The 53,908-nt window shown below is 67.8% G+C and carries 57 protein-coding genes and 1 riboswitch (1 of these 58 cut by a window edge); of the genes, 21 read left to right on the top strand and 36 right to left on the bottom strand.

Annotated features, from left to right (window positions below):
* The 4 genes from AC0IYU_RS06875 to AC0IYU_RS06860 all read right to left on the bottom strand — a co-directional run.
* A protein-coding gene (locus tag AC0IYU_RS06875; RefSeq protein WP_472114488.1) for a hypothetical protein crosses the window boundary here: on the bottom strand, positions 1–163 show its beginning. 206 nt of this gene lie to the left of the window's left edge; only the first 163 of its 369 coding nucleotides appear in the window; it begins with the start codon at positions 161–163; its stop codon lies off the left edge, out of view.
* A gap of 93 nt (positions 164–256) precedes the next feature.
* Positions 257–595, bottom strand: a complete 339-nt coding sequence (locus AC0IYU_RS06870) for a hypothetical protein (protein ID WP_472114485.1) — start codon at positions 593–595, stop codon at positions 257–259.
* Between the two features lie 144 nt (positions 596–739).
* Entirely contained in the window at positions 740–1,123 is a 384-nt protein-coding gene (locus AC0IYU_RS06865; RefSeq protein ID WP_472114482.1) for a hypothetical protein, read from the bottom strand.
* Positions 1,124–1,191: 68 nt separating this feature from the next.
* Entirely contained in the window at positions 1,192–2,316 is a 1,125-nt protein-coding gene (locus tag AC0IYU_RS06860; RefSeq protein ID WP_472114479.1) for a 3-deoxy-7-phosphoheptulonate synthase, read from the bottom strand.
* A 120-nt stretch (positions 2,317–2,436) separates the two neighbouring features.
* Here AC0IYU_RS06860 and AC0IYU_RS06855 point away from each other — a divergent pair, with 120 nt between their 5' ends.
* Complete coding sequence (locus AC0IYU_RS06855; protein ID WP_472114477.1) at positions 2,437–3,069, top strand: hypothetical protein; 633 nt, start codon at positions 2,437–2,439, stop codon at positions 3,067–3,069.
* Here the strand turns inward: AC0IYU_RS06855 and AC0IYU_RS06850 are convergent.
* Together AC0IYU_RS06850 and AC0IYU_RS06845 are read right to left on the bottom strand one after the other, a co-directional pair.
* The gene (locus AC0IYU_RS06850; protein WP_472114474.1) at positions 3,066–3,353 is read right to left on the bottom strand and encodes a hypothetical protein; all 288 of its coding nucleotides are present in this window, start codon (positions 3,351–3,353) and stop codon (positions 3,066–3,068) included. The genes AC0IYU_RS06855 and AC0IYU_RS06850 overlap by 4 nt on opposite strands.
* Before the next feature lie 67 nt (positions 3,354–3,420).
* The gene (locus AC0IYU_RS06845; RefSeq protein ID WP_472114471.1) at positions 3,421–3,705 is read right to left on the bottom strand and encodes a hypothetical protein; all 285 of its coding nucleotides are present in this window, start codon (positions 3,703–3,705) and stop codon (positions 3,421–3,423) included.
* A gap of 534 nt (positions 3,706–4,239) precedes the next feature.
* On the opposite strand from AC0IYU_RS06845, the gene AC0IYU_RS06840 reads away from it, so the two are divergent.
* Together AC0IYU_RS06840 and AC0IYU_RS06835 are read left to right on the top strand one after the other, a co-directional pair.
* Positions 4,240–4,722, top strand: a complete 483-nt coding sequence (locus AC0IYU_RS06840; protein WP_472115217.1) for a GreA/GreB family elongation factor — start codon at positions 4,240–4,242, stop codon at positions 4,720–4,722.
* Between the two features lie 236 nt (positions 4,723–4,958).
* Complete coding sequence (locus AC0IYU_RS06835) at positions 4,959–5,237, top strand: hypothetical protein (protein ID WP_472114468.1); 279 nt, start codon at positions 4,959–4,961, stop codon at positions 5,235–5,237.
* Between the two features lie 81 nt (positions 5,238–5,318).
* Here the strand turns inward: AC0IYU_RS06835 and AC0IYU_RS06830 are convergent, their stop codons facing one another.
* Both AC0IYU_RS06830 and AC0IYU_RS06825 read right to left on the bottom strand, forming a co-directional pair.
* A complete protein-coding gene (locus tag AC0IYU_RS06830; RefSeq protein ID WP_472114465.1) occupies positions 5,319–5,828 on the bottom strand; it encodes a hypothetical protein in 510 nt (169 codons plus the stop codon).
* 181 nt (positions 5,829–6,009) lie between these two features.
* Positions 6,010–6,480, bottom strand: a complete 471-nt coding sequence (locus AC0IYU_RS06825) for a hypothetical protein (RefSeq protein WP_472114462.1) — start codon at positions 6,478–6,480, stop codon at positions 6,010–6,012.
* Positions 6,481–6,669: 189 nt separating this feature from the next.
* On the opposite strand from AC0IYU_RS06825, the gene AC0IYU_RS06820 reads away from it, so the two are divergent.
* The 3 genes from AC0IYU_RS06820 (at position 6,670) to AC0IYU_RS06810 (ending at position 8,766) form a co-directional block, all read left to right on the top strand.
* Complete coding sequence (locus tag AC0IYU_RS06820) at positions 6,670–7,350, top strand: DUF427 domain-containing protein (RefSeq protein ID WP_472114459.1); 681 nt, start codon at positions 6,670–6,672, stop codon at positions 7,348–7,350.
* A 510-nt stretch (positions 7,351–7,860) separates the two neighbouring features.
* Positions 7,861–8,262 carry a hypothetical protein gene (locus AC0IYU_RS06815; protein WP_472114456.1) on the top strand — a complete coding sequence of 134 codons (402 nt, stop codon included), beginning with the start codon at positions 7,861–7,863 and terminating at the stop codon, positions 8,260–8,262.
* Positions 8,263–8,409: 147 nt separating this feature from the next.
* A complete protein-coding gene (locus AC0IYU_RS06810; RefSeq protein WP_472114454.1) occupies positions 8,410–8,766 on the top strand; it encodes a DUF2845 domain-containing protein in 357 nt (118 codons plus the stop codon).
* A 4-nt stretch (positions 8,767–8,770) separates the two neighbouring features.
* Here AC0IYU_RS06810 and AC0IYU_RS06805 read toward each other — a convergent pair whose 3' ends face one another.
* Both AC0IYU_RS06805 and AC0IYU_RS06800 read right to left on the bottom strand, forming a co-directional pair.
* Positions 8,771–9,499, bottom strand: a complete 729-nt coding sequence (locus AC0IYU_RS06805) for an NAD-dependent epimerase/dehydratase family protein (protein ID WP_472114451.1) — start codon at positions 9,497–9,499, stop codon at positions 8,771–8,773.
* 107 nt (positions 9,500–9,606) lie between these two features.
* On the bottom strand, positions 9,607–10,698 hold the full coding sequence (locus tag AC0IYU_RS06800; RefSeq protein WP_472114448.1) for a hypothetical protein: 1,092 nt from the start codon (positions 10,696–10,698) through the stop codon (positions 9,607–9,609).
* A gap of 354 nt (positions 10,699–11,052) precedes the next feature.
* Between AC0IYU_RS06800 and AC0IYU_RS06795 the strand changes: the two genes are divergently transcribed.
* The 5 genes from AC0IYU_RS06795 to AC0IYU_RS06775 all read left to right on the top strand — a co-directional run bounded on the left by AC0IYU_RS06795 (position 11,053) and on the right by AC0IYU_RS06775 (position 15,854).
* Positions 11,053–12,180, top strand: a complete 1,128-nt coding sequence (locus AC0IYU_RS06795) for a GNAT family N-acetyltransferase (protein ID WP_472114445.1) — start codon at positions 11,053–11,055, stop codon at positions 12,178–12,180.
* A complete protein-coding gene (locus AC0IYU_RS06790; RefSeq protein ID WP_435438510.1) occupies positions 12,177–13,028 on the top strand; it encodes a PA4780 family RIO1-like protein kinase in 852 nt (283 codons plus the stop codon). Before AC0IYU_RS06795 ends, AC0IYU_RS06790 begins: the two co-directional genes overlap by 4 nt.
* 37 nt (positions 13,029–13,065) lie before the next feature.
* On the top strand, positions 13,066–14,010 hold the full coding sequence (locus AC0IYU_RS06785) for an ABC transporter substrate-binding protein (protein ID WP_472114442.1): 945 nt from the start codon (positions 13,066–13,068) through the stop codon (positions 14,008–14,010).
* 133 nt (positions 14,011–14,143) lie between these two features.
* Positions 14,144–15,337, top strand: coding sequence for a GAF domain-containing sensor histidine kinase (locus tag AC0IYU_RS06780; RefSeq protein WP_472114439.1), 1,194 nt, complete (start codon positions 14,144–14,146; stop codon positions 15,335–15,337).
* A 28-nt stretch (positions 15,338–15,365) separates the two neighbouring features.
* Positions 15,366–15,854: an SET domain-containing protein gene (locus tag AC0IYU_RS06775; RefSeq protein ID WP_472114437.1), complete on the top strand. Its 489-nt coding sequence runs from the start codon at positions 15,366–15,368 to the stop codon at positions 15,852–15,854.
* A gap of 52 nt (positions 15,855–15,906) precedes the next feature.
* Here AC0IYU_RS06775 and AC0IYU_RS06770 read toward each other — a convergent pair whose 3' ends face one another.
* From AC0IYU_RS06770 to AC0IYU_RS06730, 9 genes are all read right to left on the bottom strand, one after another.
* Positions 15,907–16,239 (bottom strand): DUF1090 family protein, encoded by a 333-nt coding sequence (locus tag AC0IYU_RS06770; protein WP_472114435.1) that lies wholly within the window; start codon positions 16,237–16,239, stop codon positions 15,907–15,909.
* A gap of 42 nt (positions 16,240–16,281) precedes the next feature.
* Complete coding sequence (locus AC0IYU_RS06765; RefSeq protein WP_472115214.1) at positions 16,282–16,716, bottom strand: vWA domain-containing protein; 435 nt, start codon at positions 16,714–16,716, stop codon at positions 16,282–16,284.
* A 203-nt stretch (positions 16,717–16,919) separates the two neighbouring features.
* Positions 16,920–18,002 carry an ATP-binding protein gene (locus tag AC0IYU_RS06760; RefSeq protein ID WP_472114432.1) on the bottom strand — a complete coding sequence of 361 codons (1,083 nt, stop codon included), beginning with the start codon at positions 18,000–18,002 and terminating at the stop codon, positions 16,920–16,922.
* Positions 17,999–21,844: a cobaltochelatase subunit CobN gene (gene cobN, locus AC0IYU_RS06755; RefSeq protein ID WP_472114429.1), complete on the bottom strand. Its 3,846-nt coding sequence runs from the start codon at positions 21,842–21,844 to the stop codon at positions 17,999–18,001. Before cobN ends, AC0IYU_RS06760 begins: the two co-directional genes overlap by 4 nt.
* 19 nt (positions 21,845–21,863) lie before the next feature.
* Entirely contained in the window at positions 21,864–22,931 is a 1,068-nt protein-coding gene (cobW, locus tag AC0IYU_RS06750) for a cobalamin biosynthesis protein CobW (protein WP_472114426.1), read from the bottom strand.
* A 124-nt stretch (positions 22,932–23,055) separates the two neighbouring features.
* A complete protein-coding gene (locus AC0IYU_RS06745; protein WP_472114423.1) occupies positions 23,056–23,733 on the bottom strand; it encodes an energy-coupling factor ABC transporter permease in 678 nt (225 codons plus the stop codon).
* 47 nt (positions 23,734–23,780) lie between these two features.
* A complete protein-coding gene (locus AC0IYU_RS06740; protein ID WP_472114421.1) occupies positions 23,781–25,316 on the bottom strand; it encodes a PepSY domain-containing protein in 1,536 nt (511 codons plus the stop codon).
* Positions 25,317–25,336: 20 nt separating this feature from the next.
* The gene (locus tag AC0IYU_RS06735) at positions 25,337–27,505 is read right to left on the bottom strand and encodes a TonB-dependent receptor (protein ID WP_472114418.1); all 2,169 of its coding nucleotides are present in this window, start codon (positions 27,503–27,505) and stop codon (positions 25,337–25,339) included.
* Positions 27,506–27,682: 177 nt separating this feature from the next.
* A riboswitch (cobalamin riboswitch) is annotated at positions 27,683–27,959 on the bottom strand.
* Between the two features lie 37 nt (positions 27,960–27,996).
* Positions 27,997–28,242 (bottom strand): hypothetical protein, encoded by a 246-nt coding sequence (locus AC0IYU_RS06730; protein WP_472114415.1) that lies wholly within the window; start codon positions 28,240–28,242, stop codon positions 27,997–27,999.
* A 162-nt stretch (positions 28,243–28,404) separates the two neighbouring features.
* Between AC0IYU_RS06730 and AC0IYU_RS06725 the strand changes: the two genes are divergently transcribed.
* Positions 28,405–28,809, top strand: a complete 405-nt coding sequence (locus AC0IYU_RS06725) for a hypothetical protein (RefSeq protein WP_472114413.1) — start codon at positions 28,405–28,407, stop codon at positions 28,807–28,809.
* A gap of 26 nt (positions 28,810–28,835) precedes the next feature.
* Here AC0IYU_RS06725 and AC0IYU_RS06720 read toward each other — a convergent pair whose 3' ends face one another.
* The 3 genes from AC0IYU_RS06720 to phbB all read right to left on the bottom strand — a co-directional run bounded on the left by AC0IYU_RS06720 (position 28,836) and on the right by phbB (position 32,924).
* Positions 28,836–30,542: a cation:proton antiporter domain-containing protein gene (locus AC0IYU_RS06720; RefSeq protein WP_472114410.1), complete on the bottom strand. Its 1,707-nt coding sequence runs from the start codon at positions 30,540–30,542 to the stop codon at positions 28,836–28,838.
* Positions 30,543–30,717: 175 nt separating this feature from the next.
* Complete coding sequence (locus AC0IYU_RS06715) at positions 30,718–32,061, bottom strand: dicarboxylate/amino acid:cation symporter (RefSeq protein ID WP_435484144.1); 1,344 nt, start codon at positions 32,059–32,061, stop codon at positions 30,718–30,720.
* 125 nt (positions 32,062–32,186) lie between these two features.
* On the bottom strand, positions 32,187–32,924 hold the full coding sequence (gene phbB, locus AC0IYU_RS06710) for an acetoacetyl-CoA reductase (RefSeq protein ID WP_472114407.1): 738 nt from the start codon (positions 32,922–32,924) through the stop codon (positions 32,187–32,189).
* Between the two features lie 225 nt (positions 32,925–33,149).
* On the opposite strand from phbB, the gene AC0IYU_RS06705 reads away from it, so the two are divergent.
* Together AC0IYU_RS06705 and AC0IYU_RS06700 are read left to right on the top strand one after the other, a co-directional pair.
* Complete coding sequence (locus AC0IYU_RS06705) at positions 33,150–33,797, top strand: DJ-1/PfpI family protein (protein WP_472114404.1); 648 nt, start codon at positions 33,150–33,152, stop codon at positions 33,795–33,797.
* Positions 33,794–34,318, top strand: a complete 525-nt coding sequence (locus AC0IYU_RS06700) for a CinA family protein (protein ID WP_472114401.1) — start codon at positions 33,794–33,796, stop codon at positions 34,316–34,318. The genes AC0IYU_RS06705 and AC0IYU_RS06700 overlap by 4 nt, the downstream gene beginning before the upstream one ends.
* On the opposite strand, the gene AC0IYU_RS06695 is transcribed toward AC0IYU_RS06700, so the two are convergent.
* The 6 genes from AC0IYU_RS06695 to AC0IYU_RS06670 form a co-directional block, all read right to left on the bottom strand.
* Positions 34,315–34,920, bottom strand: a complete 606-nt coding sequence (locus tag AC0IYU_RS06695; RefSeq protein ID WP_472114399.1) for a hypothetical protein — start codon at positions 34,918–34,920, stop codon at positions 34,315–34,317. The genes AC0IYU_RS06700 and AC0IYU_RS06695 overlap by 4 nt on opposite strands.
* 79 nt (positions 34,921–34,999) lie before the next feature.
* A complete protein-coding gene (locus tag AC0IYU_RS06690) occupies positions 35,000–36,013 on the bottom strand; it encodes a tripartite tricarboxylate transporter substrate-binding protein (protein ID WP_472114396.1) in 1,014 nt (337 codons plus the stop codon).
* A 42-nt stretch (positions 36,014–36,055) separates the two neighbouring features.
* Positions 36,056–36,928, bottom strand: a complete 873-nt coding sequence (locus AC0IYU_RS06685; RefSeq protein WP_472114394.1) for an HpcH/HpaI aldolase/citrate lyase family protein — start codon at positions 36,926–36,928, stop codon at positions 36,056–36,058.
* Positions 36,925–38,106: a CaiB/BaiF CoA transferase family protein gene (locus AC0IYU_RS06680; protein ID WP_472114391.1), complete on the bottom strand. Its 1,182-nt coding sequence runs from the start codon at positions 38,104–38,106 to the stop codon at positions 36,925–36,927. Before AC0IYU_RS06680 ends, AC0IYU_RS06685 begins: the two co-directional genes overlap by 4 nt.
* A gap of 18 nt (positions 38,107–38,124) precedes the next feature.
* Positions 38,125–39,015: an HTD2 family dehydratase gene (locus tag AC0IYU_RS06675; protein ID WP_472114388.1), complete on the bottom strand. Its 891-nt coding sequence runs from the start codon at positions 39,013–39,015 to the stop codon at positions 38,125–38,127.
* A gap of 12 nt (positions 39,016–39,027) precedes the next feature.
* Positions 39,028–40,026 (bottom strand): tripartite tricarboxylate transporter substrate binding protein, encoded by a 999-nt coding sequence (locus AC0IYU_RS06670; RefSeq protein ID WP_472114386.1) that lies wholly within the window; start codon positions 40,024–40,026, stop codon positions 39,028–39,030.
* Positions 40,027–40,117: 91 nt separating this feature from the next.
* On the opposite strand from AC0IYU_RS06670, the gene AC0IYU_RS06665 reads away from it, so the two are divergent.
* Complete coding sequence (locus AC0IYU_RS06665; RefSeq protein WP_472114383.1) at positions 40,118–41,026, top strand: LysR substrate-binding domain-containing protein; 909 nt, start codon at positions 40,118–40,120, stop codon at positions 41,024–41,026.
* A gap of 507 nt (positions 41,027–41,533) precedes the next feature.
* On the opposite strand, the gene AC0IYU_RS06660 is transcribed toward AC0IYU_RS06665, so the two are convergent.
* Together AC0IYU_RS06660 and yghU are read right to left on the bottom strand one after the other, a co-directional pair.
* Positions 41,534–42,124, bottom strand: coding sequence for an NADPH-dependent FMN reductase (locus AC0IYU_RS06660; protein WP_472114381.1), 591 nt, complete (start codon positions 42,122–42,124; stop codon positions 41,534–41,536).
* A gap of 22 nt (positions 42,125–42,146) precedes the next feature.
* Entirely contained in the window at positions 42,147–43,031 is an 885-nt protein-coding gene (yghU, locus tag AC0IYU_RS06655; RefSeq protein ID WP_472114379.1) for a glutathione-dependent disulfide-bond oxidoreductase, read from the bottom strand.
* Between the two features lie 28 nt (positions 43,032–43,059).
* Between yghU and AC0IYU_RS06650 the strand changes: the two genes are divergently transcribed.
* On the top strand, positions 43,060–43,692 hold the full coding sequence (locus tag AC0IYU_RS06650; protein WP_472114376.1) for a glutathione S-transferase family protein: 633 nt from the start codon (positions 43,060–43,062) through the stop codon (positions 43,690–43,692).
* A gap of 4 nt (positions 43,693–43,696) precedes the next feature.
* Here AC0IYU_RS06650 and AC0IYU_RS06645 read toward each other — a convergent pair whose 3' ends face one another.
* Positions 43,697–44,875, bottom strand: coding sequence for an acetyl-CoA C-acetyltransferase (locus AC0IYU_RS06645; RefSeq protein WP_472114374.1), 1,179 nt, complete (start codon positions 44,873–44,875; stop codon positions 43,697–43,699).
* A 52-nt stretch (positions 44,876–44,927) separates the two neighbouring features.
* Positions 44,928–46,688, bottom strand: a complete 1,761-nt coding sequence (gene phaC / locus AC0IYU_RS06640; RefSeq protein ID WP_435438481.1) for a class I poly(R)-hydroxyalkanoic acid synthase — start codon at positions 46,686–46,688, stop codon at positions 44,928–44,930.
* Between the two features lie 125 nt (positions 46,689–46,813).
* On the opposite strand from phaC, the gene AC0IYU_RS06635 reads away from it, so the two are divergent.
* Positions 46,814–47,146, top strand: a complete 333-nt coding sequence (locus AC0IYU_RS06635) for a hypothetical protein (RefSeq protein ID WP_472115212.1) — start codon at positions 46,814–46,816, stop codon at positions 47,144–47,146.
* On the opposite strand, the gene pgeF is transcribed toward AC0IYU_RS06635, so the two are convergent.
* From pgeF to AC0IYU_RS06620, 3 genes are read right to left on the bottom strand one after another with little or no spacing between them, the layout of a single operon-like run.
* Positions 47,078–47,848: a peptidoglycan editing factor PgeF gene (gene pgeF / locus AC0IYU_RS06630; protein ID WP_472114371.1), complete on the bottom strand. Its 771-nt coding sequence runs from the start codon at positions 47,846–47,848 to the stop codon at positions 47,078–47,080. The genes AC0IYU_RS06635 and pgeF overlap by 69 nt on opposite strands.
* Before the next feature lie 5 nt (positions 47,849–47,853).
* Positions 47,854–48,492 carry a maleylacetoacetate isomerase gene (gene maiA / locus AC0IYU_RS06625; RefSeq protein WP_472114368.1) on the bottom strand — a complete coding sequence of 213 codons (639 nt, stop codon included), beginning with the start codon at positions 48,490–48,492 and terminating at the stop codon, positions 47,854–47,856.
* Between the two features lie 48 nt (positions 48,493–48,540).
* Positions 48,541–49,458: a tetratricopeptide repeat protein gene (locus AC0IYU_RS06620; RefSeq protein WP_472114366.1), complete on the bottom strand. Its 918-nt coding sequence runs from the start codon at positions 49,456–49,458 to the stop codon at positions 48,541–48,543.
* A gap of 111 nt (positions 49,459–49,569) precedes the next feature.
* Here AC0IYU_RS06620 and AC0IYU_RS06615 point away from each other — a divergent pair, with 111 nt between their 5' ends.
* The 4 genes from AC0IYU_RS06615 to AC0IYU_RS06600 all read left to right on the top strand — a co-directional run bounded on the left by AC0IYU_RS06615 (position 49,570) and on the right by AC0IYU_RS06600 (position 51,989).
* Positions 49,570–50,271 (top strand): fumarylacetoacetate hydrolase family protein, encoded by a 702-nt coding sequence (locus AC0IYU_RS06615; protein ID WP_472114365.1) that lies wholly within the window; start codon positions 49,570–49,572, stop codon positions 50,269–50,271.
* Between the two features lie 17 nt (positions 50,272–50,288).
* Complete coding sequence (locus tag AC0IYU_RS06610) at positions 50,289–50,840, top strand: NUDIX hydrolase (protein WP_472114362.1); 552 nt, start codon at positions 50,289–50,291, stop codon at positions 50,838–50,840.
* A 16-nt stretch (positions 50,841–50,856) separates the two neighbouring features.
* Positions 50,857–51,339, top strand: a complete 483-nt coding sequence (locus AC0IYU_RS06605) for a CreA family protein (protein ID WP_472114359.1) — start codon at positions 50,857–50,859, stop codon at positions 51,337–51,339.
* A 140-nt stretch (positions 51,340–51,479) separates the two neighbouring features.
* A complete protein-coding gene (locus AC0IYU_RS06600) occupies positions 51,480–51,989 on the top strand; it encodes a peptidoglycan DD-metalloendopeptidase family protein (protein WP_435438474.1) in 510 nt (169 codons plus the stop codon).
* 76 nt (positions 51,990–52,065) lie between these two features.
* On the opposite strand, the gene AC0IYU_RS06595 is transcribed toward AC0IYU_RS06600, so the two are convergent.
* A complete protein-coding gene (locus AC0IYU_RS06595) occupies positions 52,066–53,757 on the bottom strand; it encodes a hypothetical protein (RefSeq protein ID WP_472114356.1) in 1,692 nt (563 codons plus the stop codon).
* Between the last annotated feature and the right edge of the window lie 151 nt (positions 53,758–53,908).

The following is a 53,908-nucleotide window of genomic DNA, read 5'->3' as shown; positions in this document are numbered from 1 at the left end:
AGACGCGGACGGCAACGTCGCCGCTCATCGGCCACACCGTCAGCTCGAGGCGCAAGTCCTCGCGATGCACAACGTAGTGAAACGATGCGCCGTACTCCGCTTCGTCAGGCGCTACGCCCAGCAAGTCGAGAAAGTCGACGGGCTCCCAAACCAGTTCTGGCATACGTGATCTCGGGTTCTATGGCTTCGCCGCATTCGGCTGCCGGATGTCGGGCGTGGAGACTGTAGTGCCGGTGTCGTCTTCGATCCATCCACGCTACGTGCCACGACCCCACGAGGTCTTGACTTCGTACTGAATCACATACGTTCGACCGGCAAGCGCCACGAACCTGAGCCGCGTGTAGTCGGCCCGAATCTGCGGGATCGTCCTGAGGCCTACCACCACTGCGTGCTCACCGGGCGAGAGCTCCCAACGGTCTACCGGCCGCAGGACGTGCGGCACAGCTTCCCCGTCGATCGAGGCGAAATAGCTCGCTCCGCGCGGGCCTGACTTGACGATGGCAAGACTGGACAACGGCTGCGTCTCGGTGCCAGGAATGCGGTACGGCGCGGCAGAACAGCCGGCAAGGATCGCGGCGGTCAATGCAAAGGCCAAGCGGTAACTTCTCAGATTCATCCAAATTCCTCAGTTTTTTAACTCGCTTCGCGAGCGGTCGTTGGCCGATGCTTGTGCGGGAGTTGATGTCGCTTGGCGAGCGGGTAAGGCAAAGACTTTTCAGAAGATGCACCAAGGCCAAGGCTACGTGGTTAGCTCGGACAAGACTCGCAGAGCCAATGCGCCCTGGCCCACGCCGGTGCCGGCGTTGTGCTCGTTGAAGTTTTGCATGCTTGTGACATCGGTCCACCGGTGAACCTGCACAACGCCATCGGTATCGGTATCGATGTCGAATTCAATGAACCGAGCGTCTTGACTGACCAGAACGCCGGACAGAGAACCTGGATAGTCGGTATCAAGGTCGATGACGATAGACATTTCCCACCGGATGCCTAGCTCTTTTGCGCATCGCAACAGTGTTTCGGGCACGCCATGCTCTCTCCAGTAGAGCGCCTCTGCGCGAAGCGATCGCTCGACACGCGCATTTTGCTGCTGCACGTTCAACTGGCGCGGTTCGCGTGGTCGCATGGATTTCTACAGATGAGCGAGATGACCAGGCAGCCAACGCGCTGCTCCGAAACAAGCAGCCCTGCCCCTCACCCCTTCAACACCCGCCGCCGCACCTTCACCGCCGAAGCCAGCCCCTCGAGCACCGGCACCGTCTGCGCAAAGCCGATGCACGCATCGGTGATCGACACGCCGTGCTTCAGCGCCACGCCGGGCTTCAGGTCCTGCCGGCCCTCTTCGAGATGGCTCTCGATCATCAGGCCCGTGATGCGCCGCTCGCCCGCCGCAATCTGCGCCGCCACGTCAGCGGCAACCACGATCTGCCGCTGATGCTGCTTGCTGCTGTTGCCGTGCGAGACGTCGACCATCACCTGGGGGCGCAGGCCGTTGGCCACCAATGCCTCGCAGCTGGCCGCCACATCCGCGGCCGAATAGTTGGGCGCCTTGCCGCCGCGCAGGATCACGTGGCAGTCGTCGTTGCCGCGTGTCTCGAAGATCGCCGCCATGCCCATCTTGGTCATGCCCATGAAGGCATGCGGCGCACGGGCCGCGAGGATGGCGTCGGCGGCCACCTTCACGCTGCCGTCCGTGCCGTTCTTGAAACCCACCGGGCAGCTCAGGCCCGACGCCAGCTGCCGGTGGCTCTGGCTCTCGGTGGTGCGCGCGCCGATGGCGCCCCAGGCGATCAGGTCGGCAATGAACTGCGGGCTCAGCAGGTCGAGAAACTCCGTGCCGGTCGGCAGGCCCAGGGTCGTCAGCTCGAGCAGCAGGCGCCGCGCGCGCTCCAGCCCCTCGTTGATGGCAAAGCTGCCGTCCAGGTGCGGGTCGTTGATGTAGCCCTTCCAGCCCACGGTGGTGCGCGGCTTCTCGAAGTAGGCGCGCATCACGATGAGCAGGTCGTCCTGCAGGGAATCGGCGACCTTCTTCAGGCGCTGTGCGTACTCGATGGCCTGGTCGTGGTCATGGATGGAGCACGGGCCGACCACCACGACCAGCCGGTCGTCGCGGCCGTGCAGCACGTCGGCAATGGCCGCGCGGCTGCTTTCGACGAGTGCCAGCGTGTTGTCGCGCACCGGCACGCGTTCCTGCAGCAGCGCAGGGGTCATGAGCGGGCGAACGGCGCCGATGCGCACGTCATCGATCCGCGTTGTGTCGAGCGTGCTGTCGCGGGAGCCGATTTCGGCGTCGTGGAGGGGGTCGTCTAGGCGGGGCATGGTCGTGGCTTTGATTCGGTGCTGAGCTGCGTCGATTGTCCTCGGAAGGCGCCCACGGCCCATCCCGCCCCTGAGATCCGCCCCTAAGATGCCCGGCTGGCCCACCACGGAGCGCAACGCATGTCACACCCCGTCTACCTGTCCAGCTCGGCCCTGCCCCGCATGCCCGACGGCAGCCGCAACGAATGGCAAGGCTTCTTCGGCGACGGTGCCGAGCTGGAGGCCAACGCCTTCTTCCCGCTGTTCTGGCTGGCCCTGTTCAGCGAGAGCGACATCCGGCATGCGCGCTTCATCGACGAATACGACATCGACGACGAAGACGCCGCGGTCGAGCGCGCGGAGTGCCTGGACGAGTTCGGCGCAGACGCCACCTACCCCTACCTGGTCACGGACAACGCCACCGCCGTGGCACGCCTGGCCGCGAGGCGCGAAGGCATCGTCGGCGCCATCGGCGAGCGCTACCGCCCGATCTATGAAGCCTTCGAAGCGCTGATCGCGCAGCGCTATCCGCAATACATCCTGTTGCGCACCAAGGGCCTGCCCGACGCGGCCGATGCAGAGCCGGGACTGCGCGGCGAGCTGGCCGAGACCGAGCGGCTGAAAGACGGCAAGGCGCTCGCGAGCCTGATGCGCGACCTTGAGCGGTACGACGCTGATGCGGTCTGGACATTGGCAGGGCTGGGCGCTTCGCCTGACGAGGCGTGGCCCACGGCTGCGCTGAGGGAGCGCTTTCCGGACCCGCGACGGCGCTAGCGCGTGGGTGCGCCCGTGCGCACTCCGGCGTCCTCTTTGGCGAACCACCGGAACACATGCGAGCGATAGTCCTGCGTCGTGCGCATATGAAGAAACCCTGCCTCGGCGAAACCCAGTTCATCGACCGGTATGCCAGCGGCGCGCATCGCGACGATCGCTTCGTCGGGGGCCGTGTCGCACGGGAGCTTCAGGGTGATGGTTGCGCTGTGCCATGTGGACCTGTTCATCGCATTCCCCTCAGGTTTTGACGCGCCAGTACAACGCAGCGCGTCGCGCTGCACCATCCATCTTTTGTGGTATTCCAACGGGCGAAGAACGGCCACTCCCCTGGCGTTGTTCAGGTGGTCACAGCTAGGACGCCCAAATCCTGCCCGGCCACGCAGACGTGTCGGGCGTGGCGCTCCTGACCGGCAGCAGCGGAACATTCGCAGCCGATCGCACGACGTCATAGGTGATTTCGTGAGGATGAAACGGCACCCCAGCTTCCCTGCCCCGTAGCTTGACCCTGACGAAGTCACCGCTCATGCCGGTGATGATTCCCGGCTGGCCATCCACCTCGACCGCGACGCCGCGTCGCGCCGGTACACCGAATTTTTCGCGAATCGCGGTCAGGTTGTCTGGCTTCTTGATCTTCATGACAGGTTCCTTGCGCGTGGGATGGCCGGACCTCGTTGTCCGGTGCACCGACGCTTTTTTCTATATTTAGAACCAAAGGTATTCCTTTTTTACTCATGGAACGTCGGACGAGGCGCCATGACGACGTGCTTCAAGCTGCGGAGTTACCTCTCGCCTGCGTCTGGCAAGGCTGCGGGATAGCGCCTTCCGTGCGCAGAGAAGCACCTGAGGCTGGCGGCTAGCGGTTGGCTTGACGGGCTGTGAATTTCAGCCCGTCTATGCTTGCGGGCGGCTCGTCTTTGTCATGGACAGCCCATGCCTTAGTCCAGAGGTGTTCATCTGGAGGCATGAGACGAGTGAGCCACTCCGCGTCGCCGACGACTTCGGCGACCTTCTAACCGTCGGCCTCATGACGGTCAAAAGCGGTCGTTCAGCGCTCGAAAACGGACGAGCCGATTCAGACTGTCTGCTGCCGTCGACACCAGGCGGCAAACCGCGCTGCTGTACTCATAATCAAAACCCATCCCCCGCTTGTTCGAGATGCCGACCTTCGTCATGGATAAATTGTTGCTGCAACAGCAGGTGCTGAAACGGCTCGCCGAAGACCTGCTGCAAGCCGAGCAGGCAGTGCGGGCGGCCCACGAAACGGCCACTCACGAAGAAAACATCGCCGAAAACAAATACGACACATTGGGACTCGAGGCAGCCTATCTGGCCACCGGCCAAGCTCGGCGCGCCGAAGCCATACGCCAGGCGATGGCCAATTGGCTCCGATTCCGCCCGCGTCCCTACGACCCCATCAAAGGCATACAGCTCGGCTCGCTGGTCTGCCTGGTCGATTCCGACGACAAGCAGCAACAGCTCTTTCTCGGCCCGGATGGGGGGAGCATGAAGTTGGGCTGCGGCGCTCAGCTTGTTCAGGTCATCAGCAGCGAAGCCCCTTTGGGTAGGGCAATGCTGGGTAAATGCGAGGGTGATGAGGTGTCGATACAGGTCGCTCCAATCCGACAGCAGTTTGAGGTGCTGCGGGTTCTTTAAGCCGTAGTTGACGCCGAATTGGCCGAGGTCAGCACTACTTAAAACCGGCAACTGGGTCGAGATAACACTCGCGCATGAATGACCGCTGCGTGGTGAAGACGTGAACTCAGGAGGCCGACATCACCGGAAGCAAACGCTGCGAAGCGGCAATTCGCGCACCGCCGTCGAAGGACGGCACAGGGCCCTTTGCGCTGATGGCCCGTGCGGCTACAGTCGGCCAGAGCCAGCCATTTGATATGACCCCTCGTTTCTCCGTCGACTTCAACGAACTCCTTGAGCGCGATCTCATCATGCTGTCCCAGACCGATCTTCGGAAGGACACCAACGGCTCGTCCGTGCTGCTCGCTGAAGGTCTACCAATTGAGGTCCAAGAAGAAAACCTCTATGACGACGGAACGCACGAAGTGCTATTTGCTCGGGGAGTAGTTGAGGCCAACTCAACGGGCACTTGGTCACACGTCAAGTGGTGCTGCCGATTTGACGTCGAGGGCGTCTACGACATCGCAGGTCAATGATGCTTACCAAAGGCCCTTGCGGCATGCCCTGCGTCGGCAGAACGCGGCCGCAACTGGCCCTGCAGAGCTCGACTTAAGGGCTCAGTCGCAGAGTTGCGGTACGCCGTGGTGTACCAACTGCGTGGGCTCCAGGACCGCCTCTAGGTGCAGGTGAACGTCTTGGTCATCCCCCAGAATTCCACTCTCGGGAGGCGACGTGTACGCGGTGATCCGGTAGAACCCATCGGTCAAGTGAATCACCTGCTCATCATCGCAGGCGGCGTCCCAGGACATCAGTTCATACAGGTCTCGAATCTGCAAGATGCCATCCCGCACTTCGACGCCCAGTCGAACCTTGAAGTCGGCCTGAACTAGCGCGGTTTCGTCAGGCGGATCCGCACGCAGATGCAAGCGCCATGTACCTGGAGAACCCGTGCAAAACGCGGCGATTCTCGATGAATTGACCAACTCGGCAACATCCGCCGGGTTGCTGAAACTGCTGCTGAGAAAGTCCTCGCCTTGCACGATGTTCGACATCGCCCACGGAGAATGAAAAACGATACCCATGCCCGAGGTCTCGAGGCAGATGGTTTGGGGCAATGTCTTTGGCATGGCAGTTCGCTGATGCTGGCGGGCAAACGACTTTAGTCAAATGTCCGCTTTCGGATTTCGCGACCGGTTGAATCAGCCGCCCGAAGCTGCCATACAAGTTGCCTAAAAGCAGTCGTTCGATATGCGACTTCTACGTCTTTCCCGCACGGCCGCAATTTCGCCCAAGGAGAAGTCTTCGCGCCTACTCTTGCATGACGCTGATCCATTCCGCCGTCACGGCGCCATCGCCATACATCAGTACGTCTACAACATTGTCGAGACTCACAAACCGGAAGTGACGAACGACGTCTCTCGCCAAACCGATGGTCTGGCAGTCCGTGAAGGAAGCCAACCAATCAGAGTCCTTAACCTCCAGCAGAGGGAATGCGTAGCCGTCCCACCTCCCTTCAAGCCGAGGTAACTCGGCTTTCGACATGGCCTCCCACGGATGTGAGAACTCGGCATGAGACATGCAGGCCATGACGCTATCAAAGCGCACCAGTAGATCTTGCGCTGGAGCGCCGATAACGTTCGAGAAACTGAGTCGGACCGTGTAGTCGCCCGGCTCCGTGCAAAGCACCGCGTAAGCGCATGGAGCAACCACACCCGCAACTGGTGTGAAGGGAATGTACGTCTCCTGCATTGAGGGCTTGGGCTTGGTTTCGTGAATCATCTGACGCCGTTGCGCTTCGATTAGAGATCGATGCCGACCGTCTGCTGGTGGCCGACTGTAGCCTGTCGGCAATCAAACGCTTCACGCCAATTGCAGTCATATTGCTGGGAGAAGCACATGTCCGCTTTGCGGCTGCGGCGCCATTTCGCAGGTCTGAACACCAGACATCCGGCCCATCGCTGACAGCCGATGTTTTGGCTGCAGATGCACATCGTCGGCAATACAGTCTCTGCCAAAAGCTGGCCGTTCCGAACCGTGTTGGGTTCGCAGCATTCGACCGCCATTTCGGCCTCGTCATGTATCCTCCGCGCCATCATGAGCAGCGATTCCAGATGGCTTGAGAGCGCCCGCGCGCAATGGCTTTGGCGAGGCGACGCGCGGCCCCCGTTTGCCGATGTACCTGCGTCGGGGCAGGTATCTGTTTGGGATTTCCCGAGGCCTCCAGAGCTCGTGCGCGAAGCACGTGAGATCGTCGTGCTCTGGGGCCACCTGGAGGTAGCGCGCACATGCGCCGCCTGGGCAGTCCGCGAAACGGCTCACCCACCTACCTTCTACCTCCCGCTGGCCGACGTACACCCTGGACTGTTGCAGCCCGCTGGCGATGGCTCGTTCTGCGAGTGGAAGGGACCGGCGCGCTATTGGAATCTGGTAGACGGCGCACGCCGCTTGGACCACGTCGCCTGGAGCTACCCCCATCCCTTGTCTGGTGCCGAGCCACTCGCCGGCTGTGTGGCCTTCTATGCCCACGATCTTGACTGCCGTGTCGGCGGATCGAAGGCCCATCCACAGGCGGGCCCGTTCTATGGGGGCTGGATCACCCCCGACTTGGCTGGGCCCTTCAAAGGCGGACCCGGTAGTGGAGGCTGGTAGCTCTCGGGTTGGGCGACCCGCTGCGCAAGCAGGGGCAAAACGCACAATCAAGTGCCGTCGCGGGTGCGCGCCGCCGGCGTCGAGATCATGGCCAACCAGCTTCAGCTTCGAGAAGTGCCGCGGTCGCTCAACCAGCGTCGGGTCGGATGGTCGGTATCAGCCACCTCTATCAAGGAATCTCGTCGAACTCGATCTGAATTCCTGTCGCCTTCGATTCGCTTGTGAGGCGTTTGAGCTCGAAGTCTCTAGCGCACTGCGCGCACACGCTCCCAATGACATCGTTGTGAGCCCGCGAAGAAGGTCTGGCGGTGCCCGATTGTTGTCGAAGCCTGATCAGTGCGGCCGCGTTTCAGGAGCCTGATTCGCCCGCCCAATCTTGTCGGCGCTCGCGCCGACTGCTCTTGGGAGGCGCTGGAGACGGTTTCCAGCCCCAGGGATTTTGTCGGTCGCGCCATTCGATCGGTACCATTCCGAGATGGCATCCGTCGGACGCGCCACCATTCACACACGGTGGACTTCGTTCACTTTCATCGTTCGGGTAACTCGTATCCAGCCATCAGTGCGACAGTCGAAATCCAGGTCCACTTCGGCATTCGCGTGCTCAACGACACATTTGCCGCTGCAGCGCTGAACGGCCCCTTCAGCGATCCGGACAAGCTGCGTGAAGGGCGCTATCACCTGCGCTTCAATGCCGAAACAGGCAGCACCTACGAGCGCTGCGTCGACGATCTGGAGCGCTTTTTAAGAGAACAGGGGGAGCCTTGGTTCCGACAATTCGCCAGCCCCGACAGCCTGCTGCTGCATGCGGACTCCCCACTGCGGGCTGAGGAAAAGGTTTCACTGACCGAGGCAGTGGCCGGCCACGCAAAGCCCGAGAGCGTCACAGTCTCCCTGAAGTTGTTGGGTCTGTAGCCGGTTGATACGAACCAGGTCCCACTGACCTCATCGCCTCGGGCCGCGACGACCAGACTTACCAGTGCGAAACGAACATTCACCGGCCAGCAGATCGCGCCGGTACAGTCGCAGGTCTCCAAAGCCGTTCAGCTGGCAACGCCCACCATGCACACCCTGTTCGCAAGCGCCTCTTTCCTGTTTGCCGCCTTGCTGTGCATTGGCAGCGCATCCGCGCAGTCGCTCAACTGCAACGGCAGGCTCTCCGGCGCAGGCGACTCCAAGTTCTCGGTCGTGCAGAAATGCGGCGACCCGGTGTCACGCGAATTCGTCTGCGTGCCGCGCCCGCAAGTCGTGTGGATTCCGTCGCAGTACCCCGGCGGCCCGGCCCAGCAGGTCGTCACGCAGCAATGCGTGCCGATGGAAGACTGGACGTACTACCGCGGCGAAGGCACCTTCCTCGGCATCGTGCGCTTCTTCAACGGCACGGTGGAATCGGTGCGCGACGGGGACCGGGTGCGCTAAGTCCCTACCACTGCCCCGGCACAGAGCGCCAGCCCAGCGCGCGCTTCGCCTTCTCGCTGCTGACCTCGGCCCCGTCTTCCGCGATGTTGAAGACGCCGCCCGTCGCGTGCCGCAGCGCCAGCAATGCAGCGCGCGCCGCCGCCTCGACATGCACCGGGCTCGCGCCCTTGGGCTCGGCCGTCGACGTGCCCGGGCCGTAGAGCTGGCCGTAGCGCAGCACCGTGCCCGTGATCCCTTGCGCGCCCAGCACGGCCTGCTCCAGCGCCACCACGCCGTCGACGCTCACACGGCGCGTGCCTTGCGCGTCGACATCGAGCGGCCGGTCTTCGGTGAATGGCTTGGGGCCCGGCGCATAGGCCCAGGCGATGCTCTGCGCCACCAGCCGCTTCGAACCCGCGGCCTGTGCGGCGGCCACGAGGTTGCGCGTGCCTTCGGTGCGCACGCGGGCATTGAGGGCGGCGGCTTCGGTCATGCGTGCGGGGTCCAGGTCTTTGGGCAGGTCGGTCAGCTGATGGACCACGGCCCAGGGCGCGATGCGCACCAGCGCCGCCTTCAGCGCCTGGGCATTGAACACGTCGACGACCACCGGTTGCACGCCCTGCGCCTGCAGCGCGGCCGTGCGCTCGGCGCGCCGCGTGCTGCCGTACACGGTGTAGCCAGCATCGACCAACAAGGGGATCAGCGCTGCGCCCACCGCACCGGTGGCGCCCGCCAAAAACACTTTCTCGCTCATCGCTTTCCTTCGAGGCTGTTCATTGCCGCAAAGCTTAGGTCTGCGATGAACGCGCGGGAAGAACCAAGAATCGGCCGCGCGGCTGGACCATCGCCTGGCGGTGCGCGTCAGGCCGCCTCGTCGTCCGGCACCGCGCTGCGGTCCTTGATGCGCGTGACCTGCGACAGCAGCGCGTCTGCCGGCGTCATGTCCGGCCGCTGGCCCTTGTAGACGGGTTGCTCGAACTTGCCACCGGCATAGCGGTACAGGTAGCGCACCTCGACCAGCGTGCCCACCGCAGGCAGCGCCTCGTTGGGCGGCACGGTCACGTTGCCCAGTTCGACCATGGCCCCGGCTTCGTCGCGCAGCCCCACGGCCACCGAGCGCTGCGCATTGACGCGAATCACCTCGCAGGTCGCGCTGTGGTTGAACTTGAACTTCAGACTGGTGCTGCTGCGCCCGGCGCTGAACGGCGCGGCCAGCGCCTTCAGCACATAGCCCTCGCCATGCGCGGCCAGCAACTGCGCGGCGCGGTTGCGCTTGCCTTCGGGGGTGAGTTCCAGCGCAAGCACCACCATCCACGGCGCGAGGCCGGCAAGCTTGTGCAGATGGCCGAAGCGCTCGATGAACGGCGCGCCGCGCAGGTCTTGCCCGCCCAGCTCCAGCAGGTCGAAGGCCATGAACACCTCGCCCACATGCTCGCCCGCAATCACCGTGCGGCCGGCGGGCAGCTGCGCACCGCCGACCCAGGCCTGCGGAATGTCGACGAACAGGCCGCGCCGGTTGGTGCCGCGCACGGCGTCGCCTTCGATGAGCAGGATGCGGTTCTCGCCGTCGGCCTTTTCCTGCAGGCCCCAGCCCGGGTCGTCGAAGTAGCGCGCCGCCTGCGCCTCGAGGATCAGCGTGGGCAGTTGCGGCAGCTCGCCGCTCATGCGGCCGGCCAGATCCGTGGACGTGTACAGCGCGCCGGACTGGTCGGGCGTGTAGCCCTTGCCCGTTTTTTCCTTCACCACCTTGTCGTAGATCTTCAGCGCGGCCTCGTAGGCAAGCGGGGTGCTGGTCTTGGTGCCGGTGGCCAGGGTGCCGCCGCGCCGGCCGTTGCCGTAATCGACCACCCAGCCGTCGTCCTTGGGGCGCAGGTGCACCTGGTAGACCTTGTCCGAGCCCTGGCCCGTGAAGTAGAGAAAGCTCGACTGGGAGACCGGTTCCGTGTTCGCCATGGGTGATGAGTGCGTGGGTGGATGTCGCCGGCGATGCTACACACGCGCGCATGCGCACATGCGCCAAAACCACACGGCACTTCACAGCGCCGAGCCGGCCCGCTACATTCGTCGCTTCGACAACCACACAGAAAGCGGAGGTGCGCCATGGAAGACACTGCAATTCAAGCCCCTACCAACGTGCGGTTTGTCGGGCCTCATCTGAACTGATCGCTCACACGTTCGCCGTGTAGCCCAGTCCGCCCGCGCGGCCATCCCAGGCCGCGTCTCGCAAGCCGTCCTCCGATTCAAACGCCCGCCGCCGGCACGCATGTGCCGTCGGCGCTCCGTTCATTTTTCGAATCAAGGCTCACCATGCTTGAAACCCGCGCCGCAACGGCCTGCGCACTCGCAGCCGCGCGGCATACAGAGACCATCGTTTTCGATCCCCAGCGCGCGAGCGAAGACTGCTGGACCCGCGCCCTTGCCTACTGGCGCCTGCGCCATGCGGAAGACCACCCCGGCGAGCCGGTGCCGGACGATGAGGACACGCGGCACGGCGTGCTTCGGGCAGACCCGCTGGTCGTGGTCCACCGCGTGCTGGCCGTTGGCCCGCACGGCGAATTCATCGGCAGCTTGAACGCGAGCTTCCGCCGCGACGGCACGCCCGAGCACGAGGCGTTCGCGTCCTTCATCGACGTTTGGGGCGGCGTGCTGCGTGCGCACCAGCGGCGCGGCGTGGCCACCGCCCTGCTGCGTGCCTTGCTGGCGCTGATGCAGGCGCAAGGCAAGTCCGTTGCCACGCTCAGAACGCACCTGAGCGAAGGCCACGCCTTCCTGCGGGCCGTCGGCGCCGAAGAAAGACACCGCGCCATCGAGAACCGCATGGCTTTCGCCGGCCTCGACTGGCAGGCCCTGGACCGCTGGCGCGCCGAAGGCTTCGCACCCGCCCACGGCCTGCGCGCCGAGGTGCATGCGGGCCGCGTGCCCTTCGAGCGGCTCGCCACGCTGATGGCGCCGATGTCCGCATTGCTGGACGACGCGCCCACCACGAACCTGGACCGCCCGCCGCTGCGCTACGACCTGGAGGGCTATCACACCTGGTATGCAGAGCTGGACCGCCGCGGCGGCGACCACTTCCTGGTGCTGCTGCTGGCCGGCGACGAACTGGCCGCGGTGTGCGACGCCAACTGGAGCCAGCGCGTGCCCGACCGCATGTACCAGAACCTCACCGCCGTGGCCCGCCCCTGGCGCGGCAAGGGCCTGGCCAAGGGCGTGAAGGCGGCAATGCTGCAGCTCGTGCGCGAGCGCCACCCCGAGGTGACGCTGGCCGTCACCAGCAACGCCGAGGTCAATGCGCCCATGCTCGCCATCAACCGCCAACTGGGCTTTGCGCCGCACAGGCATGATGGGCTCTACCAGATCGGCACGGAAAGCCTGAGGAACTTCCTCGCGGCACGGCCACTGGCTCTACAACAGGATTTCCAGGAGGCACGGCCATGAAAGCACCCCCCAGACTGCAGGCATTGATCGACGAGGGCCTCATCGACACCGTGGTGCGCCAGCTCATGAGCGGCAAGGAGGCCATGGTCTACGTGGTGCGCTGCGGCGACGAAACGCGCTGCGCCAAGGTCTACAAGGAGGCCGACAAGCGCAGCTTTCGCCAAGCCGTCGACTACACCGAGAACCGCCGCGTGAAGAACACCCGCGAGGCGCGCGCCATGGCCAAGGGCACCAAGTTCGGCCGCCAGGTGACCGAGGCCATCTGGCAGAGCGCCGAGGTCGATGCGCTCTACCGCCTGGCCGCCGCCGGCGTGCGCGTGCCCACGCCGCACAACTTTTTGGAAGGCGTGCTGCTGATGGACCTGGTGACCGACGCCAACGGCGACGCGGCGCCGCGCCTGAACGACGTGGCCTTTTCGCCCGAAGACGCGCTGCGCCACCACGCCAGCCTGCTGCGCGAGGTGATGCGCATGCTGTGCGCGGGCGTGGTGCACGGCGACCTCTCGGAGTTCAACGTGCTGCTGGCCGAAGACGGCCCGGTCATCATCGACTTGCCGCAGGCGGTGGACGCCGCGGGCAACAACCACGCCAAGCGCATGCTGCTGCGCGACGTGGAAAACCTGCGCAACTTCTTCGGCCAGTACGAGCCCGGCCTGCTGCGCACGCACTACGGCGACGAGATCTGGGCGCTGTACGAGCGCGGCCTGCTGCGGCCCGAGACCGAGCTCACCGGCAGCTTCGTGCGCGAAACCGGTCCGGTCGACCTGGGCAACGTGCTGCGCGAGGTGGAAGACGCGCGCATGGAAGAAGCGGCGCGGCTGCTGCGCATGCAGACGCCGCGACAATAGGCGGGCCCCGCCTTCGCCGCCTTCCCGCCCCGCCTCGATGAACTCTCCCACCCTGCCGAACCCCGCCCTGCACTGGCACACGCCGCTTTCCAGCACCGTGCGCCAGATCGCGAAGGCGGCGGCCTTCGTGGCCCTGGGCCTGGGCGCCGCGGCACATGCCGCGGGGGCCATTCGGCTGGAAGACGACCGCGGCACCACGCTCGAACTGCAGGCGCCGGCGCGGCGCATCGTGTCGCTGATGCCCTCGCTCACCGAAACGGTGTGCGCGCTCGACGCCTGCGACCGGCTGGTGGGCATCGACCGCCATGCCAACTGGCCAGCCTCGGTGAAGGGCCTGCCGCAGGTGGGCGGCATCGACGACGCGAACATCGAGCGCATCGTGGCCCTCAAGCCCGACCTGGTGCTGCTGCGCCCCCGCAGCCGCGCCGCCGAGCCGCTGGAGCGCCTTGGCATCAAGGTGCTGGCGCTCGACGCCAAGACCCATGCCGACCTGCGCCGCGTGATGGAAACCGTGGCCCGCGCCACCGGCCGCCCGGGTGCGGGCGAGGCCTACTGGCGCAAGCTCGACGCAGGGCTGGACGCCGCCCGGGCCCGTGTGCCGGCCGCCTGGCAGGGCCGCCGGGTGTACTTCGAGGTGCACGGCGGCATGGCGGCGGCCAGCGAAAGCTCCTTCATCGGCGAAACCCTGGCCCGCCTGGGGCTGGGCAACGCGGTGTCGGGCACGCTGGGACCGTTCCCGAAGATGAGCCCCGAGTTCGTGGTGCGCGCCAACCCCGACGTGCTGATGGTCTCGGCGCTGGGCGAAATCTCTGCCATGGCCGCGCGGCCCGGCTGGTCGGCCATGTCGGCCATCCAGCGCGGGCGGGTCTGCAGCTTCGCCTCGGCGCGCTTCGACCTGATGATGCGGCCCGGCCCCCGGCTGGACGAGGCGGCCGACGCCATCGTGGCCTGCCTGGCCTCGCTGGGCGAGCCCCGACCCTGACCCGCAGCAGGGGACCTGCGGCCGCGGCGCATCGGACCCTATGTCCTTTGCTGTTTCGCGCCATGGTCCTCTGAAGTACCATTTCCGGACTTTGACCCCCGCCGCCGACTCCCTTCCTTTCGCAACGCTTCCAGTGGCCGACGTCGATACCGAAGAAGCCATTGCGCGGGACGTGGCGGCCATCGGCCGCATCAGCGCGGTGCCCTCGCTGCTCAAGGTCATCTGCCAGAACACCGGCATGGGCTTTGCCGCCGTGGCCCGCGTGACCGACGGCACCTGGACCGCCTGCGCGGTGGAAGACACCATCCAGTTCGGGCTGAAGCCCGGCGGGCAGCTGCAGGTGGGCACCACGCTGTGCAGCGAATCGCGCATGGCCCGGCTGCCGGTGGTGATCGACCATGCCAGCACCGACCCGGTGTACTTCAACCACCACACGCCGCGCCTGTACAACATCGAGAGCTACATCTCGGTGCCCATCATCCACAGTAACGGCGAGTACTTCGGCAACCTGTGCGCCATCGACCCCCGCCCTGCGGCGGTGTCCGACGCGCGGGTGGTGGCGATGTTCACCGCCTTCGCCGAACTGATCGCGCTGCAGCTGGAAAACGAAGACCGCCAGGAGCGCATAGCAACCGCCCTGCAGTCCGAGCGCACGACGGCGCAGTTGCGCGAAGAATTCATTGCGGTGCTGGGGCACGACCTGCGCAACCCGCTGTCGGCCGTGGGCGCAACGGCCGAGCTGCTGGTGCGCCGCAGCGCGGAGCCCGACCTCGTCAAGCTCGGCACCCGGCTGAAGGCCAGCACGCGGCGCATGTCGGGGCTGATCGACGACGTGCTCGACTTCGCTCGCGCGCGGCTCGGCTCGGGCGTGGGCCTGACCATCCGCGAGGCCGACTTCCTGGCCTCCGGCCTGAAGGACGTCATCGACGAAGTGCGCGCGGCCAACCCGAAGCTCGACATTCGTGACGACATCGCCATCAACCGCGCGGTGCGCTGCGACCAGGGCCGCATCCAGCAGGTGCTGTCCAACCTGCTCGGCAACGCGGTGACGCACGGCGCGCAAGACCAGCCCATCACCGTGCGCGCCGCCATCGAGGGCGACAAGCTGGTGCTCTCGGTGATCAACGGCGGCCCGCCCATTCCCGCGGACGACCTGGCGAAGATCTTCCAGCCCTACTGGCGGCCCGCGCACAGCAAGCCCGGTGGCGGGCTGGGGCTGGGCCTTTACATCGCCTCGGAAATTGTCGCCGGGCATGGCGGCACGCTGCAGGTCACGTCCAGCGCCGCCGACGGCACCCGGTTCCTGGCGACGCTGCCCACCGCATGAGCGAATCCCCCGTTTTTTCTTTTTCCCCATGAAGCATCGCAAGCAGACCTCGTCCACTCCTTTCATCCGGGTGGGCCCCAGCGGCGTGCACGGCCTGGGCGCCTTCGCCACGCGCGACCTGCCGGGCGAAGCCTTCCTGGGCCTGTACGAAGGCCGCCGCTACACCAAGGCCGAGATCGCCACCAAGGCCTGGGACGACCAGCTGACCTACCTGTTCACGCTGACGAACCAGGAAACCATCGACGGCGCCAAGGGCGGCAACGCCACGCGGCACCTGAATCACTCGTGCGAGCCCAACTGCGAGGCGGTCGAGGAATACGACGAAGGCGGCGAGCTGGTGCTCAAGTTCCAGACGCTGGTGGCGGTGGATGCGGGCGACGAGCTGTTCATCGACTATTCGCTGACGGCAGACGACGGCTCGCCGCCGTCGAAGTACCCGTGCCATTGCGGTTCGGCGAACTGCCGCGGGACGATGCTGGCCGCGCCCGAGGAAGCGGCCGCTCCCCCGATGCCGTGAACCGCGGCGAGCGGCCGCCCGCCCGAGGGCACGCGGCACGCTGGCGTCGTGTTCAGGGCGACTCGCTTTTCAGCTGACGCAGCTGCTCCTCGGCGCGTTCGAGCTGTGCGCGCAGCGACCTGATGTCCTGCTCCAGCTTGTCGATGCGCGCCGCGCGGCTGCCGGCCGGTGCCGGCGCCTTGCACCGTGCCTGGATCGCACCCAGCGCCTCGGCCAACTGCTGACGGCGCAGCATCTGGCCCCGCGAACGGGCGAGATCGATGTCACGCTCGAGCGATGCCTCCTCGGCCTGGCAGGCCGCAGCGTCCGGCACCGCCGAGGGTTGGGCGAAAGCGGGCATCGCCACGGTCAATACAAGGAACAGGAAACAGGTTTTGAAGCGCATGCCGCACGGTAACGCAACGGCGATGCAAAACGCCGGTCAGCCCTACACGGTGAGGTAGCGCGCGTCCCACCGCGCCGCGAGTTGCCGCGCGCGGTGCAGCGGCAGGCGGGCCGCCTCGAAGTCGACCACGCACGCGACGTCGGCGGCCTCCGGGCGCTGCGGGCTTTCGCTGGAGCGGCCGTCGGTCAGCAGCCACAGCCAGCGCTGGCGCGACTCGCTCTTCGCCAGCAACTGCCCTGCGTGTTGCACGCCCAGCGCCAGCGGCGTGCCGCCCCCGGCCGCGATCGGCGCGATCCAGTCGTCGTTCCAGGCGCTGGCGCGACGCGGCGGCAGGCGCAGCTCGACCACCGCGCCGGCAAAGCACAGCAGCGCGACATGGTCGCGGCGCTGGTAGGCCTCCTGCATCAGCGCGAGCAGCAGGCCCTTGGCGCGCGCAAGGTTGCCGTCGTTGCGCATCGAGGCCGAGCAGTCGAGCAGCAGGCAATGCAGCGCGCCGCTGCGTGCCTGCTGCGGACGACGGCGCAGGTGCTCGGGGCGCAGTTGCGCTGCGCCACGGGCCGCGAAGGTGCGCGGCCAGTCGAAGGCCGTGCCCTGCGTGGCGGGGCCATGCCATGCGTCCCTTTGCGAACCCTGCCTCCGGTCACCCTGGCGTGCGCCAGCGGGTGGGGTGTTCCGGAGGCTCAGGCTTTTTTTGCGGCGGCCTGCTGCGCGGAGATCAGCGGGCGCAGCGGCTTCACGCGCTCGATGCCTACAGGCTCGGGGGGCATGGCGCCCCACTCGCTGTCGTTGTCGTTGTTGCCGCTGGCGTTGTTCGCGGCCGCGTCGGTGTTCTCCCTGGCGGATGGACTGGCGGGAGCCGGGGCCGCGGCCGGCGGCGCGCTCTCCGTGCCGCCGGGCTTGCGCCGATGCAGCAGCACCGCCTCCGCCACACGCTGCACATGCGCGCCGGTGATCGACGCCGCACCGTCCCACGCCGCCAGTGCGCGGGCGCAGCGCAGCATCACCAGGTCGGCACGCAGGCCGTCCACGCCGGCCTCGATGCACAGCGTGCTCACGGCTTCATGCACCGCATCGCCATAGGGCAGCGCCGACGCATCGGACACCAGCGCCCGTGCGCGCACCAGCGCCGCCGCCAGCTCGGCCTCTTCCTGCGCGTGCTTCGCGCGAAAGCCCTGCGGGTCGGCGTCGAAGGCCAGCCGCGCGCGCACGATGGCCTGGCGTTCGGCCGCGTCCTCGATGTTGCGCAGCTGCACGCACAGGCCGAAGCGGTCGAGCAGTTGCGGGCGCAGCGTGCCCTCTTCCGGGTTCATGGTGCCCACCAGCACGAAGCGCGCGGCATGCCGGTGAGAGATGCCGTCGCGCTCCACCACGTTCACGCCGCTGGCGGCCGCATCGAGCAGCGAGTCGATCAGCGCGTCGGGCAGCAGGTTGATTTCGTCCACGTACAGCACGCCGCCGTGTGCACGCGCCAGCAGGCCCGGCGCGAACTTGAGCTCATGGCCGGCCAGCGCCTGGCCCAGGTCGAGCGTGCCGACCAGGCTTTCCAGGCTCGCGCCCAGCGGCAGCGTGACGAAGGGCGCGCCCGGCAGCAGCTCGGCCAGGGCGCGCGCCGCCGTTGTCTTGGCGGTGCCGCGCGGGCCTTCGATGAGCACGCCGCCCAGGCCGGGGTCGACCGCAGCCAGCAGCAGCGCCTGGCGCAGCAGCGGTTGCCCGGCAATGGCGGCAAAGGGAAAAGGCTCCGGCATCGGGGCGGCTGAGGTCATCGGGGGAGTCCTTCCATCTGCTGCTCGTGGTCGAGCAGCAGGTTTTCCAACTGGTTCTTGTAGTTGCCGGGCTGCTGCCACAGGCCGCGCTGCATGGCCTCCAGCAGGCGGCTCAGCATGTCGTGCAGCGCGCGCGGGTTGTGTTCGCTCACGAAGTCGCGCGTGGCCGCGTCGAGCACGTAGGCGTCGGCCACCATCGCGTACTGGTGGTCGCCGACCACGCGCGCGGTGGCGTCGAAACCGAACAGGTAGTCCACCGTGGCGGCCATCTCGAAGGCGCCCTTGTAGCCGTGGCGCTTCACGCCCTCGATCCACTTGGGGTTGACCACGCGCGAGCGGATCACGCGGCTGATTTCTTCCTTCAGCGTGCGCACGCGCGGCGCCTGCGGGTTGCCGTGGTCGCCGTGGTACATGGCCGGCTGCTGCCCGCTCAGGTGGCGCACGGCGGCGGCCATGCCGCCCTGGAATTGGTAGTAGTCGTTGGAGTCGAGCAGGTCGTGCTCGCGGCTGTCCTGGTTCTGCATCACGACGTTCATGGCGCGCAGGCGCCGCACCAGCGCGTCGGCCGCCGGCAAGCCGTCGCTGCCCTGGCCGTAGGCGTGGGCGCTGCCGCCCACGTAGGCCCTGGACAGGTCGTCGTCGGTCTGCCAGTCGCCCTGGTCGAACAGCGGCTGCAGGCCCGAGCCGTAGCTGCCGGGCGCCGAGCCGAACACGCGCCAGCCGGCCTGCAGGCGCGCGGCCTCGGGGGTTGCGCCCTGCGCCTGCAGCGCAGCGGCCTCGCGCAGGATGCGCGCGCGAATCGGGTTGCGCTCGGCGTCCTCGTCGTCCTGCGCGGCCACGGCCTGCACGGCGGCGTCGAACATCTGCACGGCGTTGGGAAAGGCGTCGCGGAAGAAACCCGAGATGCGCAGCGTGACGTCGATGCGCGGACGGCCGATGCCCACCGTGGGCAGCACCTCGAAGTCGACCACGCGCTGGCTGCCTGGCGCCCACTTGGGCCGCACGCCGATGAGCGCGAACGCCTGCGCCAGGTCATCGCCGCCGGTGCGCATGGTGGCCGTGCCCCACACCGACAGGCCCATGGCCACCGGGTAGTCGCCGTGCTCCTGCAAGTGGCGCTCGACCAGCTGCGCGGCGGACTTCAGGCCCAGCATCCAGGCGGTGGGCGTGGGAATGGCGCGGGTGTCGACCGCGTAGAAGTTGCGCCCGGTGGGCAGCACGTCGGGCCGGCCGCGCGAAGGCGAGCCGCTCGGGCCCGGGGGCACGAAGCGGCCTTGCAGCGCGCGCAGCAGTTGGCGCAGCTCTTGCGGTCCGCAGGCGTCGAGCGCGGGTGCGAGGCTGCGTTCGATGCGGCGCATGACGGCGGCGGTCTGCGTGAGTTCCTGGGGGCAAGCGCCCTCTTCCAGCAACTGCTGCGCGAGCAGCTCCAGCCGCTCGCGCGTGTCGCCCTGGTGCCGCCATGCTTCCGTGCTGACCGATTGCAGCAGCGCGGGGCGCGCGCCCTGCCAGGGCCTGGCCGCATCGATGTCGAGCGGGTCGAAGGCCTCGCCGGGCAGCAGGTCCTTGGCCAGCGCGCCGAGCAGGCCCGCGTTGTCGCCCACACCGTCCAGCGCGGGGTAGCGGGCCAGCGCCAGCAGCGTGTCGCGCCGAAGGCGCTCCTGCGGCGAGGCGCCGAACACATGCAGCCCGTCGCGGATCTGCGTTTCCTTCAGCTCGCACAGGTAGGCATCGACGCGCGCGAGCACGGCGTCGTCTTCCGCGCCCGGCATGCCGAGTTCTTCGACCAGGTGCTGCGCGCGCACCGCCGCGAGGATCTGCGCGCGCAGCACCTTGGCGCGGCGCGCGTCGACCAGCAGCGCGTCGTAGTACTCGTCGACCTGGCGTTCCAGGTCCTGCAGCGGGCCGTGGTTCTCGGCCCGCGTGAGCGGCGGCATCAGGTGGTCGACGATGACCGCCTGCGTGCGCCGCTTGGCCTGCGCGCCCTCGCCCGGGTCGTTGACGATGAAGGGGTACACGTTGGGCAACGGCCCCAGGATGGCGTCGGGCCAGCAGGCCTGCGACAGCGCCAGGCTCTTGCCGGGCAGCCATTCGAGGTTGCCGTGCTTGCCGACGTGCACCACCGCGTCGATGGCGAACACGTCGCGCAGCCAGAAATAGAAGGCGAGGTAGCTGTGCGGCGGCACCAGCTCGGCGTCGTGGTAGCTCGCGTAGTCGGCCACACCCAAGGTCCCCAGGGTGCCCAGCGCGCGCGCCGGCTGGATGCCGACGAACACGCGGCCCAGCCGCAGGCCGGCGATCATGAAGCGGCCCTGGCGCACCATCGGGTCTTGGTCGGGCGTGCCCCAGCGCGCGTCGATGGCGGCGGCCATGCCGTCGGGCAAGGCCGCCAGGCGTGCGTTGTAGTCGGCCAGCGCGTAGCTCTGCCACGCAGGGCGCGAGGCCCATTGTTCGGGGTCGTTGGCAATGCCCTGCTGCAGCGTGCGCATGAGCGCGTCGCCGTCTTCGGGCACGGCATCGGGCCCACCCAGGACGTAGCCTTCGGCCTGCATCGCGCGCAGGATGCCGATGACCGAGGCCGGCGTGTCCAGCCCCACGCCGCTGCCGATGCGGCCCTCGCTGCCCGGGTAGTTGGCCAGGATCAGCGCGACGCGCTTGTCTTCGGCGCGCACGCTGCGCAGCCTGCACCAGCGCCGCGCCAGTTCGGCCACGAAGGCGACGCGGTCGGGCTCGGGCTGGTAGTTGACCACCTCGGTCTGCGTGAGCTCGCAGCGGTGCGACAGGCCCTTGAAGCTGATGGCGCGCGTGATGATGCGCCCGTCCATCTCGGGCAGCGCGATCTGCATCGCGATGTCGCGCGGGCGCAGGCCCTGGCTGTCGGCCAGCCAGTCTTCGCGGTTGCCGCCGCTCACGATCACCTGCAGCACCGGGGCGTCACCGGCCAGGACGATGCCTTCGCCTTCTGCGTCCTGCGCGCCCTGCCCCAGCGCCGCGAACGCCGTGGTGTTGAGCACCAGCTGCACCTCGTGCGCCGCGCACAGCTCGCGGAACGTCGACAGGCACAGCGGGTCTTTCAGCGAATCGAGTGCGACCGGCAACGGGTTGAGCCCTTCGGCGCTCAGCGCGGCGGCCATGGCGTCGAAGGCCACGGTGTTGCCCGACAGCAGGTGCGAGCGATAGAACACCAGCGCCACCACCGGTGCATCGGCGTGCCAGCCGGCGCGCAGGTCGTCGATGCCGGCCACCGTGTGGGCCTCGTTCATGCCGCCCATGCCACCCATGCCGCGCGGCACATGCAGCGCCACCTGCGGCAGGCTGCGCGGCGGCAGCGGTGCCTGGCCATGGCCCAGGCCGTGGAAGGCCACCGAGCGCAGAAACTGCATCGCGTTGCCCGCGCCGCCGTTGCGGGTGTACTGCCACAGCTGGCGGCTCACCTCGCGCGGCACGGTGCCGCGCGCGAGCAGGTCTTCGTCCTCCTGCAGGTCGCCGGAGAACATGGCGAGCTGCTGGCCTTTGCGCTTCGCGAGCTTCTCCAGCTGCTGCAGCCCGTAAGCCCAGGCCGACTCGGCCCCCAGGTGGTCGACCACCACCACGCGCGCGTGCTGCAGCACCTCGTCGATGTACAGGTCGAGCGAGGCCGGCTGCTTCAGGTACATGAGGTTGGCCAGCCGCAGCGACGGATAGCCGGGGTCGGTGGCCGCCAGCGCGGTGCGCGCCGCGGCCAGCAACGCCAGCGTGGTGTCGGCCGAGCTGAGCACCACGATGTCGCCCGGCGTCTGGTCGAGCCGGGTGACGACGCTGTCGTCCTCGACGAAGCGTCCGGGCTGGGTGCTCAGCAGGTGCATGCGATCAGCCTGTCGCGCGTCAGGCCGGGACCGCGCTCACCTCGTCGAGCGCCTTGCGCAGCAACGCCTCGTTCAGGTCTTCGCCGATGAACACGAGCCGGGTGCGCTGCGCCTCGCCATCGCGCCAGCGGCGGTCGAAGTGGTGGTCGAAGCGTCGGCCCACGCCCTGCACCAGCAGGCGCATCGGCTTGCCGGGAATGGCGACGAAGCCCTTCACGCGGTAGATGGTGTGCTGCTCGACCAGCTGGTTCAGCACGGCCAGCAGGCGGTCGCGGTCCACCGGCGGCAGCTCGATGACGAGCGAGTCGAACTCGTCGTGGTCGTGCTCTTCCTCGTGGTCGTGGTGGCTTTCGCGCAGGTGGATGGTGGCTTCGGCGGCGCGACCCTGGCCCAGCAGCAGCGCGAGCGGCAGCCGGCCTTCGGTGGCGGCGACGATCTTCACTTCGGGCGGCAGCTCTTCGCGCACCAGCGCCTCGACCTGCGCGCGCATGGCCTCGTCCATCAGGTCGGTCTTGTTCAGCACCACCAGGTCGGCGGCCGAGAGCTGGTCTTCGAACAGCTCGTGCAGCGGCGACTCGTGGTCGAGGTTGGGGTCGGCGCGGCGGGCTTCGTCAACGGCGGCGGGGTTTTCGGCGAACTGGCCCGAGGCGGCCGCCGGGCCGTCCACCACCGTGACCACCGAGTCGACCGTGAAGATGTTGGCGATGTCCGGCCACTGGAAGGCCTGCACCAGCGGCTTGGGCAACGCGAGGCCCGAGGTCTCGATGATCACCGCGTCGATGTCGCCGCGCCGCTCGGCCAGCTGCAGCATCACGGGCAGGAACTCTTCCTGCACGGTGCAGCAGACGCAGCCGTTGGCCAGCTCGTACAGCGCGCCTTCGCGCTCGTTGCCCTCATCGTCACAGCCGATGCCGCAACCGCGAAGAATTTCGCCGTCGATGCCCAGCTCGCCGAACTCGTTGACGATCACCGCGATGCGGCGGCCCTCGGCATTGCCCAGGATGTGGCGCAGCAGCGTGGTCTTGCCGCTGCCGAGGAAGCCCGTGACGATGGTGACGGGGATCTTGGCGTTGCTTGCTTGTGTCATGGGAGATGTTCTTTCAGCGGCCGGGGCAGCCAGATGGCGACCGTGGCCACCGCGATGAATGGCAGGAGCGCCCGCGGCACTTGCCGGGGGCGCTCCCGAAAAAAGAAGCGAGAGGCCTGGCGATTCAGGCGGCGCTGTACAGCCGGCGCTCGACGAAGGCAGTTCCCTGCAGGCGGCGCCAGCCCTTGGCCGCCGCCAGCACGCCCAGGTCGACCAGCGGCTCGACCAGCACAACGGTCATGTAGGCCGCGCCGAAGCTGGCGATCTGGCTGAGATTCTCGAGCCCCGTGCCGCGCCCGAAGAGCGCCCAGAAGCCGACCCACACCACGATGCCGCCCTGGTAGGCCACCGACAGCTTGAAGGCCTGCTGGTAGCTGAGGTCCACATAGGCCACGTTTTTGGGAACGATTCGCTGCGCCAATGCGGCCGTTGCGAACAGGGGCACCAGCAAGGTGGTGACGTTCATGCCGAACTGGGGAATGTCCTGCGGCTCGAAGAACAGGCCCTGGATGAGCAGCCCGCCTGCCAGGCCGATGGCCGCAGGCGCCAGGCCGAAGACCAGCAGCAGCGTCGTGCCGAGGATCAGGTGCACCTCCGACACACCCACCGGGTGGTGCGGCAGCACCTCGAAGAAGCAGAACACCAGCGCCACGGCAATGGCCGAGCGCAGCACCAGGGCGGCAGGGCCGTCCTTCATGAGGGTGTCGAAGGCCACCTTGCCTGTGTAGGCCAGCGCGGCGGCGGCCGTCGCGTAGCTGAGAAAAATCTTGGATCCGTCAACGAGACCTGGTTCGATGTGCATCGAGCACCTCCTGAAAATGCACCGCAGTGCGAAAGTTGATTGTTGGTTCAGGGGCTGGCTTGCGCAAGCCCCTTCGAGGCAGTCGCCCGCCCCGGCTTGCGCCGCAGCCGGCGCCAGCCGATCACCACGCCGCTGGCCGAGGCCACCGCGCCGACGATGGACAGCAGCCACACCACGAAGTCCCAGGCCGGCCGGTACCGGATGAGCCAGGGAAAGTCGAGGCTGTGCGCGGCATTGAACAGCCAGCGCCGCAGGCGCGAACTGCTGTCGTTGCTGCCCGCGACCTGGCCGCTGGCGGCGTCCACGTAGACCCAGGTGCGCGCCGGGTCGTCGAATTGCAGGCGCCACACGGGCAGCACGCGCTCACGGTGGTGGCCGTACCAGTGGAAGTCTTCGCGGGTCTGCAGCACGGCCTGCGTCACGGCGGCGCCGGGCCGCAGGCGGGCGGCGGCACGCAGGAGGTCTGGCTTGCCGATGACGGCCGGCGCGCCGCTGGCAGCATCGACCACGCGCACGCGCGCCTTCGCGTCGCGCAACTGCAGCAGCGGCTTGCCGTCGAACCACAGCAGCACGGCCTCGCGCGGTGCGCTCTCGCCCTCGCCCGACGGCAACGAGGCCGGCGGCCACGGGAACGGCGCCGTACCGGCCCCGGTGTAGCGCGCCATGGCGGCCGCATCGAGCGGCCCGCGCTGGAACCAGCCGTTGGGGTTCATCGAGAGCCAGCCGCTGATGATCCACGTCAGCACGAAGAAACCGCCGATCAGCCCGGCGATGTGGTGCCAGGCCATCCATCCCGCGTAAGGCGTGACCGCCCCGTTGCGGAACCTGCGCCGCACACGCACCCGCAGGATGCCGATGACCATGCCCGTCACGGCCGAGACGATGCACGCCGCCGACAGCCACACCACCACGTCGTGCCACAGCGGCGGATCGGCGCGCAGCGGAGTGAAGTAGATCCAGTGCGGCACCGAGCCCAGCCAGTTCCAGAAGCGCTCCGGGCGCGTGGTGTCGCGCACCACCTCGCCGTTGCGCTGCGACACGTACAGCTCCGTGCCGGCCGCGTCGTTCACCTCGATGCGGTGCAGCGGACGCAGCGGGTTCAGGCCCTGCGGCACGGTCCACTGGTCGCGCTCCAGCGTCTCGGCCCAGCGCGCACCGGCATGGCCGGAGAAGGCGCGTGCGATGGCCTCGGCCTGCGCGGCATCGACCGGGCCGTGCACATGGCCATCGCGCGCCGACACGGTGTGCCGGCCGCCGCGCGCATCGACGATGCGCCAGACCGGCCCGGCGTCGATGCCGCCCTGCATCTCCAGCCCCATGCGCCGCGGGGGCTGCGCGCGCACGTCCTGCGGCAGCGCCTGCAGCGCTGCTGCGGGCGATACCTGCGCCTGCCCGAAGCGCAACGGTGCGAGCCCTGCCAGCCGTTCCTGGTCCGTAAGGCTGGGGTACCCCACGTACATCATCACCACGCCCGAGGCGAACCACATGACGAACAGCAGGCAGCCGCCGATGCCCAGCCACCGGTGCGTCCAGTAGAGCCAGTGCCGCACGCGCGGCCAGGCGCGGCGCCATGCGGAGGTCATGCCGGAATTCATGCCGGATTTCAGAAGTCGACCAGCGCCGACAGCTCGAACGAGCGCGGCCGGCCCAGCAGCCACTGGTTGCCGCCGTTCGAGAACGACACCGGGTACTTGCGGTCAGCAAGGTTGTAGGCCCGCAGCGCCAGCTTGAGCGACGGGTTCGCCTGCCAGCTCACCGAGGCGTCGGCCACGGTGTACGAACCGATCCTGCGCGTGTTGGCCGCATCGACCTGGCGCGGGCCGACGTAGCGCACGCCGAAGGCGGCCTCCCACTGCGGCAGGAAGCGCCAGCCGAGCCACAGGTTGGCCGCCTCTTCGGGCACGCCGTTGGGCGTGTTGCCCGCGCGCGAGACCAGGCGGCCGTTCACGACCTCGTTGAAGTCCTCGTAGCGCGCGCGCAGCTTGGCCATGTTGGCTTCGAGCCGCAGCGTGGAGGTGAGCGCCAGGTCGAGCGTGGCTTCCAGGCCCTCGGACGACTGCTTGCCGACCTGCTGCGTCTTGTTCGGGTCGTTGGCGTCGCGCGAGAGCAGCTTGTTCTTCTCGATGCGGTAGGCCGCCACGGTCCATGCGCCGCGGCTGTCGGACAGCTGGCGCTTGTAGCCGACCTCCACCTGCCTGCCGGTGCTCAGCTCGAACGGAACCTGCGCGGCCGAAGTGCTGATCAGCGAGGTCAGCGGGTCGGCCGCGCGCGCCACCTGCGCGTAGTACGACTGCGACGCATCGGGCGCGTACACCACGCCGAGGCGGCCGGTGGCGTACTCGAAGGTCTTGCCCAGGTTGTTGGCGGCGTTCTGCAGGTCGGTGCGCGCGACCTTGGCGTGGTCCCAGCGCAGGCTGCCCACCACCGACCATTGCTCGTCGAAGGCCAGCTTGTCTTCGGTGAAGAAGGCGTAGGTGTCGGTCTTGGTCTTGTAGCGCGGCGTGTAGGCCACGGGCGAGGCGTAGTAGCCGGGGTTGAACACGAACGGGTCGATCACCGAGCGCCCGCCGTAAGGCGAGTCGTTGCTGTGCTGGAAGTCGATGCGGTTCACGTCGAAGCCCGCCAGCACCTGGTTGGCCAGCCCGAACACGCTGTGCTTGAAGGTCGCGTCGGTGCGGTTGCCGATCTGCTCCTGGTCGTGGCCGATCTCCAGGTAGTCGCCGCGCGTCACGCGGCGCGTGGTGGCGTTGAAGGTGTAGGTCTCGCTGTTGCGCCAGTGGCGCTTGCTCTCCAGGCGGTAGAGCTGGTTGCGCACGGTGACGGCGCCGTTCGGCGTCCACTGCGCGTCGAGCCGGGTCCACTTGTCGCGGTACTTGATTTCGGCGTCGTCCAGGTTGTAGTTCTGGCGCAGGGTCTGGCTGTTCAGGCGCCCGTCGATCAGCGGCACGCCGTAGTAGCGCTGCGGGGTCTGTCGGCCTTCGTCGTGCGAGAGCGTGAACTGCAGCTGCGGCGACACGTCCAGCCGCACGGCCGCGCCCACGGCCAGGCTCTCGGCCTCGCCGCGCTGCATGAAGCCGTCGGTGGTGCGGTGGCTGATGTCGAAGCGGTACGACAGCTTGTCGTTGATGGCTCCCCCGCTGCCGAAGGCCGCCTGGCGGGTGGCGTCGGAGCCCAGCGTGAGCAGCGCCTCGTTCCGGATGGGCCCGCGCGTGGGCTTCTTGGGCACCACGTTGATGGCGCCGCCGATGGCGCCTTCGCCGTACATCACCGAGGCCGCGCCTCGCAGCACTTCGATGCGGTCGACCGACCAGGTGTCGAACGGAAAGGTGACGGTGCCGGCGCCCGCATACAGGCGCGTGCCGTCGAACAGCTGCATCACCGAGCCGTGGCCCGTGAAGCCGCGCGCCGCCATCGCGGTGCCGCCGTTGCCGGGTCCGGGCGAGCCGGTGATGCCCGTGGCACGGGTGGCCGCGTCGACGACCGACACGTCGCCGCGCGCGCGGATGGTGTCGCCCGTCAGCACCTCGATGCTGGCCGGCGTTTCCAGCGGCGTGAGCCCGAGCCGGCTGCCGGTGGACGTGGGCTCGTCGATGGCCAGCGGGGATTGCCGGTCGGCCTCGATCCGTACCGGGTTCAGGGATGGGCTCTGGCTGGCGTCGGCCGATTCAGCCGGCTGCGCAAGGGAAACGCAAGGCCCGAAGGCCAGGCCCAACCCCAGTGACAGACCTGACAGGCCTGAAAGACCCGACAGCCGCGCCCGACGAAACGGCACGCGCGTACCCATGCCCGGGCGACTTCGCGCCCGTGTTGCTCGACTCATTTAGCTTCTCCTCCGGCCTGCGTCCCCGCAGGCTCACGACCGATGAAGGACGCGACGGGAGAGGCGAAAGGGCTGCCACGGTGAGCGCAAGCGCGAAGCGGCAGGCCCGGACACGCACTCCCGCTGCGTCCGAAGGCGGTTGCGAAGGCCGGTATCCGGGCTCGCGGAGCGCCGCTGTGTGCCGAATGGAGCACACGACGACAGAAACCCTCGCCTTCCCACGCCGAAGCGCAGTGACTGCCGAGCCTTCAAGAAAGAGGCTCGCGCGTGAGGATTTCCAGATCCGCTGACCGTTGCGGGGGCAGCGCAGGCTTTGACGCGTCTTCAACGACGCGGCGCACCTGCTTCCCGTTTAACCCCAGGGCCATGCGACATGGACCCGGGGCACCTTCGAACCGTGGTTGGGTGCAGTTATAAAAAGTTAACGCACCGAACCGGCGGGATTATAGGGAGCCGGGCGTGCCGTCGGGCCCGAACAGCCGCCGCATCATGGCCACGCCGGCCGCCAGCGCGTTCGAGTAGCTCGGATACGGCCGGAGCGCCGCTTCGAGGGGCAGATACACATGGGTGCGCTCGCCCGGCGCGCCGGTCACCTCGGCGGGGTCGGCCGCTGCTTCCATCAGCAGCCAATAGAACTCGCCGACCTCCAGCTCGTGGATGGTGAGCGCGATGTTCCTGGGCGAGGGCATTGGGCGGTATGAAAAGGGGCTGAGTGTTGAATGCCTGGAGGACGCGAGCCGTTGACAGCTCCCGGGCTTCTCCTACAGAGCACACCGGTGGGTCGGCCTACTGTTTTACATGCAACCCGTCAGCGGGTCCTTGTTCTTTGCAAAACCTTCCCAGGAGGCGACATGAAACCCTTCAGCCTTGACCCGAGCATGCGGGCGACCATCGGCGGCGCGTTCTATCCCACGGGCTACTCGATGGTGATGTTCGCCAAGCTGGAAGACGCCAGCCGCGTCGGCCAGCAGCTGATCGACAACGGCATGAGCGGCGACGACATCTTCCTGCTGCCGCCGAAGGCCGTGCTGTCGCAGATCACGCCGACCGTCGAACTCGCCGACGACCCGTTGCCCTCCGCCGGCACCGAAGGCGCCACGGTGCGTGCGTATACCAAGCTTGCGCAGGAAGGCCATGCCGCGCTGCTGGTCAAGACCGACGACCGCGAAACCGCCGACAAGCTGATGGAGGCGGTGCGCACCGTGCCCTATGCCATGGCGCAGCGCTACCGCACCCTGGTCATCGAAGACCTCTGAACCCGGCGCGCGGGTGGGCGTGAGCCTCAGCCCGGCACGGCCATCGACACGGCGCGCTGGACCACGTCACGGGCCATGGCCTGTGCCAGTTCGTGTTCGCCGAGGAACACGGTGGCCGAGGTTTCCTGCGTGAGCAGGCGTGCCTCCTGCTCGTTGTGACTGCGGATCACGGTCTGGATCGTGGGGTTGAGCGTGCGCGCGGTTTCCATCATCTGGCGCACGTTGATGGCGTCGGGCGTGGCCACCACCAGCACCCGGGCGCGCGCAATGTGCGCCTGGATCAGCACCGCCGGATCGGCCGCATCGCCCCACACGGCCGGGGTGCCGGCCTCGCGCAGTTTTTCGACCAGCTCGCGGTTCTGCTCGGCCACCACGTAGGGAATGTCGTGCGCGTCGAGTTCCTGCGCAATGCGCCGGCCGACCCGGCCGTAGCCCACCAGCACCACCTGCCGCGACAGGTACTTGGCCTCGGTGGTGAGGGGCAGCTCGGCCAGCGGGTCGTCGCGCGACTCCAGCCCCCGGGCGAACGACGAATGGGCGTGCAGCCACTTCTGTATGGGCACGATCAGGCTGAACCACAGCGGATTGGTGGCAATGGAAATGAGCGCGCCCGCCAGCACCAGGCTCTGCCCTTCCACCGGAAGCAGCCCGAGCGACACGCCCAGCCCGGCCAGGATGAACGAGAACTCGCCGATCTGCGCCAGGCTGGCACTGACGGTGAGCGCCGTGCCCAGCGGGTAGCGAAACACCAGCACCAGCGCGCAGGCCGCAAGCGACTTGCCCAGCACGATGACCAGCACCACCGCCAGCACCTGCAGGGGCCGCTCGATCAGCACCGAGGGGTCGAACAGCATGCCGACCGACACGAAGAACAGCACGGCGAAAGCGTCGCGCAGCGGCAGCGACTCCTGCGCGGCGCGGTGGCTGAATTCGGACTCGCGCATGACCATGCCGGCGAAGAAGGCGCCCAGCGCGAACGACACGCCGAACAGCGCCGCCGAGGCAAAGGCAATGCTCACGGCCGCGGCCACCACGCACAGCGTGAACAGCTCGCGCGAGCCGGTGCGCGTGACCTGCCAAAGAATCCAGGGGAACACGCGCCGCCCGACGACGAGCATCAGCGCCACGAAGCCACCGACCTGCAGCAGGGTGAGGCCCAGGGTTTGCCACAGCGGATCGGCCGGGCCGGACTGGGCGCTCTGCCCGCCCAGGGTGCCGGCCAGCGGCGGCATGAGGACCAGCACCAGCACCATGGCCAGGTCTTCGACCACGAGCCAGCCGATGGCGATGCGCCCGGTGAATGAATCGAGAATGCCCAGGCTTTCCAGGGCACGCAGCAGCACCACGGTGCTGGCCACCGACAGCGCGAGCCCGAACACCAGCGCCTGGCCCCAGCTCCAGCCCCACCACAGGGCGAGCCCTCCGCCGAGCAGGGTGGCGACGGCGATCTGCGCGAGCGCGCCGGGCAGCGCGATCTTGCGCACGGCGAGCAGGTCGTCCAGGGAAAAATGCAGGCCCACGCCGAACATGAGCAGCATGACGCCGATTTCGGCCAGCTGCGCCGCAATGCTCGCGTCGGCCACGAAGCCGGGTGTGAAGGGGCCGATGATCACGCCGGCGAGCAGGTAGCCGACGAGCGCGGGCAGCCGCAGCCGGGCCGCCAGGAACCCGAACACGAGCGCCAGCCCGAGCCCGGCGGCGATCGTGTTGATGAGGGAAACGCTGTGGGGCATCGCTGCATTTTGCAGGAACGATGTCTACCCCTTCGTGTCAGCCGGCCATCCTGCAGACTGTGCCGGTCGTTGTGTTACGCCGTGCCAAGCGGCGTTATTTGAGGCGTTGCTGTTCGGGGCGGGTGCACAGCCCGCCGGGTGCTCCCTGCCCCCGCATCCGCGGCGACCTTCAGTCTCAGACGGACATCTTGCTGGTCCGAGCCGCTTCGATCGCCTCGGGGTCCTGCGCCTCGACCCAGGTCTCGTTGTTGAGCACCGCGTGCAACCGTTTTTCGTCGAGCTCGTTGGTCCACTTGGCCACCACGAGGGTCGCCACGCCGTTGCCGATCAGGTTGGTCAGCGCGCGCGCCTCCGACATGAAACGGTCGATGCCCAGGATGAGCGCCAACCCGGCCACCGGCACGTGCCCCACCGCCGACAGCGTGGCCGCCAGCACGATGAACCCGCTGCCCGTGACACCCGCCGCGCCCTTCGAGGTGAGCAGCAGCACGGCCAGCAGCGTGATCTCCTGCACCAGCGTCATGTGCGTGTTGGTGGCCTGCGCAATGAACACCGCCGCCATCGTCAGGTAGATCGAGGTGCCGTCCAGGTTGAACGAGTAGCCCGTGGGAATGACCAGGCCCACCGTGGTCTTGTTCGCGCCCGCGTTCTCCATCTTCTCCATCATGCGCGGCAGCACCGACTCGCTGGACGAGGTGCCCAGCACGATGAGCAGCTCTTCCTTGATGTACTTGATGAACTTCCAGATGCTGAAGCCGTGGAACCTGGCAATGAGCCCCAGCACCACGAAGATGAACAGCAGGCACGTCAGGTAGAACGTGCCCATCAGCTTGCCCAGCGAGAACAGGCTGCCCAGGCCGTACTTGCCGATGGTGAAGGCCATGGCGCCGAAGGCACCGATGGGGGCCAGCTTCATGATGTAGTTGACGATGCCGAAGAGCACGTGCGAGCCCTTCTCGATCACGTCGAACACCAGCGTGCCGCGCCCGCCGAAGCGGTGCAGCGCAAAGCCGAACAGCACGGCAATCAGCAGCACCTGCAGGATCTCGCCCTTGGCAAAGGCATCGACCAGCGTGTTGGGGATGATGTTCAGGATGAAGTCGACCGTGCCGGTCATCTTGCCCGGGCCGGTGTACGAGGCAATCGACTTGGTGTCCAGGGTGGCGGGGTCGACGTTCATGCCGGCGCCGGGCTGCAGCACGTTGACCAGCACCAGGCCGACGACCAGCGCAACGCTGCTCACCACCTCGAAATACAGCAGCGCCAGGCCGCCGGTCTTGCCGACCTTCTTCATGTCTTCCATGCCGGCGATGCCCACCACCACCGTGCAGAAGATGATGGGCGCAATGATCATCTTGATCAGCTTGATGAAGCCGTCGCCCAGCGGCTTCATCGCCTCCCCTGCCGCCGGGTAGAAGTGGCCGAGCAGCACGCCGATGATCACCGCGGTGATCACCTGCACGTAGAGGGAGCGATAGATCGGGAGCTTTTTGGCAGGTGTACTTGTTGTGTTTTCCATGGATGCCTCCGGAGGGTTCAAGACTGTAGAGAGCGATTGGGCCGCTTTCCATTCGTAGAAGCCACATTCCCTGAACAAAAAAACCCGCCGAGGCGGGTTCTTTCTTCAGGTGGCAGTCAGCATGCTCAGTGCATGTGCAGGCCGCCGTTGACCGAGAAGTCGGCCCCGGTGCTGTAGCCGCCTTCGTCCGTGGCGAGCCACGAGATGATCGAGGCGATTTCGCTCGGCTCGCCCAGGCGCTTGACCGGGATGGTGGCCACGATCTTGTCGAGCACTTCCTGGCGGATCGCCTTGACCATGTCGGTGCCGATGTAGCCCGGGCTCACGGTGTTCACCGTCACGCCCTTGGCGGCCAGTTCCTGCGCCAGCGCCATGGTGAAACCGTGCATGCCGGCCTTGGCGGCCGAATAGTTGGTCTGGCCGGCCTGGCCCTTGGCGCCGTTGACCGAGCTGATGTTGATGATGCGGCCCCAGCCCTTTTCGACCATGTCGCCCACCACCTGCTTGGTGACGTTGAACATGCTGTTGAGGTTGGTCTCGATGACAGCGCTCCAGTCCTCGGGCGTCATCTTGAGGAACATGCGGTCGCGCGTGATGCCGGCGTTGTTGACCAGCACGTCGATGGCGCCGTGCGCCGCCTTGGCGGCGGAGAAGGCCTCGACGGTGGATTGCCAGTCGCCCACATTGCCGACCGACGCGTGGAAGTCGAAACCTTCGGCTTTCTGTTCGGCAAGCCATTTGGCGTGGTCACGGGTAGGGCCGCAACCGGCAACCACGGTGAAACCGTCCTTGTGCAGACGCTGGCAGATGGCTGTTCCGATGCCACCCATGCCCCCGGTGACATATGCAACTTTCTTGCTCATAAGATTTCCTTGATGTGTACGTAGCAAAAGCCTGAACGGCCGCCTTCACTCTAGCGAGTTTCAAGCCACGCCCCTCTGAGGAAAACACTGAGCCAAGCTTGCAACCAGCTGTCACGAAGCGGCCTTCGCGAGCAGGCTCTATCCTCGCATCTCCAGCATGCCCGCACGCGCTGCGCACTCTTGCGCGGGGCCCCGCACACCCGGCACACCCAGGAGTTCTAAAGTATGAGTTTCGGCATCATCGTCTTCCCCGAGGTCGAGGAACTCGACTTCGTCGGCCCGTGGGAAATGCTCACCATGTGGAGCAAGCTGGCCGGCGGCCCGGCCCCATGCCTGATCGTGGCCGAGAAGCGGGAACCGGTGGTCTGCGCCAAGGGGCTGTCCATCAACCCGCACGTGTCCTTTGCCGAGTGTCCGCCGCTCGACTACCTGCTCGTGCCCGGCGGCATGGGCACCCGCCGCGAGGTCGACAACCCCGCGATGACCGGCTTCCTGGCGGAGCGCGCGCCCGGCTGCAAGGCCCTGCTCTCGGTGTGCACCGGCGCCTTCGTGCTGCACGCGGCCGGCCTGCTCTCGGGCAGGACCGCCACCACCCACTGGGGATCGCTCGACCGCTTGCGCGCGCTGGGCGACGTGAAGGTGTTCGAACAGCGCTTCGTGCAGGACGGTAATGTCTGGACTTCCGCGGGGGTATCGGCCGGTACCGACCTGATGCTGGCCTTCATCGCCCACACCGCCGGCGAGGAAGCGGCCGCCAAGGTGCAGCTGCAGTCCGAGTACTACCCGGCGGACACCGTGTACGGCAGCACGGCCAGCCATGCGCGCGCACCGGCGTACGTGAAGCGGCCCGGCACCCCGTTCAAGACGCCATGAGCGCCGTACCGGTTCCTGAACCGCTGGCCGTGCTGGCCGCGCGCGTCGGCGAAACGCTGCGCGCGCGGGGGCAAACGGTGGCGGTGGTCGAATCGTCGGCCGGCGGCCTGGTGTCGGCCGCCCTGCTCGCAGTGCCGGGTGCCTCGGCGTACTTTCGCGGCGGCGCGGTCGTGTACTCGCGCCGCGCCGGGCGGGCCCTGCTGGGCCTGACCGCCGAGGACATGACCGGCATGCGCGGCGAAACCGAGCCTTACGCCCGCCTGGTCGCCGGCCGCGTGCGCGACACGCACCACACGACCTGGGGCATCGCCGAGAGCGGCGCGGCCGGCCCGGTCGGCAGCCCGTATGGCGACGCGCCGGGGCATGTGTGCCTGGCCATCGTGGGTGCGGTCACGGTGAGCCGCACCATCGAAAACGGCGACACCGACCGGCCGCGCAACATGGACATGTTTGCGCGGCAACTGCTCGCGCTGTTCGAAGAAACGCTGGCGGCAGAGGCACCGCCCTCGTCATCCACCTAGTTCAGCCGCAGCCCTTCGCCGGCCCAGTCCCGCACGCGGCGCTGGCAGGCGGCGATCCATGCGCCGAGCTCCTTGCCCTTGCGTTCCGGCGCGTTCGCCACCAGGCCGTCGGGGTGGCGCAAGCCCGCCGCATAGCGCCTTTGCGCGTCTTCGCTTGCCGGCACGAAGCCACCGTGCGTGCGCGAGAACTCGTCGAACTGCGCATCCCACGCATGGAAGACGAGGTTGTACCGCGGGTCTTCGGCGTCCTCGTCATAGCCCTCGAGGTCCTGCTTCAAAGGCTTGCGCCCGCCGAAGCCTGGTACCGGCGAGCGCAGCGCGGTCCATGCCATGCGGCCGTCGGCCGAGAAGCGCACAACGAGAAGGCCGGGCTCCCACTCCACGCACCAGAGCAGGTCATCGCCGTCCAGCACATAGCTGAATCGCGCGCCGGTGTGCAGGATCATGGCCGGGCCGTCGAGGTAGGTCTCGTCGTCCAGCGCTTGAAAGGTGGGCACCACGCGCTCGCGGAGAAAGCGCGCGTCGTCCTCGGACACCGGCGCCGTGTGCATCACTTCGCGGCCCTGTTCGTCCTCCACGAAGATGGCGTACTGGTATTGCATCGGGCTGTTCTGCACCGTCTCTCCCCCCAAAAGGCGCCAGTTTAGTGGCGCCTTTTCGACTTTTCGCAGGCTCGGAAGATCAGTCCGCCTGCACGCCCGCCGCGCGGATCACCTTGCCCCACTTCTCCACCTCCGCCGCGAGGTGGGTGCGCAGGCTTTCCGGGGTCTGCTTGTCCAGCGGCACGATTTCCGAGCTGAGTTCGGCCAGGCGGTGCTTGACCATGTCGTCCTGCAGGCCGGCGCGCAAGGCCGCGTTCAGCTTCTCGAGCACGGCCGGCGGCGTGCCCTTGGGCGCATACACGCCGTGCCACACCCGCACGTCGAAGCCCTTCAAGCCCTGCTCGTCCAGCGTCGGAATGCCGGGCATGCTCGACAGCCGCTGGGGCGTGGTCACGCCGAACACCTTCACGCGGTTGCCGTCCTTGATGACCGGCGCAGTCTGCGTGGTCTGGTCGCACAGCAGGTCGACCTGCCCGCCCATCAGGTCGTTCAGCGCCGGGCCCGCGCCCTTGTACGGCACGGTCGTCAGCTGCACGCCGATCTGGTTCATGAAGAGCAGGCCGCACAACTGCGACACCGCGCCCACGCCCGCGTTGGCCAGCGTGACCTTGTCCTTGTTGGCCTTCACGTAGGCCAGCAGCTCGGGGTAGGTGCTGGCGGGAAAGTCCTTGCGCGAGAGCAGCGTCATCGGCACGTCGAGCACCTGGCCGATGTACTCGAAGTCCTTGAGCGGGTCGTAGTTGAGCTTCTTGTAGAGCGCGGGCGCGGTGGCCATGCCCATGTGGTGGATCAGGATGGTGTAGCCGTTGGGCGCCGCGCGGGCCACGCGCGCCGGCGCGATGGTGCCGCCCGCGCCCACCGTGTTCTCGACGATCACCGTCTGCCCCAGCGACTTGCCCATGGGAATGGCGAGCATGCGCGCCACCACGTCGGTGGGGCCGCCGGCGGAGTAAGGCACGACCATGACGATGGGTTTGTCGGGCCAGGCGGCCTGCGCCGCCGCCGGCATTTGCGCTTGCGCGGCCAGCAGGCAGGCGCCCACCGAGGCGGCGATCAGGGTCTTGAATTTCCGGCTCTTCCTGGTTGCGGTCATCTCTTTGTCTCCTATGGTCATGGGTGTTCGTCAGGGGTCCGCTCAGGGCACCTCTTGGGTATCGAGTGCCAGCAGGCGCTCGGCCAGCCGCACCACCGGCGCGTCGACCATGCGCCCGTCGAGGCTGACCACGCCGCCGCCGCCGGAGGCGCGAACGGCGTCGATCACACGGCGCGCCCAGGCCAGTTCGGCGGCGCTCGGGCCGAGCGCGGCGTGCACCGGCGCGACCTGGTCCGGGTGGATGCACAGCTTGGCGCCGAAGCCGCCGCGCCGGGCGCGCGCGGTGTCGACGGCCAGCCGGTGCGGGTCGCGCCAGTCGGCGGTCACGCCGTCGATGGGCGTGGGCAAACCGGCGCGGCGCGTGGCCAGCAGCAGCGCGAGGCGCACCGGCACCAGCTCGGCTTCGTCCGCGTCGCAGGCCAGGCCCAGGTCGGCCTGGAAGTCGAGGTTGCCAAACGCCAGGCGCAGCACTTGCGGGCCGGCGGCCAGTGCGTCGGCCGCGTCCAGCCCCGCGGCCGATTCGATCAAGGGCACCAGCACGCCCTTCGGGCCGATGGCTTCGGCGATGCGCAACAGGTCGGCCCCGCGCTCGGCCTTGGGCAGCACGACGCCCGCGATCAGGCCCTGCGCCACCAGCGCGCCGGCCTGCACGCAGTCGTCGGCGTGCCACGGCGTGCCTGCCGCATTGATGCGCACCAGCAGGCGTTGCCGGTCCGCGGCGGGCAGCGCGGCGAACGAGGCTGCAAGCCCCTCGCGCGCCGTTGCCTTGCGCTCGGGCGCCACCGCGTCTTCCAGGTCGACGATCACGCCGCCCGCACCGGTGGCCAGCGCGCGGGCATGCCGCTCGGGCCGGTCGGCCGGCACGAACAGGAAGCTGCGCGCCAATGCCAGCAATGCCAGCGATGCCCGGCTCATACGGCTTTCGCCTCGCGCAGCGCGGCGATGTCCGCCTCGCTGCGGCCCAGGCCGCGCAGGATGGCGTCGGTGTGCTCGCCGACCGCCGGCACCGGGTCCATGCGGTAGTCGAACGCGCTCTGGCGGCCGGCCGGCAGCAAGGCCGGAATGTCCCCGGCGGGCGAGCCCACCTGCCGCCAGCGGTCGCGCGCCTTCAGTTGCGGATGCGCCCACAGGCCGGCCATGTCGTTCATGCGCGCGTTGGCGATCTGCGCCATGTCGAGCCGCTCCAGCACCTGCGCCGAGCTCAGCCCGGCGAAGGTCTCCACGATGATCGCGCGCAGGGCCTCCCGGTTCTCGTTGCGCCGCGCGTTGCTGTCGAAGCGCGCGTCGCTCGCGAGCCCCGCCTGCAGCAGCACCTTGTCGCAGAACCCGCGCCACTCGCGCTCGTTCTGCAGCCCCAGCATCACCGTGCCGCCGTCGCCCGCGGGGAACGGGCCGTAGGGGTAGATGGTGGCGTGCGAGGCGGCGCTGCGCGGCGGCGGCGGCGCGCCTTCGTAGGCGTAGTACATCGGGTAGCCCATCCACTCGGCGAGCGACTCGAGCATCGACACGTCGATGTGCGAGCCCTTGCCGGTCTTGCCGCGCTGCAGCAGCGCGGCCAGGACGCCGGTGTACGCGTACATGCCCGCCGCAATGTCGGCGATGGAGTTGCCCGACTTGCACGGATCGTCCGGCGTGCCCGTGACCGACAGGAAGCCCGCCTCGCTCTGGATCAGCAGGTCGTAGGCCTTCTTGTCGCGGTACGGGCCGTCGCCGCCGTAGCCCGAGATGTCGCACACGATGAGCCGCGGGTGCCTGGCCTGCAGTGCTTCGGCACCGAGCCCCATGCGCGCCGCGGCGCCAGGGGCCAGGTTCTGCACCAGCACGTCGGCATCGGCCAGCAGCTCCTGCAGCACCGCCAGCGCCGCGGGTTGCTTCAGGTCGAGCGTGAGGCTTTCCTTCGAGCGGTTCACCCACACGAAGTGCGAGGCCTCGCCGCCCACGCGGGCGTCGTAGGCGCGCGCGAAGTCGCCCACCTCGGGGCGCTCCACCTTGACCACGCGCGCACCCAGGTCGGCGAGCTGGCGGGTGCAGAACGGCGCGGCAATGGCGTGCTCCAGCGAGATGACGGTGATGCCGTCCAGGGGTCTTGTCATGTCCGTGGGTCTCCAGAATCAGGCGAGCACGGCCGTGGCCTGCATCGTGAGCCAGCCGTCGGCGTCTTCGCTCCAGAGGCTGAAGGTCTTGCCATCGCTGCTGCCTTCCGCGGGCTTCCCGTGCACGCGGAACGGCGCGATGTCGAAGGTCGGCCGCACCGCGCGGAATTCGAAGCGCGCGAGCTGCGCGCCCGGCACGTGGCGCCGCAGCAGGTCGACCAGCAGCGTGGCGATCAGCGGGCCGTGCACGATCAGGCCAGGATAGCCCTCCACCTCGGTCACATAGCGCCGGTCGTAGTGGATGCGGTGGCCGTTGAAGGTGAGCGCCGAGTAGCGGAACAGCAGCACGTCGTCGGGCGCGATGTCGCGGCTGAAGGCGGCGTCCTTCGGTGCCGGCGTGGGCGGCGGGCCTGCTTCGCCGGGCTGCGCGGCGGCGCGGTAGACGATGTCGTGCTCCTCGGTCAGCGCGAGGCCGCGTTCGTTGCGCACCTCGTGGCGCACGAGCACGAACACCAGCTCGCCGGTGCGGCCCGCCTTGTGCGTGACCGAGACGATGGTCGAGGTGCGCTGCACCTTGTCGCCCACCTGCAGCGGGTTGCCCGGTTCCCACGCGAGCCGCCCGCCGGCCCACATGCGGCGCGGCAGCGGCACGGGTGGCAGGAAGCCGCCGCGCTTCGCATGGCCGTCTTCGCCGAGCTCGGACTGGCGGTGGTGCGGCAGGAAGTACAGCCAGTGCCACAGCGCGGGCAGGTGCGTGCCGGCAGCGGGCGGTGCGTCGTCGCGGTCCAGCGTGGCGCAGAGCGCACGCACGGGCGCGGCGGTGATGTCGTCGGCCAGCGTTTCGCTGCGGCCTTGCCAGGCCTGCAGCTTCGCCAGCGCTTCGCCATCGATCAGGAGTGTGTCGTTCATCGGGTTCTTCATTCAGTCGACCGCGGCGCCGGAGGCCTTGACGATCCGCGCCCACTTGGCAAGGTCGTCCTGCAGCAGCGCCGCGAACTGGTCGGGGGTGGTGGGCGGCGCAATCTCGACGCCCTGCTGGTCGAGCTTGTCGCGCAGGTCCTTCGAGGCCAGCGCCTTGCGCGTGGCCTCCTGCAAGGTGGCCAGCATGTCGGGCGGCACGCCGGCCGGCGCGAACAGGCCGATCCACAGCGTGCCGTTGTAGCCCGGCACCGCTTCGGCGATGGTGGGCACGTCGGGCAGCACGGCCGAGCGCTTGTCGCCGCTCACGGCCAGCGCGCGCAGCTTGCCGGCCTTGATGTGCGCGAGCGCCGAAGGCAGGCTGGCGAACACGATCGGCAGTTGGCCGCCCAGCACGTCGTTGAGCGCGGGCGCCACGCCCTTGTACGGCACGTGCTGCAGCGAAATGCCTGCCATGCTGTTGAGCATTTCGCCCAGCAGGTGGTTGAGCGTGCCGTTGCCGGCCGAGGCGTACTGGTAGTTGGCGCCCTTCTGCCGCGCGAGCTTCAGGAACTCGGCGAAGTTCTTCGCCGGGAACGACGGGTTGACCAGCAGCACGTTGGGCACCGCGCCGACGAGGCCGACGGGCTTGAAGTCTTTCACCGGGTCGAAGCCCGGGTTCTTGTAGAGCGCCGGGTTGATGGCCTGGCTGCTGCTGATGGTCATGAGCAGCGTGTAGCCGTCCCTCGGGCCCTTGGCCACCATCTGCGTGCCGATGTTGCCGCCCGCGCCGGGCCGGTTGTCGACCACCACGCTGGCGTTGTTCATCACCTCGCCGAGCTTCTGGCCCACGAGGCGCCCGACGATGTCGTTGGTGCCGCCGGCCGCCTGCGGCACCACCAGCGTGACGGGGCGCGAAGGGTACGGCTGGGCGACGGCCGGGCCCGCGTGGATCAGGGTGGCTGCGGCGGCGAACGCCAGCAGCGCGAGTGCGCGAACGCGCGGGGTTCTTGTTGTCTCCATGGCAGCATGGTCGTTCGCCCTTCCCTCGCGCGCAATCTGCGATTTCAAAAGCCAGCCTTCTGTGATTCCGAAGGCTTGGCTACGATCGGCCATGCTTTTCGACCTGACCGACCTTCGCCTCTTCGTGGCCGCGGCCGAGCTCGGCAACCTCACGCGGGCGGCCGAGCGCCAGCACCTGTCGCTGGCCGCGGCGAGCGCGCGCATCAAGTCGCTGGAGACCCAGGCCGGGCTGCAGCTGCTGCAGCGCGAGGCCCGCGGCGTGCGGCTGCTGCCGCCGGGCGAAGCCTTTCTTCATCACGCGCGCCTGGTGCTGCACCAGACCGAGCAACTGCGCGCCGACCTGCTCGAGTACGGCGGCGGGCTGCGCGGCCACCTGCGCGTGTTCGCCAACACCACGGCCGTGACCGACTTCCTGCCCGAAATACTGCCCGGCTTCCTGGCGCGCAACCCGCGCATCAACGTCGACCTTCAGGAAAAACCGAATGCTCAGATTCCGCGCGGCGTGCTCGACGGGCGCGCCGACCTCGGCATCGTCGCGGGCCAGGTCGACACGCTGGGTCTGGAGGCCATCCACTTCAGCACCGACCGGCTGGTGCTGGTTACCGCGCGCAAGCACCGCTTCGCCAAGCGCCGCAGGATCTCGTTCACCGAGACGCTCGACGAAGACGCCATCGGCATGCAGCAGGGCAGCACGCTGCAGGCCTTCCTGGCGCAGATCACCGACAACCTGGGCAAGCGGCAGAAGCTGCGCATTCAGCTCGGCAGCTTCGACGCCATGTGCCGGATGATCGGCAGCGGCGTGGGCATCGGCGTGGTGCCGGAATCAGCGGCGCGCCGCAACCAGGACAGCATGCAGCTCGCGCTCATAGAGCTCAGCGACGCGTGGTGCGTGCGCGAGCGGTACCTGCTGGCGCGCGACCGGTCGGCGTTGCCGATCTACGCGCAGGCGCTGGTCGACACGCTGTGCCGGCATTACGCGGCGCCGGCCATCTCCGGGTGAAGTTCCAGGTGAAGTCCTGGGCGAAGTCCCGGGTGAGCTCGCGCCCGTACCGAGATTTAGCCGGTCCAGCAATGGGTTGCGGCCGGAATGTGAACAACGCGGCGTAATCCCCATTTTCTGTGCACAACTTTGGGGGCAACTCAGGTGGAGCCTTGTAAAACGAATATAAGTTATTGTTTTATAAGGAAATTCTACACATTGCCCAAATTTTGAGCGGTGAACAAGATTGGCAGCCCAAACCGCAGCGGCATCGGGTGAAACCCTGGATCGAGCCTGTTTTTTCGCTGGTAACGCGCCCACTTGGGCGTGGAATCGCGGTTTTCCTGCTTAGTCCCCATTTTCTGTGCACAACTTTGGGGACAACTGAGGTGGAGCCTTGTAAAACAAATATAAGTTGTTGTTTTATATAGTTATTCCACACTTTGCTCAAAATTTGAGCGGTGAACAAGATGCAACGGATCTCATCACCTCGCTGCACTCTTGAAGTCGAATGACTTACAGCAGACCCTAGTACGGCGGTGCCTTGCGCTGCCGCTGCGCCCGCGCCGCTTCGGTCCACCAGGCCAGGTCGTCGGCGAAGCGGCCGAACGACCGGTCGAGCGATTCACCCGCAGGTCCGGTCGGCTTGCCAGCCGCGTCCAGCGTCTGCGAAATCGGCCCGACGGCGAGCGTGCTCGACACCACGACCATGCCCATCTCCGACAGGATCGAATGCCACACCGTGCCCGAGCGCACGCCCGAGAAGCGCCCCGCCGAGTAGCTGGCCACGGCCGCCGGGCGCCAGAACCACTCTTCGAGAAAGTGGTCGGTGAGATTCTTCAGACCCGGCTGCGGGCCCCAGTTGTATTCGCCGGTCACGAAGACGAAGGCATCGGCCGCGCGGATCTTGCCGGCGAGCGCCTCCATGGCCGCGGGCGCGGTGCCCTTCGGGTATTCCTTGTACATGCGGTCGAGCATGGGCAGGTCGACCGCCTTGGCGTCGATCAGCTCGGCCTGCGCGCCGCGTGCGTTCAGCCCGGCCACGATGTAGTCGGCCAGGCGCACGCCCATGCGGTCGGAGCGGTACGAACCGTAGAAGACCAGGATGCTGTCGCTCATGGGGGGCCCTTCTTGGCTTGGGTCAGGTCGGCTTTGCGAGCTTGTCCTGCGTCTGGGTGTCGAAGTCGGCCGCGTCGTGGCGCTCGTGCAGTTGGCTCTCGGGCTGACCCCAGGCGCGGTTGACCATGCGTCCGCGTTGCACCGCCGGGCGCTGCGCGATCTCGTCGGTCCAGCGCAGCACGTTCTTGTATTCGCTCACCTGCAGGAATTCGCCCGCTTCGTACAGCTGCCCCTTGGCCAACGTGCCGTACCAGGGCCACACCGCCATGTCGGCGATGGTGTAGTCGTTGCCCGCCAGGTAGCGGCTTTCGGCCAGCCGGCGGTCGAGCACGTCGAGCTGGCGTTTCACCTCCATGGCGAAGCGGTCGATGGCGTATTCGATCTTCGTGGGCGCGTAGGCGTAGAAGTGGCCGAAGCCGCCGCCCAGGTACGGCGCGCTGCCCATCTGCCAGAACAGCCACGACAGGCACTCGGCGCGGGCCGCGCGCCCGGTCGGCAGGAAGGCGCCGAACTTCTCGGCCAGGTACTGCAGGATCGCACCCGACTCGAACACCCGCACCGGCACGGGCTCGCTGCGGTCGAGCAGCGCGGGGATCTTGGAGTTGGGGTTCACCGCCACGAAGCCGCTGCCGAACTGGTCGCCCTCGTTGATGCGGATCAGCCAGGCGTCGTACTCGGCGCCGGTGTGGCCCAGTGCCAGCAGTTCTTCCAGCATCACCGTGACTTTCACGCCGTTGGGCGTCGCCAGCGAATAGAGTTGCAGTGGATGCTTTCCCACCGGCAGGTCCTTGTCCTGGGTCGCGCCGGCGATCGGTCGGTTGATGTTCGCGAAGCGCCCGCCGCTTTCCTTGTTCCAGGACCAGACGGTGGGGGGCGTGTAGACGGCCGGGGTGGTCGTGTCATTCATGCAATGCGTTCCAGGAGTGCCAAAGACGATGATCATTCTCTACGACTGCGCCACCGCACCGAGTCCGCGGCGCGCGCGCATCCTGCTTGCCGAAAAGGGCATTGCCCACGACACCGTGCAGGTCGACCTGGTCCATGGTGAGCAACTGGGTGCCGCCTACCGCGCGATCAATCCGCAGTGCACGGTGCCTGCGCTGCGCACCGAAGAAGGCGCGCTGCTGACCGACAACGCCGCCATTGCGGCCTACCTGGAGGCGCAATACCCGCAGCCGCCGCTGATTGGCGTCACGCCGCACGAAAAGGCCGAGATCGCGAGCTGGACCTGGCGCGCGGAATTCGAAGGCCTGATGGCCATTGCGGAGACGCTGCGCAACGGCTCGCCCGCCATGGCCGGCCGGGCCCTGCCCGGGCCGGTGAACTACGCGCAGATTCCCGAACTGGCGCAGCGCGGGCTGGTGCGGGTGCAGCAGTTCTTCGACACGCTGAACGAGCGGCTGGCCGGCCGCGAGTTTCTCGCCACCGACCGGTTCAGCCTGGCCGACATCACCGCCGTGGTGGCGGTGGACTTTGCCCGCGTGGTGCGCGTCAAGCCCGGGGAGCAGCACCCCGAGCTCGTGCGCTGGCGCGCTGCAATGGCGCAGCGCGCGTCGATATCGCGCTGAGCGATCAACGCTCGATGGTGAGCGCCACGCCCATGCCGCCGCCGATGCACAGCGAGGCGATGCCCTTCTTGGCGTTCTGGCGCTGCATTTCGTGCAGCAGCGTCACCAGGATGCGGCAGCCCGACGCGCCGATGGGGTGGCCGATGGCGATGGCGCCGCCGTTCACGTTCACCTTGTTCACGTCCCAGCCCATTTCGCGGTTCACGGCGCAGGCCTGCGCGGCGAAGGCCTCGTTGATCTCGAGCAGGTCGAGGTCGGCGGCCTTCCAGCCGGCGCGCTGCAGCGCCTTGGTCGACGCGGGCACCGGGCCCATGCCCATGATGGCGGGGTCGAGGCCGGCGGTGGCATAGCTGGCGATGCGGCCCAGCGGCTTCAGGCCGAGCGCGGCGGCCTTCTTGGCCGTCATGACCATCACCGCGGCCGCGCCGTCGTTCAGGCCCGAGGCGTTGCCCGCGGTCACGCCGCCGGCCTTGTCGAAGGCGGGGCGCAGGCCGGCCAGCACTTCGGCGCTGCTCTTGCGGTTGATGAACTCGTCCTGATCGAAGACGATCGGGTCGCCCTTCTTCTGCGGAATGCTCACGCCGACGATCTCGTCCTTGAACTTGCCGGCGTCCTGCGCGGCGGCGGCCTTGGTCTGCGAGCCCAGCGCCAGTTCGTCCTGCGACGCACGGTCGATGTTGAACTTCTTGGCCACGTTCTCGGCGGTGATGCCCATGTGGTACTGGTTGTAGACGTCCCACAGGCCGTCCACGATCATGGTGTCGACCAGCTTCCAGTCGCCCATGCGCTGGCCGTTGCGCGAGTTGGGCAGCACGTGCGGCGCCATGCTCATGTTTTCCTGGCCGCCGGCAATGACGATCTCGCTGTCGCCCGTGGCCACGGCCTGGGCCGCCAGCATCACGGCCTTCAGGCCCGAGCCGCACACCGCGTTGATGGTGAGCGCCGGCGTTTCCTTGGCGCCGCCGCCTTTCAGCCATGCCTGGCGTGCGGGGTTCTGGCCCGCGCCGGCCGCGAGCACCTGGCCCATGATGGCCTCGCCGATCTGGTCGGCGGTGAGGTTGGCACGCGCAATCACTTCCTTGATGACGATGGCACCCAGCTCGGTGGCCGCGATGCCGGCGAGCGAGCCGCCGAACTTGCCGACCGCCGTGCGTGCAGCCGAAACGATGACGATGTCTTCCATGAGGTTCTCCGTTGAAGTGATTTGAAATCTGTGGCGCGCTTGCGCTGTGCGCTCAGGCCCTTGCCTTGACGTAGCGCCCCGGTGCCGGCTCGATGGCCTTGTAGGCCTTGCCGTTGCCGTAGCCCTTGGGCGCCGGGATCTGCTTGCCGGCGTTGCCCTTGAGCCATTGTGCCCAGTCGGTCCACCAGCTGCCCGGATGCTCCTGCGCGCCGGCGAGCCACTCGGGCTGTGTTTCGGGGAACTTGCCGTCGTTGCGCACCCAGTGGCTGCGCTTGTTCTTGGCCGGCGGGTTGATCACGCCGGCAATGTGGCCCGACGCGCCCATCACGAAGCGCTTCTTGCCCGGCAGCAGCTGCGTGGACGCGTACGCCCCGCCGATCGGCACGATGTGGTCTTCGCGCGAACCGTAGATGTAGGCCGGAATGTCGATGCTGCCCAGGTCGATCTTCTCGCCGCACACGGTGAGCGCGTTGGGCTTGGCCAGCTTGTTCTCGTGGTACGTGTTGCGCAGGTACCAGGTGTAGAACGGGCCCGGCAGGTTGGTGGCGTCGCTGTTCCAGTACAGCAGGTCGAAGGGCGGCGGGGTCTCGCCCTTCAGGTAGTTGCCCACCACGTAGTTCCACACCAGGTCGTTGGGCCGCAGGAAGCTGAAGGTCGAGGCCAGGTCGCCGCCGGGCAGCAGGCCGCCCTTGCCGAGCTGCATCTCGCGGTAGGCCACCATCGGCTCGTCCACGAAGATGTCCAGGATGCCGGTGTCGCTGAAGTCCAGGAAGGTGGTCAGCAGCGTGACCGACGCGGCCGGCTTCTCGCCGCGCGCCGCGAGCACGGCCAGCGCGGTGCTCAGGATGGTGCCGCCCACGCAGAAGCCCAGCGTGTTGATCTGCTTGCTGCCGGTGATGTCCTGCACCGTGTGGATCGCCTCGATGGCGGCGTTCTCGATGTAGTCGTCCCAGGTGGCCTTTTCCATCGACGCGTCGGGGTTGCGCCAGCTCACCACGAACACGCGGTGGCCCTGCTCGTTCGCATAGCGGATGAGCGAGTTCTCGGGCTGCAGGTCGAGGATGTAGAACTTGTTGATGCAAGGCGGCACCAGCAGGAACGGCCGCTCGTACACCTTGGCGGTGAGCGGCTTGTATTCGAGCAGCTGGAAGAAGTCGTTCTCGAACACCACGGCACCCTCGGTGGTGGCCACGTTGCGGCCCACCTCGAAGGCGCTCTCGTCGGTCATGCTCACGTGGCCCTGCTTCACGTCGTGCATCAGGTTCTGGATGCCCTTGGCAATGCTCTCGCCCTGCGTGTCGATGGCCTTCTTCTGCGCATCGACGTTGAACGCGAGCGAGTTGCTCGGCGACGACGCGGCCATCCATTGCTCGACGGCGAAGCGCAGGCGCGCGCGGGTCTTTTCGTCGGCATCGATGGCCTCGGCCATGCCGAGCATGGTGCGGCCGTTGAGCAGGTACACGGCGGCCGAAAAGGCCGACAGCGGGTTGCTGCCCCAGGCATCGCCCGCGAAGCGCTTGTCGCCCTCCGGCTTCGCATTGAAGCCCTGGCGCCAGAGCTCGGTGGCTTCGGCCACGTACTGCTGCTGGATGGCCTGGAGCTTTTCGGGCGCGATGGAGAACTTGGGCAGTTCGGGCATCTTCATGCCCCCTGGCAATTCAGGCATCTGCCATAGCGGCGTGCCGCCGGGATTGAAGGCCGAAGCACCCTGCGCGGTGGACTGCTGGAACGACGCCAGCGCCTTGCTCCATCCCTCGGAAAGTGCCTGCTGGAAGGGCGCGAACGCATCGGCCCCCGTGGTTTGCTTCATCATGTCTCCTGGTCCTCACCTGAATCGATACGGATGGCTGGCGTGTTTTGAGTATCCTGCATTCACCGGGCCCTCACAACGCATTCACTGCGTCGGCGCACCCTTTCCCTTACCAACTGAAACTTCTCGTGTTTATCCATCTGATCGTCATCGGCTGGCTGTATGTCGTCGTCATGATGGCCGTGGCCGAAGCCACCAACACCAACGGCACGGTGCTGGGCGCCATCTTCACATTTCTTTTGTACGGATTGGGCCCGGTGGCACTGGTGGTTTACCTGATGGGCACCCCCGGGCGTCGACGCGCCATCAAGCAGCGCGAGGCCGAGGCACAGGAGGCCGCGCGGCGCGCAGCCGCAGAAGCACATGCGGCTGCGGCGGCTGAAGACGCCGGCTCAGACCTTCCAGACCAGGGCGGCGAAGCGCCCGCTGATGCCGTCGCGCCGGTGCGAAAAGAACCGTGAGGGGTTGCCGACGGTGCACCAGCCGCTGGTGCCGTCGTTGCCATGGACCGATGCAATGCCCGCCGCGCGCAGCCGCTGGCGCGCCAGCGCGGGCAGGTCGGCGAGCCATTTGCCGGCCGCCGGCGCGGGTCGGAAGCACGAGGCGGCCTCGGCCGCATGCGCCTCGAAGGCGGCCTTGACCTCGGGGCCGACCTCGAAGGCGCTGGGGCCGATGCAGGGCCCCACCCACGCCATGACCTTGCCCGCGCCTTCCGCGTCGAAGGCCTTGACGGTCTGCTCGAGCACACCGCCTGCGAGCCCCCGCCAGCCGGCATGCGCAGCGGCCACGCGGTGGCCCGCTTCGTCGGTGAAGAGCACGGGCAGGCAATCGGCCACCATGATCGTGCAGGCCAGCCCGGTGGTGGTGGCGGTGCAGGCATCGGCCGCGGTGCCGTCGCGCACCACGTCCTGCGCATCGTCGAGCGCCACGACACCGGTGCCGTGCACCTGCTGGAGAAAGACAGGCCGCGCGCCGACGGCACTGCGCAAGCGGTCGCGGTTGTGCGCCACCTGCGCGGGTTCGTCACCCACGTGGTCGCCGAGGTTCAGGCTCTCGTAGCGGCCCAGCGAAACACCGCCGTCGCGCGTGGTGCACACGGCCCGCACGTTCGCCGGCGCAGGCCATTCGGGCACGAGCCAGCGCGCGTTCCAGTGCCCGTTCATGGCGCTCAGGCTTCCGCGTCGGGCGCCTGGGAAGGCTGTGCGCGCTGGAAGGCTTCGAGGTCCATGCAGGCCTCGAAGGCGGCCATGCTGCGCGGCAGGCCGCTGAAGTCGCAGTCGAAGCGGCGGCCGTTGAAGATCTGCGGCACCAGGCAGCAGTCGGCCAGGGTCGGCGTGTTGCCGTAGCAGAAGGTGCTGCCCGGATGCAGCGCGAGCTGGCGCTCGAAGGCCAGCATGCCGTCGCGCACCCAGTGGCGGTACCAGGCGTTCTTGGCCTCTTCGTCGAGCTTGAGGTCTTTCACCAGGTACTTGAGCACGCGCAGGTTGTTCAGCGGGTGGATCTCGCAGGCGATCGATTGCGCCAGTGCGCGCACGTGGGCGCGGCCGACCGGGTCGCTCGGCAGCAGCGGCGGCTCGGGGTGCGTCTCGTCGAGGTATTCCATGATGGCCAGCGACTGCGAGAAACGCTCGCCCTCGTCTTCGAGCAGGGGCACCAGCATGTCGGCCGAGATGGCGGAATAAGGGCCGGTGCGGTGTTCGCCGCGCGCGATGTGCACGGGAACGTAGTCGTAGTCCAGGCCCTTCAGGTTGAGGGCGATGCGCACGCGGAACGAGGAGGAGGAACGGAAGTAGTTATGCAGCTTCATGATTTTCCAAGGATAGCGCTCCTGCGCTTCGGCTTCAGGCGCACGGGGTCAGGCGCGGGGTGGCGCCTGCAGAACGCAGCGCAGGTCGTGCAGCGCGGCCTTCGGTGATGCGGCGGCGCGCCATTCGTCGAGCACGCGGCGCGCGGCTGCCTCCTCGCGCGAGGCGATGCCCACGCGCCACGGCCCGAGCGTGCCGGGGGCTTCGTCGGCCCCGTGGTTGTGCTGGCCCTCGCCGAAGGGCCGGCCTTCGGAGCAGGCGCGGCACAGCACCTGCATGCTGTCGGTCCAGTTCTCTGCGGCGGCGCCGGTGGCTTCGAAACGCTGGATGAGCGCGGCGATCTCGTCCTTGGTGACGCCCTCGATCGAAACCTCGTAGGTCGAATGGTCCGAGGGTGCAATCAACTCGAGCGCGTCGAACACCGGCACCTCGCGCCCGCCGCGCAACCGGTAGCCGTTGGCCGCGCCGTCGTGCAGCACGAGGTCGCCGTAGCGGTGCCCGCATGCGGGCGTCGGCACGTTGCGCAGGATGGCGCGTGCCGGGTCGATGCGGTCGGCCCAGACCACCTCGGTGCCCTCGTCGCCATGCACGCGGATGGGCGTGAGGCCGACGAAGTGGTCGACCGGGCCTTCGCCGTCCGCAATGCCGATGCCGTATTGCCGCCAGGCGCGCCGCGCCGTGGCCCAGTCGCCCAGCGCGGTGGCCGCAATGCCCAGGTTCCAGAGCGCGCCTTCGTTGCCCGGCTCGCACTGCACCGCGCGGGCGTTGGCGTGCAGCGAAGCGGCCCAGTCGCCGCGGTACTTGTGGATGAGGCCGGCGTTGTACCAGGGCGCGGCCCAATGCGGATGCACGGCACTGGCCTGGGCATAGGCTTCGAGGGCGCCGTCCTGGTCGCCTTCATCGTCGCGCTGGCGACCGAGTTCGTTGAGGGCGTTGGCTTTGCCGGCTTTGCCGAGTCGCAGGGGCATGGTGGAAACGAGCGGGAGCAGGGAGATGGGCGGGGCGTCTATTGTGAGCCCCTCGCCTCTGGCACACTGCCGGCTTCCCGCTTAGGTTTCGCTGAAAAAGGACACGTCGCAATGGCTTCCGAGTTTGTCTTCGCCCCGCCCGCCACCGTTTCGGTTCCCGTGGCCGGCCAGCCCGCCCGCTTTCCGGTGCACCGCATCTACTGCGTGGGCCGCAACTACGAAGAGCACGCCAAGGAAATGGGCTTCACCGGCCGCGAGCCGCCCTTCTTCTTCATGAAACCGGCCGACGCGCTGGTGGTGGTCGATGCGGGCCAGACCGGCACCATGGCCTACCCCTCGCTCACCCACAACCTGCACCACGAGATCGAACTGGTGGTGGCCATCGGCACCGGCGGCAAGAACATCATGGCCGCGGACGCCCACAAGCACGTGTTCGGCTACGCCGTCGGCCTGGACATGACGCGCCGCGACCTGCAGAACGAAATGAAGAAACAGGGCCGCCCCTGGGACATCGGCAAGAGCTTCGAGCAGAGCGCGCCCATCGGCCCCATCGTGCCCGTGGCGCAGGCCGGCGACGCCGAAAAGGCCGAGATCTCGGTACAGGTGAACGGTACCGATCGCCAGCGCAGCACCGTGGGCAAGCTGATCTGGAACGTGGCCGAAACCATCGAGCACCTGTCGGCCGCGTGGGAGCTGCAGCCCGGCGACCTGATCTTCACGGGCACGCCGGAAGGCGTGGCCGCCGTGGTGGCCGGCGACACGCTCGTGGGCGAAGTCGCGGGCCTGCCCAAGCTGACCGTCAAGATCGTCTGAAGACGGCGGCCGGCGTCATGCTCCTGCGCGTACCCATCAAGCATTGCAAGAACTGCGGCACCGCGGTGGTCTACCGCGTGCCGGACGACGGCGACACCAAGCAGCGCGCCGTCTGCCCGGCCTGCCACACCATCCACTACGAGAACCCGCTGAACGTGGTCGGCACCATCCCCGTGCTGGGCGACAAGGTGCTGCTGTGCAAGCGCAACATCGAGCCGCGCTGGGGCAAGTGGACGCTGCCGGCCGGCTTCATGGAACTCGAGGAAAGCACCGCCCAGGGCGCGGCCCGCGAGACCGATGAAGAGTCCGGCGCCCACTACGTGATGGAGGGCCTGTTCTCCGTCATCAGCGTGGTGCGCGTGGGCCAGGTGCACCTGTTCTACCGGGCCCGGCTGCTCGACGACAAGTTCGACCCCGGCCACGAGACCATCGAGGCAAAGCTCTTCACCGAGGAAGAAATTCCCTGGGACGAGATCGCCTTTCGCACGGTGCGCGAGACGCTCGAGCACTATTTCGAAGACCGGCGCCGCGGCAGTTTCGACCGCGTGCACACGTTCGACATCGTTTGACCCCCACCACCTCCACATGACACATCGCCTTCCCGTGCTGCGCACCCTCCTCGGCCTCGGCTTCGCCCTGGCTGCCTCTGCGCATGCGGAAACGGTGGGCGAGGTGGACACCGCCTTCAAGCTCATCGGCCCGGACCACAAGATCGTGGTCGAGGCCTACGACGACCCCAAGGTCTCCGGCGTGACCTGCTATGTGTCGCGTGCCAAGACCGGCGGCATCAAGGGCGCGGTCGGGCTGGCCGAGGACAAGGCCGAGGCCTCCATCGCCTGCCGCCAGGTCGGCCCGGTGAGCGTCACGCAGCCGCTGCCCAAGCGCGAGGAGGTCTACAGCGAGCGGCTGTCGATTCTGTTCAAGCGCCTGCGCGTGGTGCGCATGGTCGATCCCAAGCGCAACACGCTGGTGTACCTGACCTACTCCGACCTGCTGATCGACGGCTCGCCCAAGAACAGCATCACCGCGGTGGCGATCGACCGCGGCACGCCGATTCCGCTGAAGTAGCCGCCGCGCCAATCACCCCTTCGCGCCCGGTTGCTCTTGGCAGGCCGGCGCACCGGTTTGCTAGCATCGCCCCTCCGGCCCGCCCCCGGCGAGCCGGACCGCAGGAACCCTCCGCAACGAATCCGTTCCCACACAGCGCCATGCATCTTCAGACTTTTGTTTCCCGTACCGCCGCCCTGGCGCTGGTTGCCGTGAGCCTCGCGGCCTGCACCACGACCGATCTCAACCCGCCGCGCACCGGCCAGGGCCCCGTCGTCGCCCCGCCCGCGCAGCGCCAGGCGCTGTTCGTGCGCCCCGCCGCCGGCGCGACCATTGCGCGCTTCGACGGCGTGCGCATCAAGGGCATCGACATCGCCGGCAACCTGGGCGATCCGATCGTGGCGTCGGCCGACGGCCGTGTGGTGTACGTGGGCGGCGAACTGCCGGCCTACGGCAACATGATCATCGTCAAGCACAACGAGACCTACCTCACTGCCTACGCGCACCTGCAGACCATCGGCGTGAAGGAAAACCAGGTGGTCCGCCAGGGCGAGAAGATCGGCGAAATGGGCAAGAGCAACACCGACCGCGTGAAGCTGCGCTTCGAGATCCGCAAGAACGGCAATGCCGTGAACCCGGAGCCCTACCTCAACGGTTTGCTGCAGCAATAGACAGCGGGCCTCGCCCGACGTTCGCCTGACGTCTCCGGCGCCCATTGAAAAAGCCCCTCGCGGGGCTTTTGCTTTTTCAGGGTGCCACCGCGTTGAAGTCTCGCAGCACCACGTCGCGCCAGGTGGCGTCGCGCGTGCTGACGAACATGCTCTTGTAGGTGATGCCGCTCTGGGCTGGCAGGTTGAAGGTCTTCGACGCAGCACCCGCGCCCGAGGGCGCCACGTCGGCCTGGTCGCTCACGCTGGCGCTCGGCCCCGTCATCAGGCTCAGGAAGAACTCCGCCGCAAAGCCGGGGTTCAGGCCCGTGGCGCTGACCGAGAAATCGGCGCCGCCGGCATAGGCCGCCAGTGAAGGCGTGGTCGTGAAGCCGGGGTACGCGGCCGCCGTGGCTTCGGCCAGCGTCATGGGGCGCGCATGGAAGCGGTGCTTGTAGACGATGTCGAAGCCGCTGAACTTGGCCACCGTGGTGCCGTCGGCCTCGTACGCCGTGAAGGTGTACTCGGGCGTGGCGGGAATCGCCGCGATGTCGCTGTCCGACAGGCCCGCGGTGCCCGGGATGTTGCTGCAGTTCGACGCCAGGTAGTAGATGTTGTTGGTGCCCGAGCCCTGCAGCGGCCAGATGCCGCCGCCGGCGGGGCGCATGTGGCGCAAGCCCGCCACCGGCAGCCCCGGGCCCGTGACGACCACCGACGCGGCCGTGTTGCTGTTGCTGGTGTTGGTGTCCTGGATGGAAAACTGCAGCGAGGTGCTCACGCAGCCCGTGGCGTTGTCCTTGCTCGCCTGGATGTGCGGGTTCAGGTCGAACACGCGCCCGTCGCCGCGCAGGCGCCACACGCCGTCGGTGCCCTTCACGAGCTGCATGCCCTGGTTGTTGCTGAAGGCCACGCCGTTCTTGTCGCGGTGCGTGAACTCCACGAAGGCGCGCGGGCTCGTGTTGTTCGCGTCGATCGTGTAGTTGATGCGGTTGATGACCACGTCCGAGAAGCTGGCGCCGATCAGGTTGGTGTCCGCCGCCACTTCGTTGGCGAACTGCTGGGCGCTGAGGTCCGAAGACCTGAAGCCGTAGGTGCCGGTGACGGGGTTGCTGCCGTCCGTCATCAGCGGCAGCAGCACGCCCGGCGCCGGCAGGCCGTTGGCGAACTTGCCCACGTAGTCGCTCAGCGCCTTGCGGATCAGCGTGATGTCGTCGGCCGCCGTTTCCATGCCCGCACCGCTCAGCGGTGTGGTGCCGGCGTCCTGCGCGGCCTTGACGGCCAGGTCGTCGGTGATCTGCTGCTGCGTCACGATGTTGGTGATGGTGGCCACGTTGGTGGCCGGGTCCACGCTCACGCGCAGCACGTCCAGCGCCTTGTCGAGCGCGCTCGACAGCGGGGTGAAGGCGGTGCGCAGCAGGTCGATGCTTGCGTCCACGCCCAGCGCCAGCAGCACCGGCAGCAGCTTGGCCTTCAGCGCGTCGGACTCGGCCTTGAGCTCGGTGGCCGAGAGCCCGGAGAACTCGCCGCCGTCGAAGTACTGCGCAGCCACCAGGCCGGCGATGTTGGCCACCACCAGGTCGGTCAGCGGCGTGATGTTGATGGTGCCGTTGGCATCGGCGGAGGTCGCGGCCGAGTGGATCACGGCGCGCTGGCCGCCCACGACGCCCTCGGCGCGGAACACGAAGGGGCCGGTCATGCCGCTCACATCGACGAGGTAGTTGCCGTCGACCAGCGGCACGGTCTTGGTGGCGCCCTTGGCGTCCTTCACCGTGACGGTACCCGACAGCGGCAAGCCCGAGGCCGCGGTGCCCGAGAACGTAACAGCCGCTGCCGCAGGCGGGTTGCTGGCGGGCGGGTTGACGGTGCCCCCACCGGCGACCGGAAACCCGGCTGTCTCTTATACACATCTCCGAGCCCACGAGACGAGTCATAGGATCTCGTAT

The organism is Variovorax sp. AC103, from assembly GCF_979254005.1.
This window is presented reverse-complemented; position numbering and strand designations above follow the sequence as displayed.

What these genes read in the sequence shown, in the direction of transcription:
- AC0IYU_RS06865 (WP_472114482.1), bottom strand. Translation starts at nt 1,123, where the DNA reads ATGCGACCACGCGAACCGCGCCAGTTGAACGTGCAGCAGCAAAATGCG.
- AC0IYU_RS06860 (WP_472114479.1), bottom strand. Translation starts at nt 2,316, where the DNA reads ATGCCCCGCCTAGACGACCCCCTCCACGACGCCGAAATCGGCTCCCGC.
- AC0IYU_RS06855 (WP_472114477.1), top strand. Translation starts at nt 2,437, where the DNA reads ATGTCACACCCCGTCTACCTGTCCAGCTCGGCCCTGCCCCGCATGCCC.
- AC0IYU_RS06850 (WP_472114474.1), bottom strand. Translation starts at nt 3,353, where the DNA reads ATGGTGCAGCGCGACGCGCTGCGTTGTACTGGCGCGTCAAAACCTGAG.
- AC0IYU_RS06845 (WP_472114471.1), bottom strand. Translation starts at nt 3,705, where the DNA reads ATGAAGATCAAGAAGCCAGACAACCTGACCGCGATTCGCGAAAAATTC.
- AC0IYU_RS06840 (WP_472115217.1), top strand. Translation starts at nt 4,240, where the DNA reads ATGGATAAATTGTTGCTGCAACAGCAGGTGCTGAAACGGCTCGCCGAA.
- AC0IYU_RS06835 (WP_472114468.1), top strand. Translation starts at nt 4,959, where the DNA reads ATGACCCCTCGTTTCTCCGTCGACTTCAACGAACTCCTTGAGCGCGAT.
- AC0IYU_RS06830 (WP_472114465.1), bottom strand. Translation starts at nt 5,828, where the DNA reads ATGCCAAAGACATTGCCCCAAACCATCTGCCTCGAGACCTCGGGCATG.
- AC0IYU_RS06825 (WP_472114462.1), bottom strand. Translation starts at nt 6,480, where the DNA reads ATGATTCACGAAACCAAGCCCAAGCCCTCAATGCAGGAGACGTACATT.
- AC0IYU_RS06820 (WP_472114459.1), top strand. Translation starts at nt 6,670, where the DNA reads ATGTTTTGGCTGCAGATGCACATCGTCGGCAATACAGTCTCTGCCAAA.
- AC0IYU_RS06810 (WP_472114454.1), top strand. Translation starts at nt 8,410, where the DNA reads ATGCACACCCTGTTCGCAAGCGCCTCTTTCCTGTTTGCCGCCTTGCTG.
- AC0IYU_RS06805 (WP_472114451.1), bottom strand. Translation starts at nt 9,499, where the DNA reads ATGAGCGAGAAAGTGTTTTTGGCGGGCGCCACCGGTGCGGTGGGCGCA.
- AC0IYU_RS06800 (WP_472114448.1), bottom strand. Translation starts at nt 10,698, where the DNA reads ATGGCGAACACGGAACCGGTCTCCCAGTCGAGCTTTCTCTACTTCACG.
- AC0IYU_RS06795 (WP_472114445.1), top strand. Translation starts at nt 11,053, where the DNA reads ATGCTTGAAACCCGCGCCGCAACGGCCTGCGCACTCGCAGCCGCGCGG.
- AC0IYU_RS06790 (WP_435438510.1), top strand. Translation starts at nt 12,177, where the DNA reads ATGAAAGCACCCCCCAGACTGCAGGCATTGATCGACGAGGGCCTCATC.
- AC0IYU_RS06785 (WP_472114442.1), top strand. Translation starts at nt 13,066, where the DNA reads ATGAACTCTCCCACCCTGCCGAACCCCGCCCTGCACTGGCACACGCCG.
- AC0IYU_RS06775 (WP_472114437.1), top strand. Translation starts at nt 15,366, where the DNA reads ATGAAGCATCGCAAGCAGACCTCGTCCACTCCTTTCATCCGGGTGGGC.
- AC0IYU_RS06770 (WP_472114435.1), bottom strand. Translation starts at nt 16,239, where the DNA reads ATGCGCTTCAAAACCTGTTTCCTGTTCCTTGTATTGACCGTGGCGATG.
- AC0IYU_RS06760 (WP_472114432.1), bottom strand. Translation starts at nt 18,002, where the DNA reads ATGACCTCAGCCGCCCCGATGCCGGAGCCTTTTCCCTTTGCCGCCATT.
- cobN (WP_472114429.1), bottom strand. Translation starts at nt 21,844, where the DNA reads ATGCACCTGCTGAGCACCCAGCCCGGACGCTTCGTCGAGGACGACAGC.
- cobW (WP_472114426.1), bottom strand. Translation starts at nt 22,931, where the DNA reads ATGACACAAGCAAGCAACGCCAAGATCCCCGTCACCATCGTCACGGGC.
- AC0IYU_RS06745 (WP_472114423.1), bottom strand. Translation starts at nt 23,733, where the DNA reads ATGCACATCGAACCAGGTCTCGTTGACGGATCCAAGATTTTTCTCAGC.
- AC0IYU_RS06740 (WP_472114421.1), bottom strand. Translation starts at nt 25,316, where the DNA reads ATGACCTCCGCATGGCGCCGCGCCTGGCCGCGCGTGCGGCACTGGCTC.
- AC0IYU_RS06730 (WP_472114415.1), bottom strand. Translation starts at nt 28,242, where the DNA reads ATGCCCTCGCCCAGGAACATCGCGCTCACCATCCACGAGCTGGAGGTC.
- AC0IYU_RS06725 (WP_472114413.1), top strand. Translation starts at nt 28,405, where the DNA reads ATGAAACCCTTCAGCCTTGACCCGAGCATGCGGGCGACCATCGGCGGC.
- AC0IYU_RS06720 (WP_472114410.1), bottom strand. Translation starts at nt 30,542, where the DNA reads ATGCCCCACAGCGTTTCCCTCATCAACACGATCGCCGCCGGGCTCGGG.
- AC0IYU_RS06715 (WP_435484144.1), bottom strand. Translation starts at nt 32,061, where the DNA reads ATGGAAAACACAACAAGTACACCTGCCAAAAAGCTCCCGATCTATCGC.
- phbB (WP_472114407.1), bottom strand. Translation starts at nt 32,924, where the DNA reads ATGAGCAAGAAAGTTGCATATGTCACCGGGGGCATGGGTGGCATCGGA.
- AC0IYU_RS06705 (WP_472114404.1), top strand. Translation starts at nt 33,150, where the DNA reads ATGAGTTTCGGCATCATCGTCTTCCCCGAGGTCGAGGAACTCGACTTC.
- AC0IYU_RS06700 (WP_472114401.1), top strand. Translation starts at nt 33,794, where the DNA reads ATGAGCGCCGTACCGGTTCCTGAACCGCTGGCCGTGCTGGCCGCGCGC.
- AC0IYU_RS06695 (WP_472114399.1), bottom strand. Translation starts at nt 34,920, where the DNA reads ATGCAATACCAGTACGCCATCTTCGTGGAGGACGAACAGGGCCGCGAA.
- AC0IYU_RS06690 (WP_472114396.1), bottom strand. Translation starts at nt 36,013, where the DNA reads ATGACCGCAACCAGGAAGAGCCGGAAATTCAAGACCCTGATCGCCGCC.
- AC0IYU_RS06685 (WP_472114394.1), bottom strand. Translation starts at nt 36,928, where the DNA reads ATGAGCCGGGCATCGCTGGCATTGCTGGCATTGGCGCGCAGCTTCCTG.
- AC0IYU_RS06680 (WP_472114391.1), bottom strand. Translation starts at nt 38,106, where the DNA reads ATGACAAGACCCCTGGACGGCATCACCGTCATCTCGCTGGAGCACGCC.
- AC0IYU_RS06675 (WP_472114388.1), bottom strand. Translation starts at nt 39,015, where the DNA reads ATGAACGACACACTCCTGATCGATGGCGAAGCGCTGGCGAAGCTGCAG.
- AC0IYU_RS06670 (WP_472114386.1), bottom strand. Translation starts at nt 40,026, where the DNA reads ATGGAGACAACAAGAACCCCGCGCGTTCGCGCACTCGCGCTGCTGGCG.
- AC0IYU_RS06665 (WP_472114383.1), top strand. Translation starts at nt 40,118, where the DNA reads ATGCTTTTCGACCTGACCGACCTTCGCCTCTTCGTGGCCGCGGCCGAG.
- AC0IYU_RS06660 (WP_472114381.1), bottom strand. Translation starts at nt 42,124, where the DNA reads ATGAGCGACAGCATCCTGGTCTTCTACGGTTCGTACCGCTCCGACCGC.
- yghU (WP_472114379.1), bottom strand. Translation starts at nt 43,031, where the DNA reads ATGAATGACACGACCACCCCGGCCGTCTACACGCCCCCCACCGTCTGG.
- AC0IYU_RS06650 (WP_472114376.1), top strand. Translation starts at nt 43,060, where the DNA reads ATGATCATTCTCTACGACTGCGCCACCGCACCGAGTCCGCGGCGCGCG.
- AC0IYU_RS06645 (WP_472114374.1), bottom strand. Translation starts at nt 44,875, where the DNA reads ATGGAAGACATCGTCATCGTTTCGGCTGCACGCACGGCGGTCGGCAAG.
- phaC (WP_435438481.1), bottom strand. Translation starts at nt 46,688, where the DNA reads ATGATGAAGCAAACCACGGGGGCCGATGCGTTCGCGCCCTTCCAGCAG.
- pgeF (WP_472114371.1), bottom strand. Translation starts at nt 47,848, where the DNA reads ATGAACGGGCACTGGAACGCGCGCTGGCTCGTGCCCGAATGGCCTGCG.
- maiA (WP_472114368.1), bottom strand. Translation starts at nt 48,492, where the DNA reads ATGAAGCTGCATAACTACTTCCGTTCCTCCTCCTCGTTCCGCGTGCGC.
- AC0IYU_RS06620 (WP_472114366.1), bottom strand. Translation starts at nt 49,458, where the DNA reads ATGCCCCTGCGACTCGGCAAAGCCGGCAAAGCCAACGCCCTCAACGAA.
- AC0IYU_RS06615 (WP_472114365.1), top strand. Translation starts at nt 49,570, where the DNA reads ATGGCTTCCGAGTTTGTCTTCGCCCCGCCCGCCACCGTTTCGGTTCCC.
- AC0IYU_RS06610 (WP_472114362.1), top strand. Translation starts at nt 50,289, where the DNA reads ATGCTCCTGCGCGTACCCATCAAGCATTGCAAGAACTGCGGCACCGCG.
- AC0IYU_RS06605 (WP_472114359.1), top strand. Translation starts at nt 50,857, where the DNA reads ATGACACATCGCCTTCCCGTGCTGCGCACCCTCCTCGGCCTCGGCTTC.
- AC0IYU_RS06600 (WP_435438474.1), top strand. Translation starts at nt 51,480, where the DNA reads ATGCATCTTCAGACTTTTGTTTCCCGTACCGCCGCCCTGGCGCTGGTT.